54 protein-coding genes and 1 pseudogene (2 of these 55 cut by a window edge) are annotated in these 57,120 nt (G+C 57.0%); 23 read left to right on the top strand and 32 right to left on the bottom strand.

The annotated features are described in order from the left end of the window. The 4 genes in view from RHM59_RS16555 to RHM59_RS16540 are tightly spaced (at most 35 nt apart) and all read left to right on the top strand, a layout consistent with a single transcriptional unit that may run on beyond the window. Nucleotides 1-203, top strand: the 3' end of a protein-coding gene (locus RHM59_RS16555) for a hypothetical protein (protein ID WP_322166884.1). 391 nt of this gene lie to the left of the window's left edge; only the last 203 of its 594 coding nucleotides appear in the window; the start codon falls outside the window, past its left edge; its stop codon occupies nt 201-203. A 9-nt stretch (nt 204-212) separates the two neighbouring features. Continuing rightward, complete coding sequence (locus RHM59_RS16550; RefSeq protein ID WP_322224768.1) at nt 213-1,274, top strand: COX15/CtaA family protein; 1,062 nt, start codon at nt 213-215, stop codon at nt 1,272-1,274. 35 nt (nt 1,275-1,309) lie between these two features. After that, the gene (gene cyoE / locus RHM59_RS16545; protein WP_322166885.1) at nt 1,310-2,209 is read left to right on the top strand and encodes a heme o synthase; all 900 of its coding nucleotides are present in this window, start codon (nt 1,310-1,312) and stop codon (nt 2,207-2,209) included. Further along, nucleotides 2,206-2,838, top strand: a complete 633-nt coding sequence (locus RHM59_RS16540; RefSeq protein WP_322166886.1) for an SCO family protein — start codon at nt 2,206-2,208, stop codon at nt 2,836-2,838. The genes cyoE and RHM59_RS16540 overlap by 4 nt, the downstream gene beginning before the upstream one ends. Before the next feature lie 257 nt (nt 2,839-3,095). On the opposite strand, the gene RHM59_RS16535 is transcribed toward RHM59_RS16540, so the two are convergent. Genes RHM59_RS16535 through RHM59_RS16520 form a run of 4 tightly spaced genes read right to left on the bottom strand, consistent with a single transcriptional unit; the run spans nt 3,096 to nt 6,090 of the window. Continuing rightward, the gene (locus RHM59_RS16535; protein ID WP_322166887.1) at nt 3,096-3,521 is read right to left on the bottom strand and encodes a VOC family protein; all 426 of its coding nucleotides are present in this window, start codon (nt 3,519-3,521) and stop codon (nt 3,096-3,098) included. Nucleotides 3,522-3,580: 59 nt separating this feature from the next. Then, complete coding sequence (locus RHM59_RS16530; RefSeq protein ID WP_322166888.1) at nt 3,581-4,354, bottom strand: MetQ/NlpA family ABC transporter substrate-binding protein; 774 nt, start codon at nt 4,352-4,354, stop codon at nt 3,581-3,583. 54 nt (nt 4,355-4,408) lie between these two features. After that, nucleotides 4,409-5,086: a methionine ABC transporter permease gene (locus RHM59_RS16525; protein ID WP_322166889.1), complete on the bottom strand. Its 678-nt coding sequence runs from the start codon at nt 5,084-5,086 to the stop codon at nt 4,409-4,411. Next, the gene (locus RHM59_RS16520) at nt 5,083-6,090 is read right to left on the bottom strand and encodes a methionine ABC transporter ATP-binding protein (RefSeq protein WP_322166890.1); all 1,008 of its coding nucleotides are present in this window, start codon (nt 6,088-6,090) and stop codon (nt 5,083-5,085) included. The genes RHM59_RS16525 and RHM59_RS16520 overlap by 4 nt, the downstream gene beginning before the upstream one ends. 354 nt (nt 6,091-6,444) lie before the next feature. On the opposite strand from RHM59_RS16520, the gene katE reads away from it, so the two are divergent. Then, on the top strand, nt 6,445-8,613 hold the full coding sequence (gene katE / locus RHM59_RS16515; RefSeq protein WP_323562481.1) for a catalase HPII: 2,169 nt from the start codon (nt 6,445-6,447) through the stop codon (nt 8,611-8,613). Nucleotides 8,614-8,695: 82 nt separating this feature from the next. Here the strand turns inward: katE and RHM59_RS16510 are convergent, their stop codons facing one another. From RHM59_RS16510 to RHM59_RS16495, 4 genes are all read right to left on the bottom strand, one after another. Continuing rightward, nucleotides 8,696-9,412, bottom strand: coding sequence for a PA5502 family lipoprotein (locus RHM59_RS16510; RefSeq protein ID WP_322224766.1), 717 nt, complete (start codon nt 9,410-9,412; stop codon nt 8,696-8,698). A gap of 100 nt (nt 9,413-9,512) precedes the next feature. Continuing rightward, nucleotides 9,513-10,295, bottom strand: coding sequence for a zinc ABC transporter permease subunit ZnuB (gene znuB / locus RHM59_RS16505; RefSeq protein ID WP_322166893.1), 783 nt, complete (start codon nt 10,293-10,295; stop codon nt 9,513-9,515). Continuing rightward, complete coding sequence (znuC, locus tag RHM59_RS16500) at nt 10,288-11,085, bottom strand: zinc ABC transporter ATP-binding protein ZnuC (RefSeq protein WP_322166894.1); 798 nt, start codon at nt 11,083-11,085, stop codon at nt 10,288-10,290. The genes znuB and znuC overlap by 8 nt, the downstream gene beginning before the upstream one ends. Then, nucleotides 11,085-11,567 carry a Fur family transcriptional regulator gene (locus RHM59_RS16495; RefSeq protein WP_322166895.1) on the bottom strand — a complete coding sequence of 161 codons (483 nt, stop codon included), beginning with the start codon at nt 11,565-11,567 and terminating at the stop codon, nt 11,085-11,087. The genes znuC and RHM59_RS16495 overlap by 1 nt, the downstream gene beginning before the upstream one ends. Before the next feature lie 66 nt (nt 11,568-11,633). On the opposite strand from RHM59_RS16495, the gene RHM59_RS16490 reads away from it, so the two are divergent. After that, nucleotides 11,634-12,557 carry a zinc ABC transporter substrate-binding protein gene (locus tag RHM59_RS16490; RefSeq protein WP_322166896.1) on the top strand — a complete coding sequence of 308 codons (924 nt, stop codon included), beginning with the start codon at nt 11,634-11,636 and terminating at the stop codon, nt 12,555-12,557. 162 nt (nt 12,558-12,719) lie between these two features. Here the strand turns inward: RHM59_RS16490 and RHM59_RS16485 are convergent, their stop codons facing one another. Then, nucleotides 12,720-13,670 carry a homoserine kinase gene (locus tag RHM59_RS16485; RefSeq protein WP_322224764.1) on the bottom strand — a complete coding sequence of 317 codons (951 nt, stop codon included), beginning with the start codon at nt 13,668-13,670 and terminating at the stop codon, nt 12,720-12,722. A 37-nt stretch (nt 13,671-13,707) separates the two neighbouring features. Beyond that, complete coding sequence (locus RHM59_RS16480) at nt 13,708-13,995, bottom strand: DUF2782 domain-containing protein (protein ID WP_322184463.1); 288 nt, start codon at nt 13,993-13,995, stop codon at nt 13,708-13,710. A gap of 74 nt (nt 13,996-14,069) precedes the next feature. On the opposite strand from RHM59_RS16480, the gene polA reads away from it, so the two are divergent. After that, complete coding sequence (gene polA, locus RHM59_RS16475) at nt 14,070-16,832, top strand: DNA polymerase I (protein ID WP_322224762.1); 2,763 nt, start codon at nt 14,070-14,072, stop codon at nt 16,830-16,832. Between the two features lie 282 nt (nt 16,833-17,114). On the opposite strand, the gene yihA is transcribed toward polA, so the two are convergent. Then, nucleotides 17,115-17,756 carry a ribosome biogenesis GTP-binding protein YihA/YsxC gene (gene yihA, locus RHM59_RS16470; RefSeq protein WP_322166900.1) on the bottom strand — a complete coding sequence of 214 codons (642 nt, stop codon included), beginning with the start codon at nt 17,754-17,756 and terminating at the stop codon, nt 17,115-17,117. A 189-nt stretch (nt 17,757-17,945) separates the two neighbouring features. On the opposite strand from yihA, the pseudogene RHM59_RS16465 reads away from it, so the two are divergent. From RHM59_RS16465 to RHM59_RS16435, 7 genes and pseudogenes are all read left to right on the top strand, one after another. After that, nucleotides 17,946-18,233, top strand: a pseudogene (locus tag RHM59_RS16465) (c-type cytochrome); the annotation flags it as partial. A 49-nt stretch (nt 18,234-18,282) separates the two neighbouring features. Beyond that, nucleotides 18,283-18,897, top strand: a complete 615-nt coding sequence (locus RHM59_RS16460; protein ID WP_322166901.1) for a c-type cytochrome — start codon at nt 18,283-18,285, stop codon at nt 18,895-18,897. A gap of 197 nt (nt 18,898-19,094) precedes the next feature. Then, the gene (locus tag RHM59_RS16455) at nt 19,095-19,736 is read left to right on the top strand and encodes a thiol:disulfide interchange protein DsbA/DsbL (protein WP_322166902.1); all 642 of its coding nucleotides are present in this window, start codon (nt 19,095-19,097) and stop codon (nt 19,734-19,736) included. A gap of 11 nt (nt 19,737-19,747) precedes the next feature. Then, entirely contained in the window at nt 19,748-20,626 is an 879-nt protein-coding gene (locus RHM59_RS16450; RefSeq protein ID WP_322184461.1) for an endonuclease/exonuclease/phosphatase family protein, read from the top strand. Continuing rightward, complete coding sequence (locus RHM59_RS16445; RefSeq protein ID WP_322184460.1) at nt 20,623-22,668, top strand: diguanylate cyclase; 2,046 nt, start codon at nt 20,623-20,625, stop codon at nt 22,666-22,668. Before RHM59_RS16450 ends, RHM59_RS16445 begins: the two co-directional genes overlap by 4 nt. 108 nt (nt 22,669-22,776) lie before the next feature. After that, on the top strand, nt 22,777-23,559 hold the full coding sequence (locus tag RHM59_RS16440; RefSeq protein ID WP_322184459.1) for an N-acetylmuramoyl-L-alanine amidase: 783 nt from the start codon (nt 22,777-22,779) through the stop codon (nt 23,557-23,559). Nucleotides 23,560-23,640: 81 nt separating this feature from the next. After that, nucleotides 23,641-25,254, top strand: a complete 1,614-nt coding sequence (locus RHM59_RS16435) for an EAL domain-containing protein (protein WP_322184458.1) — start codon at nt 23,641-23,643, stop codon at nt 25,252-25,254. 42 nt (nt 25,255-25,296) lie between these two features. On the opposite strand, the gene RHM59_RS16430 is transcribed toward RHM59_RS16435, so the two are convergent. Then, nucleotides 25,297-27,084 carry a KinB sensor domain-containing domain gene (locus RHM59_RS16430; RefSeq protein ID WP_322184457.1) on the bottom strand — a complete coding sequence of 596 codons (1,788 nt, stop codon included), beginning with the start codon at nt 27,082-27,084 and terminating at the stop codon, nt 25,297-25,299. Nucleotides 27,085-27,094: 10 nt separating this feature from the next. Beyond that, nucleotides 27,095-28,441, bottom strand: a complete 1,347-nt coding sequence (gene algB / locus RHM59_RS16425; RefSeq protein ID WP_322166908.1) for a sigma-54-dependent response regulator transcription factor AlgB — start codon at nt 28,439-28,441, stop codon at nt 27,095-27,097. 230 nt (nt 28,442-28,671) lie between these two features. On the opposite strand from algB, the gene RHM59_RS16420 reads away from it, so the two are divergent. The 7 genes from RHM59_RS16420 (at nt 28,672) to RHM59_RS16390 (ending at nt 34,529) form a co-directional block, all read left to right on the top strand. Then, on the top strand, nt 28,672-29,520 hold the full coding sequence (locus RHM59_RS16420; protein WP_322224760.1) for a BON domain-containing protein: 849 nt from the start codon (nt 28,672-28,674) through the stop codon (nt 29,518-29,520). Nucleotides 29,521-29,599: 79 nt separating this feature from the next. Further along, on the top strand, nt 29,600-30,034 hold the full coding sequence (locus RHM59_RS16415; protein WP_322224758.1) for a PA2169 family four-helix-bundle protein: 435 nt from the start codon (nt 29,600-29,602) through the stop codon (nt 30,032-30,034). 223 nt (nt 30,035-30,257) lie between these two features. Further along, a complete protein-coding gene (locus RHM59_RS16410; protein WP_322224756.1) occupies nt 30,258-30,539 on the top strand; it encodes a hypothetical protein in 282 nt (93 codons plus the stop codon). Between the two features lie 60 nt (nt 30,540-30,599). Next, the gene (locus RHM59_RS16405) at nt 30,600-30,764 is read left to right on the top strand and encodes a DUF1328 domain-containing protein (protein ID WP_322166912.1); all 165 of its coding nucleotides are present in this window, start codon (nt 30,600-30,602) and stop codon (nt 30,762-30,764) included. A gap of 4 nt (nt 30,765-30,768) precedes the next feature. Continuing rightward, nucleotides 30,769-31,251: an inhibitor of vertebrate lysozyme family protein gene (locus RHM59_RS16400; RefSeq protein WP_416194740.1), complete on the top strand. Its 483-nt coding sequence runs from the start codon at nt 30,769-30,771 to the stop codon at nt 31,249-31,251. 584 nt (nt 31,252-31,835) lie between these two features. Beyond that, on the top strand, nt 31,836-33,167 hold the full coding sequence (gltP, locus tag RHM59_RS16395; RefSeq protein ID WP_322224754.1) for a glutamate/aspartate:proton symporter GltP: 1,332 nt from the start codon (nt 31,836-31,838) through the stop codon (nt 33,165-33,167). Between the two features lie 123 nt (nt 33,168-33,290). Next, nucleotides 33,291-34,529: a nucleoside recognition domain-containing protein gene (locus tag RHM59_RS16390; protein ID WP_322166914.1), complete on the top strand. Its 1,239-nt coding sequence runs from the start codon at nt 33,291-33,293 to the stop codon at nt 34,527-34,529. On the opposite strand, the gene RHM59_RS16385 is transcribed toward RHM59_RS16390, so the two are convergent. From RHM59_RS16385 to RHM59_RS16295, 19 genes are all read right to left on the bottom strand, one after another. Next, complete coding sequence (locus RHM59_RS16385) at nt 34,502-35,146, bottom strand: ABC-type transport auxiliary lipoprotein family protein (protein ID WP_322224752.1); 645 nt, start codon at nt 35,144-35,146, stop codon at nt 34,502-34,504. The genes RHM59_RS16390 and RHM59_RS16385 overlap by 28 nt on opposite strands. Continuing rightward, nucleotides 35,143-36,081: an MlaD family protein gene (locus RHM59_RS16380; RefSeq protein ID WP_322166916.1), complete on the bottom strand. Its 939-nt coding sequence runs from the start codon at nt 36,079-36,081 to the stop codon at nt 35,143-35,145. Before RHM59_RS16380 ends, RHM59_RS16385 begins: the two co-directional genes overlap by 4 nt. Nucleotides 36,082-36,083: 2 nt before the next feature. After that, the gene (locus RHM59_RS16375; RefSeq protein ID WP_322171307.1) at nt 36,084-36,878 is read right to left on the bottom strand and encodes an ABC transporter ATP-binding protein; all 795 of its coding nucleotides are present in this window, start codon (nt 36,876-36,878) and stop codon (nt 36,084-36,086) included. A gap of 17 nt (nt 36,879-36,895) precedes the next feature. Beyond that, nucleotides 36,896-38,041 carry an ABC transporter permease gene (locus RHM59_RS16370; RefSeq protein WP_322184456.1) on the bottom strand — a complete coding sequence of 382 codons (1,146 nt, stop codon included), beginning with the start codon at nt 38,039-38,041 and terminating at the stop codon, nt 36,896-36,898. A gap of 11 nt (nt 38,042-38,052) precedes the next feature. Then, entirely contained in the window at nt 38,053-39,189 is a 1,137-nt protein-coding gene (locus RHM59_RS16365; protein WP_322166918.1) for a DUF5924 family protein, read from the bottom strand. 234 nt (nt 39,190-39,423) lie between these two features. Continuing rightward, nucleotides 39,424-40,809: a pitrilysin family protein gene (locus RHM59_RS16360; protein WP_322224750.1), complete on the bottom strand. Its 1,386-nt coding sequence runs from the start codon at nt 40,807-40,809 to the stop codon at nt 39,424-39,426. Between the two features lie 57 nt (nt 40,810-40,866). After that, the gene (locus RHM59_RS16355) at nt 40,867-42,519 is read right to left on the bottom strand and encodes a Na/Pi cotransporter family protein (protein ID WP_322184455.1); all 1,653 of its coding nucleotides are present in this window, start codon (nt 42,517-42,519) and stop codon (nt 40,867-40,869) included. A 240-nt stretch (nt 42,520-42,759) separates the two neighbouring features. Next, complete coding sequence (locus tag RHM59_RS16350; protein WP_322166921.1) at nt 42,760-43,524, bottom strand: TerC family protein; 765 nt, start codon at nt 43,522-43,524, stop codon at nt 42,760-42,762. A gap of 52 nt (nt 43,525-43,576) precedes the next feature. Then, a complete protein-coding gene (locus tag RHM59_RS16345) occupies nt 43,577-44,884 on the bottom strand; it encodes a CitMHS family transporter (protein WP_322166922.1) in 1,308 nt (435 codons plus the stop codon). Between the two features lie 316 nt (nt 44,885-45,200). Beyond that, entirely contained in the window at nt 45,201-47,162 is a 1,962-nt protein-coding gene (locus RHM59_RS16340; RefSeq protein WP_322224748.1) for a DUF4105 domain-containing protein, read from the bottom strand. Continuing rightward, entirely contained in the window at nt 47,159-47,479 is a 321-nt protein-coding gene (locus tag RHM59_RS16335; RefSeq protein ID WP_322166924.1) for a DUF2388 domain-containing protein, read from the bottom strand. The genes RHM59_RS16340 and RHM59_RS16335 overlap by 4 nt, the downstream gene beginning before the upstream one ends. A gap of 34 nt (nt 47,480-47,513) precedes the next feature. Then, nucleotides 47,514-47,819 carry a DUF2388 domain-containing protein gene (locus RHM59_RS16330; protein WP_322166925.1) on the bottom strand — a complete coding sequence of 102 codons (306 nt, stop codon included), beginning with the start codon at nt 47,817-47,819 and terminating at the stop codon, nt 47,514-47,516. 90 nt (nt 47,820-47,909) lie between these two features. Further along, nucleotides 47,910-48,230, bottom strand: a complete 321-nt coding sequence (locus RHM59_RS16325; RefSeq protein ID WP_322166926.1) for a DUF2388 domain-containing protein — start codon at nt 48,228-48,230, stop codon at nt 47,910-47,912. A 342-nt stretch (nt 48,231-48,572) separates the two neighbouring features. Then, nucleotides 48,573-48,788 carry a DUF1127 domain-containing protein gene (locus RHM59_RS16320; RefSeq protein WP_322166927.1) on the bottom strand — a complete coding sequence of 72 codons (216 nt, stop codon included), beginning with the start codon at nt 48,786-48,788 and terminating at the stop codon, nt 48,573-48,575. A 317-nt stretch (nt 48,789-49,105) separates the two neighbouring features. Continuing rightward, complete coding sequence (locus RHM59_RS16315; RefSeq protein ID WP_322166928.1) at nt 49,106-50,599, bottom strand: acetyl-CoA hydrolase/transferase family protein; 1,494 nt, start codon at nt 50,597-50,599, stop codon at nt 49,106-49,108. 193 nt (nt 50,600-50,792) lie between these two features. Beyond that, nucleotides 50,793-52,244, bottom strand: coding sequence for an NAD(P)(+) transhydrogenase (Re/Si-specific) subunit beta (locus RHM59_RS16310; protein ID WP_322166929.1), 1,452 nt, complete (start codon nt 52,242-52,244; stop codon nt 50,793-50,795). Further along, on the bottom strand, nt 52,244-52,579 hold the full coding sequence (locus RHM59_RS16305) for an NAD(P) transhydrogenase subunit alpha (protein ID WP_322166930.1): 336 nt from the start codon (nt 52,577-52,579) through the stop codon (nt 52,244-52,246). The genes RHM59_RS16310 and RHM59_RS16305 overlap by 1 nt, the downstream gene beginning before the upstream one ends. Before the next feature lie 11 nt (nt 52,580-52,590). After that, nucleotides 52,591-53,712, bottom strand: coding sequence for a Re/Si-specific NAD(P)(+) transhydrogenase subunit alpha (locus RHM59_RS16300; RefSeq protein WP_322224747.1), 1,122 nt, complete (start codon nt 53,710-53,712; stop codon nt 52,591-52,593). A 420-nt stretch (nt 53,713-54,132) separates the two neighbouring features. Further along, nucleotides 54,133-55,053 carry a LysR family transcriptional regulator gene (locus RHM59_RS16295; RefSeq protein WP_322166932.1) on the bottom strand — a complete coding sequence of 307 codons (921 nt, stop codon included), beginning with the start codon at nt 55,051-55,053 and terminating at the stop codon, nt 54,133-54,135. Between the two features lie 157 nt (nt 55,054-55,210). On the opposite strand from RHM59_RS16295, the gene RHM59_RS16290 reads away from it, so the two are divergent. Both RHM59_RS16290 and RHM59_RS16285 read left to right on the top strand, forming a co-directional pair. Next, nucleotides 55,211-56,392, top strand: a complete 1,182-nt coding sequence (locus RHM59_RS16290) for an acyl-CoA dehydrogenase (RefSeq protein WP_322166933.1) — start codon at nt 55,211-55,213, stop codon at nt 56,390-56,392. Between the two features lie 46 nt (nt 56,393-56,438). Continuing rightward, nucleotides 56,439-57,120, top strand: partial view of a CaiB/BaiF CoA transferase family protein gene (locus RHM59_RS16285; RefSeq protein ID WP_416195026.1) — the 5' portion only. Its footprint extends 539 nt past the window's final position; the window shows 682 of its 1,221 coding nt (coding positions 1-682); it begins with the start codon at nt 56,439-56,441; its stop codon lies beyond the right edge, outside the window.

The raw sequence follows: 57,120 nt of genomic DNA, 5'->3' as shown, positions 1-57,120 counted from the left end.
AGCTGAGCCGCGAATATCCGAAGCTGGAGCGTTACCCGCTGGACCTGTCGCTGTACAACAAAGCTGCACCCGGCGTTGAAGCGCCACACCTTTGGATCGTCGATCCCCACGGCAACCTGGTGCTGCGTTACGACGCTAAGGTCAACGGTAAGGACCTTCTCAACGATCTACGCCAACTGTTGAAACTGTCGAACATCGGATAGGGCATCGCCATGGCCAGACCTGGATTTCGCCTCGCTTTACTTGCCACGCTGCTTGCGCTGGTCGTGGTCTTACTCGGTGCCTACACCCGGCTGACCCATGCTGGGCTGGGTTGTCCTGATTGGCCGGGCTGTTACGGATTTATCAGCGTGCCTAACAGCGAGGCGCAACTGGCGCATGCCGAGCTGCACTTCCCCGACACACCGGTTGAGCCGCACAAAGGCCGCAATGAGATGGTCCATCGTTATTTTGCGGGCAGCCTGGCGTTAATGATCATTGTGTTAGCGGCACAAGCGGTGCGGCGCCGCCATCAGGAGGGGCAGCCGTTCAAATTGCCGATGTTGATGCTGGGGGTCGTGGTCGCCCAAGCGGCGTTCGGCATGTGGACCGTGACCCTCAAGCTTTGGCCGCAGGTGGTCACGGCGCATTTACTGGGTGGTGTCGCCACGTTAAGTCTTTTGTTTTTGCTGACGCTGCGCCTGTCTGGCGCTTTCGCTCCGCTGCCTGAGTTGCCTGCGCGCTTACGCCGTCTGGCCGCGCTGGGGTTGGTGTTGGTGGTGGCGCAAATCGCCCTCGGCGGCTGGGTCAGCTCCAACTACGCGGCGCTGGCGTGCATCGATTTGCCGACCTGCCATGGCGAGTGGTGGCCGAAGGCGGACTTCGCCAACGGGTTTCGTCTGACCCAGCACATCGGCCCCAATTACCTGGGCGGGCAACTGGACAGCGATGCGCGCACGGCGATTCACATCACCCACCGATTAGGCGCGCTTTTAGTCAGCGTGGTGTTGCTGGGGTTGGCTTGGCAGCTGAAACGGGCCGGGCTCAAAGGCATGGCCTCATTAGTGGTGCTGGTATTGGGGGTGCAAGTGGTGTTGGGGATCAGCAACGTGGTTTTTCACCTGCCGCTGCCGATTGCAGTGGCGCATAACGCAGGCGGCGCGGCCTTGATGTTGGCGGTCACGCTGGTGAATTATCGGGTACGGTCTGTGCTTGGCTGGGCGATCAAGACCACTCCTGTGGTGGGCGTTGACGCACCGAATCATCGGCACGGGTACCTGCATCCGGGCAAATAGCCGGGCACAGAATAATAACGATAAGGAGAGAGGCAGTGACTACTCTAGTCCGCGAGCAACACCCTCAGGCCATTTGGCGGGACTATCTTGAGCTGACCAAGCCCAAGGTGGTGGTGCTGATGCTCATCACGTCCTTGGTCGGCATGTTTCTCGCCACCCGGGCGGGGGTGCCGTGGACGGTGTTGGTGTTCGGCAATATGGGGATCGCGTTTTGCGCGGGCGGCGCGGCAGTGGTCAACCATGTCGTAGACCGACGCATCGATGCCATGATGGCGCGCACAAAAAAACGGCCACTGGCTGAAGGCCGCGTCACCCCTGCTGCGGCCCTGACCTTCGCCTTGCTACTGGCGGTGGCGGGGCAAGCCTTGTTGCTGGCGTTTACCAATCCGCTGACGGCGTGGTTGACCCTGGCTTCGTTATTGGGTTACGCCGTGATCTACACCGGATTCCTGAAACGCGCCACGCCACAGAACATCGTGATCGGTGGCCTTGCCGGCGCCGCACCGCCGTTGCTCGGTTGGGTCGCTACCACCGGGCATGTCAGCGCCGAGTCGCTGCTGCTGGTGCTGATTATCTTCGCCTGGACCCCGCCACATTTTTGGGCACTGGCAATTCATCGCAAGGAGGAATACGCCAAAGCCGACATTCCGATGCTGCCGGTGACCCACGGCGAGCACTACACCAAGGTGCACATTCTGCTGTACACGCTAGTGCTGCTGGCGGTCAGTTTGCTGCCGTATGTGATCCACATGAGCGGGATGCTGTACCTGTTATGCGCATTAGGTTTAGGTGCGCGCTTTCTGTGGATGTCATGGGTGCTGTACCGTGGCATCAAACCGCACGCGGCCATCGACACCTTCAAGTACTCTATTTATTACTTGTTCCTGTTGTTCATCGCGCTGCTCGCCGACCACTACTTATTGTTGAATCTATGACTCGAGTTCAAAAAACGGTTTTTATTTTGGTCGCACTGGTGGCGCTGATTCTGGGCCTTACGGTCAATAAGGTAATCTCCGGCAGAGGCCAGGGCGATCCGACCGCGATGATCGATGCGGGCATCATTTTGTTGCCGACCAGCCGCAGTCTGCCTGACTTGAAGATGACGAATCAGGACGGCAAAGCGGTGTCCATCGCTGAATTGAAAGGCAAATGGACGATGCTGTTTTTCGGCTACACCTTCTGCCCGGACATCTGCCCGACCACACTTGCCCAGTTGCGTCAGATTAAAAAAGGACTGCCCAAAGACGTGGTTGGCAAACTGCAAATCGTGTTGGTGAGCGTTGACCCGAATCGGGATACGCCGCAACAGCTCAAGCAATACCTCGGCTACTTCGACCCCGAGTTCCAGGGCCTTACGGCACCGGTTGAAGATATTCAGAAACTCGCCAACGCGGTGAGTATTCCGTTTATTCCGGCCGACACCAGCAAGCCTAATTACACCGTCGACCACAGTGGCAACCTCGCCCTCCTCGGCCCGGACGGCACCCAACGCGGCTTCATCCGCTCGCCGCTGAATGACAAGAAAATGGTTGAGCAATTGCCGCGTTTGTTGGTTCGGGAGTGAGCGCTTCGCCCGATACACCGCACTGTTTCCTTCCTACAGAGAATCTATGCACGACACAGATAGATGTTCAGTGCCTACTATTCCCGTGTCCGCCAAAAGCCTCTGTGGTTGGCTTGCCAACGAAAGCGCCATTTCAAGCGACCCAGGTTGCAGGTCGACATCAGCGGGTGTGATTACCGGCCTCTTCGCAGGCAAGCCTACTCCCACAGATGTCGTTGTTCGCCAACAAGGTGGCTCCTACAGGATGTGCGTGTTTCTTACTTGGCGAACATCTGCCCAATGTCCTTGAACGCTTTGAACTCCAGCGCGTTGCCGCAGGGGTCGAAGAGGAACATGGTAGCTTGTTCGCCCACTTGGCCCTGGAAGCGAATATAGGGTTCGATCACGAACGCGGTTTCCCGTGTTTTCAGCCGGTCGGCCAAGGCTTCCCACTCTTCCCAATCCAGCACCACGCCGAAATGCGGCACGGGCACGTCGTGGCCGTCCACCGGATTGCTCAGGGCTTTTTCCTGGGCCGGGCTTTTGGCTTGTTGGTGGATAACGAGTTGATGGCCGAAGAAATTGAAGTCGACCCACTGCTCGCTGCTGCGGCCTTCGGCGCAGCCAAACACCTCGCCGTAAAAATGCCGAGCGGCGGCGAGGTCGTGAACGGGGATTGCCAAATGGAAAGGGGACAGCGCCATGACAAACATCCTCAATCAGGGATTCGGAGTGCCCTGAGTTTAGGCCAATGGCGCCTAGATCAAAACGCCGGAACCACCGCGCCTTGATATTTTTCAAGAATGAATTGCTTCACTTCCGGGCTGTGCAACGCGGCGACTAGCTTCTGCATCGGAATCGAATCCCGATTGTCCGGGCGGGCGACCAAGATGTTCACGTAGGGCGAGTCGCCGCCCTCAATGAGTAACGCATCTTTGGTAGGGTCCAGCTGCACTGCCAGCGCGTAGTTGGTGTTGATCAGTGCCAGATCAATGCTTGTCAGTACGCGCGGCAAGGTGGCGGCTTCCAGTTCGCGGAATTTCAGCGCCTTTGGGTTATCCGCAATGTCTTTTGGCGTCGACAGAATATTGGTCGGGTCTTTCAGCGTGATCAAGCCACCTTTCGCCAACAGCAACAGCGCGCGGCCTTCATTGGTCGGATCGTTGGGAAGGGCAACGGTGGCACCGTCCGGCAACTCATCGAGTTTTTTGTAGGTGCTTGAGTACGCACCCAACGGCTCGACGTGGACCTTGGCGATGGCCACCAGATCGGTGCCTTTGCCCTTGTTGAATTCATCCAGATACGGTTGATGCTGGAAGAAGTTCGCGTCGAGGCGTTTCTCCGCCAGTTGCACGTTGGGTTGAATATAGTCGTTGAAGACTTTGATCTGCAGATCGATGCCGTCTTTGGCCAGCATCGGTTTAACCACTTCGAGAATTTCCGCGTGAGGCACCGCCGAGGCACCTACGGTCAGGATTTCATCAGCGTGGGCGCTCAGGGCAACCAGTGCGGCAAACACTGCGAGAAGCTTTTTCATGCATCAACTCCGTGAAAAGGCCCCCTCGGTCGAGAGGGCCTTGCGTGTCCAGGTTTAGCGGTGGGTGAAATGCGCCACCAGCTTGTCGCCGACGGTTTGCAGGATCTGCACCAAGACCAATAGCAATACGACCGTGACGAACATCACATCGTTCTGGAAGCGTTGGTAACCATAACGAATCGCCAAGTCACCAAGGCCGCCTGCACCCACGGCGCCGGCCATGGCGGTGAACGACACCAAGGCGATGGCGGTCACGGTAACCGCGGCCAAAATGCCAGGCCGCGCTTCGGGCAACAGCGCTTTGATGATGATCTGCCGAGTCGTCGCGCCCATGGCTTGGGTCGCTTCGATGATGCCCTTATCGACTTCGCGCAACGCGGTCTCGACCAGCCGCGCAAAGAATGGCGTCGCTCCGGCCACCAGCGGCGGTAAGGTGCCGAGAACACCCAGCGAGGTGCCGGTGATCAGCTCTGTCAGCGGCATCATCACGATCAGCAGGATGATAAAGGGCAGCGCGCGCAGCATATTGACCAACAAGGCCACCGTGGCATACAGGCGTTGGTTTTCCAGCAACTGACGGGGCGAGGTCAGGAACATCAACACGCCCAGCGGTAGGCCCAACAGCACGGTGAACGCCAGAGAGATACCGAGCATCACCAAGGTGTCGCCAGTAGCGATCCAGATTTCGTACCAATCGACGTTGGAGAATAGATTGACCAGGGTGTCGATCATCGCAGCACCTCCATGTGGACATCAGCCGCCGTGAAGCTAGCAAACGCGGCCTCCATGTCGCCACCGGTAATGGCCAGGGTCAGTTGTCCGTATGGCGTGTCTTTGATGCGGTCGATGCGGCCTGCAAGGATGCTGTAATCAACACCGGTCTCTCGGGCCACGGTGCCCAACAGTGGCGCGTAGGTGGATTCTCCCTGGAAGGTCAGGCGCACGATGCGGCCTTGCACATGAGCGAAGTCATCACGCAGCTCGCCATCGTCGATTTGCTCGTCTTCTTGCACAAAGCGTTTGGTCGTCGGGTGCTTCGGATGCAGAAACACATCAGCTACCGGACCTTGCTCGACGATCTTGCCAGCGTCCATCACGGCCACGTAATCACAAACGCGACGGATAACGTCCATCTCGTGGGTGATCAAGACGATCGTGAGTTTCAGCTCTCGGTTGATTTCAGCCAACAGTTGCAGCACCGATGCGGTGGTTTGCGGATCGAGGGCGCTGGTGGCTTCGTCGCACAGCAGGATTTTCGGTTTGGTCGCCAGTGCACGGGCAATACCGACGCGCTGTTTTTGCCCGCCCGACAACTGCGTTGGGTACTTCTTCGCCTGATCGGACAGGCCGACGCGTTCGAGCAGCTCAGCCACACGCGCATCGATCTGGCTGCGCGTCATGTCGCCGGCGAGGGTCAACGGCATCCCTACGTTATCGGCGACGGTGCGGGACGCGAGCAGATTGAAGTGCTGAAAGATCATACCGACTTGGCGGCGAAAGCCGCGCAAGGCCGTGGCGTCGAACGCGGTGACGTCTTCGCCATCAACGACAATTTGCCCGCCGCTTGGCGTTTCCAGGCGGTTGATCAGGCGCAGCAGCGTGCTTTTACCCGCACCGGAATGACCGATCAGGCCGAATACTTGGCCGTCTTCGACCCGCAGGCTAGTGGGGTGCAAAGCGGGGATTTCCCGGCCAGCAACCCGGTAGGTTTTGTGGACGTTATGAAACTCGATCACGTAGCGAACCTTGTGGGGGCGCGGTAAGAAAGGGTGGTGAAAGTGCCGAGTGCCCAGGCGTTCTTACGACCAGCGAACACCGACTGGATAAGTCGGGCGCGCATTTTAGCCTGTCCAGCGGGAGGTTCTTAGCATTAATTTCATACCGGACCGACGAAACGGCAATAACGCGGGGCAGGCTCGATGCGCATTCGCAGGCAGACCAAAGGTCGCAAAAAACAGGGAACGGCTAATTTTCCGTCCAGTCACTAATAGGCACCTGCATTTCCTGAGTTCCGTGCCAGGAAAGTCAATTCGATTAGACCCGTAACGACCCCGTCGTCGGGTTACCTGCGTCCGAGGAGTTTTAGTCTGATGGCCACCAAGAAGACCATAACGAACACGACAACCAGCGCTAATTCCAATATGACCAACAGCCAAATGGCGGGCACTGACACATTGGATCGCGGTAACACCAATGAGAAGCTCGACAGCCTTGATCAGTTTCGATCTGACGCCACCGAGCAAGCGTTACGCACTAATCAGGGCGTGAAGGTTTCCGATAACCAAAACACGCTCAAAGTAGGTGATCGCGGTCCGTCGCTGCTTGAAGATTTCATCATGCGTGAAAAAATCACGCACTTTGACCATGAGCGGATCCCAGAGCGCATCGTCCATGCTCGTGGGACTGCGGCGCATGGTTATTTCCAGACTTACGAAAACCACGCATTGCTGACCAAGGCCGGTTTCCTGCAAGACCCTGGGAAAAAGACCCCAGTGTTTGCGCGCTTTTCTACCGTTCAGGGTCCGCGCGGCTCGGGTGATACGGTGCGTGACGTTCGGGGTTTTGCCGTCAAGTTCTATACCGAGGAAGGCAACTTCGATTTGGTTGGCAACAACATGCCGGTGTTCTTTATTCAGGACGCGATCAAGTTTCCTGACTTCGTTCACGCGGTAAAACCTGAGCCACACAATGAAATACCAACCGGTGGTTCCGCCCACGACACGTTTTGGGATTTCGTTTCGTTGGTACCGGAATCGGCGCACATGGTGCTGTGGACCATGTCCGACCGCGCCATTCCGAAGAGCCTGCGGACCATGCAGGGATTTGGCATCCACACCTTTCGCCTGATCAACGCCGAAGGGACGTCGAGCTTCGTCAAATTCCACTGGAAGCCGAAATTCGGCGTCTGCTCGCTGCTGTGGGATGAGGCACAGAAGTTGGCAGGTAAAGACACGGACTTCCATCGCCGCGACCTGTGGGAATCGATTGAGACCGGGGACTACCCAGAGTGGGAATTTGGCGTGCAGATCATTGCCGAAGAGGACGAACATAAGTTCGATTTCGACATCCTTGATCCGACCAAAATCATTCCCGAAGAGTTGGTGCCGGTAACGCCGCTGGGCAAGATGGTGCTGAACCGCAACCCCGATAACTTTTTTGCCGAAACCGAGCAGGTCGCGTTTTGTCCTGGACACATGGTGCCGGGCATCGACTTCTCCAACGACCCGCTGCTGCAAGGTCGGTTGTTTTCCTATACCGATACTCAGATCAGCCGACTCGGTGGGCCGAACTTCCACGAGATCCCGATCAACCGTCCGCTGGCGCCTAATCACAGCGACCAACGCGATGCACTGCATCGGATGACCATCGACAAAGGGCGTGCGTCTTACGAGCCGAACTCCATCGATGGCGGTTGGCCGAAAGAAACGCCGTCAGCCCCGCAGGATGGTGGTTTTGAGACTTATCCCGAGCGCCTAGAAGCGCACAAGGTGCGTCGTCGCAGCGAATCGTTCTCTGACCATTTTTCCCAGGCGACGCTGTTTTTCAACAGCATGAGCCACCATGAAAAAGAGCACATCATCGCTGCCTACAGTTTCGAGTTGGGCAAGGTTGAGCGTGAATCGATCCGCGCGCGCGAGGTGAACGAGATCCTCGCCAACATCGATTTGGAGTTGGCTTCGCGGGTCGCCGCCAACCTTGGGCTAGCTGCGCCCACCGCTGGCACGGTCGCTGCGAAGAAGGTCTCGGTCACGGAGTCGCCTGCGCTGAGCCAAGTGAATTTGCTGTCGGGCGATATTGTTTCGCGCAAAGTGGCGATTCTGGCGGCGAACGGTGTTGATGGTGCTGCGATCGACGCGTTGAAGAAGGCATTGGAAGCGGAAGGCGCCCACGCCAAATTACTTGGCCCAACCTCCGCACCGATTACCACTGCCGACGGTAAAACCCTGCCGGTGGATGCGTCCATGGAAGGTATGCCTTCCGTTGCGTTCGATGCGGTGTTTGTGCCGGGTGGCGCGGACTCAATAAACGCGTTAAGCGCCAATGGCGTGGCGCTGCACTTCTTGTTGGAGGCTTACAAGCATTTGAAGGCCATCGCACTGAGCGGTGAAGCCAGTCAATTGTTGGACGTGCTTCACTTGGAGGCGGATGAGGGGCTGCTAGTGGGCAAAAACGGCAAGCTGTTCAAAGCATTCGCCGCCGCGATTGCTCAGCACCGAGTATGGGCGCGGGAGCCAAAGGCCAAAGCGATCCCGGCCTGATCGTTCTCTGAACGCGACTCTCGCCAACAGAAAAATTCAACTCTGTAGGCGCCAACGTGTTGGCGAGAGTTTCTCGCGGTAGCTACAGCTTCGCGGGCTTGAGAATCATGTGCGCAGGTTGGCTACGGTCGATCTGCCGCTCCAGCTGCAACTCAAAATCCGGATTGATCTTGGTCACACGTTTGGTCAGCAATGTTGCGAGCCATGGGTAGTCATCGGTGCGTGGCACCTGCAACGTCACGGTGCAATCGAAAGCAGCCACGTCGGCGGCAATCGCATCAAATTGTCGACGTAATTCGTGCATATCGCCGATCTTAAGCGCTATGGTTGTGCTTTCGGCCGTTGGATCAATCACTTTTGCAATGCGTTTCGCTTCCGCAGCTTTTAGCTCCGCTTCGGCTTTTTCCAATTCGGCTTTACGTGCTTGGGCAATGGCGCCATTGACGCCGCTGGTCAGCGCTGGAGCTTTAGGCATTAGCGCCCGGGCACGGATTAGCGCAGTGGCTGCCGCATTGACGTCGCCCTTCTGCAAGACAATCTGACTGCGCTTCAAATACGACTCAGCCAACTGCCGCTGATACTGCTCGATACGAGGATCGTCGGGCGTCTGTTGTTGCAGGGCTGCCAGTTGATCTTCGGCCGTGGCCAACTCGTTGCTGGCGATGTTCTGCTCAAGCTGCACGAAACTGTCTGGCTGGGGAGCAGGCGCAGGTGCCTCGACCATCGGCGCTGTTTGGCAAGCGCCCAACAGGATGGAAAATGCGACAAGGACCAGATAACGGGAGGTGAACGGCTTCATCCTGCGATTCTCTAATTGCGCAAAAAACGAGCAAGTCTACACATAAGTGCCTTGCCTCGAAAATAACTGTTCGATTGTGAGCGCATTTGTGGGTCTGGCACTACCGCTTGGGCAAAACGAAACTGAGTAAAAACAGCCCCGCAGCACAGATCACAATCGATGGCCCGGCCGGTGTGTCCTTGAACCAAGACAGCGCCAGCCCGCAGCACACCGCTATCACTCCTAATAGACTCGCGCCCAAGGCCATTTGTTCGGGCGATCGCGCGTGACGTTGTGCCGCAGCCGCAGGAATGATCAATAACGAGGTAATTAACAGTACGCCAACGATTTTCATCGCAACGGCGATCACGATCGCGATCAACAGCATCAAGGTCATGCGCAGCGCTGCGACGGGTAATCCTTCGACGGTCGCTAACTCTTCATGCACCGTGATGGCCAACAACGGGCGCCACAGCGCGACGATCAACCCCAAGACCAACGCACTGCCGCCCAGAATCCAGGCGAGGTCGGTAGGGCTAATCGCAAGCAGATCACCGAACAAGTAGCCCATCAGATCAATGCGCACGTTGTGCATGAAGCTCAACACCACCAGCCCAAGGGACAGCGTGCTCGGTGCGAGAATGCCCAGTAGTGTGTCGGACGCCAGTGGTTGGCGTTGTTGCAAGGTCACCAGCAGGATCGCCAATAGCAGGCAGCCGACGGTGACCGCCAACGCCGGGCTGATGTTTAGCAAAAAACCCAATGCCACGCCGAGCAAGGCCGCGTGGGACAGGGTGTCGCCAAAATACGCCATGCGGCGCCAGACCACGAACGAGCCTAAAGGGCCCGCGACCAGCGCCAGTGCCAAACCCGCGAGCAGGGCATAGAGAAGAAAATCAGCCATGCTTGCAGTTGTCTCCGTGGACGTGGACGTGAGTCGGATTTGGCGCCGTTGCGCTGTCATCGACCACCGCACCGTGCAGGTCATGAGCGTGATCGTGATGGTGGTGATAAATCGCCAGACTTTGCGCGTTGGTGCCGAACAGCTCAACGAAGGCCGGGTCATTGCTGACCTGTTCTGGGTGGCCGGAGCAGCACACGTGCCGGTTCAGGCAAACCACCTGGTCGGTTGTGCTCATCACTAGGTGCAGGTCATGCGACACCATTAGCACGCCGCAACCGTGACGATCACGCAAGCGGGTAATCAAACTGTACAACTCGGCTTGGCCTGCAACATCGACGCCTTGTACCGGTTCATCAAGGACCAGCAACTCGGGTTCGCGCAGTAAGGCACGGGCCAGCAGGACGCGCTGCATTTCGCCGCCGGAGATACCTTGCAGTGGGCTGTCGATCACTCGTTCGGCGCCAACCTCATTGAGTGCCGCCAGCGCCCGAGGGCGGTCTACGCCAGGTACCAAGCGCAGAAAGCGCAGCACCGATAAGGGCAGCGTTGGGTCAACATGGAGTTTTTGCGGCATGTAGCCGACGCGCAATTTCGGTTTGCGCCAAACCGTGCCGGAATCCGGCTTCAACAACCCTAAAACCGCCCGCACGAGGGTGGTTTTTCCCGCGCCGTTGGGGCCGATCAGGGTGACGATTTGTCCGGGCTCGACACTGAGGTGGATGTTTTCCAACACGCTTTGTCCGGCGAAGGCGACGGCCACCTGGTCGAGACGGATCAATGCAGTGCTCATCAGGCGGCCTTGCAGCCAGCACAGATACCCAGAATTTCGATGGTTTGCCCTTCCACGGTGAAGCCCACTTCTGTCGCGGCACTGATTACGGCTTGAGTGATAAGTGGGTGTTGCAGCTCGATTGCCGCATGGCATTCGCGGCAAATCAGGAACTGGCCCTGATGCGCATGTGTAGGGTGGTTACAGCCAGTGAACGAATTGAGCGAGGCGATACGGTGCACAAGGCCGTTTTCCAGCAGGAAATCCAGAGCGCGGTACACGGTGGGCGGCGCGGCGCGGCGGCCATCTTCTTCGCTCAGCACCGCGAGGATGTCATAGGCGCCCAGCGGTTTATGGCTCTGCCAGACCAGCTCCAACACGCGACGACGCAGGGCGGTCAGGCGTAAACCTTTGCGCGCGCACAGCGTGTCAGCCTCGGAAAGCGCGGTGTGCACGCAATGGGAGTGATCGTGGGGGCGACTGGCGAGCGGTGTTTTGGGCATGGGCGGCGACGACTTTTGTGAGAGACGTTATTATGTTACCTGTTCCTGTCCCTTTGGGTGGTCTTCGTGTCCCGTCTTTTTGCCATCGTTGTTGCTCTATCTGCCTGCGTATTGACGATTTCTTCTGCTCACTCGGACGTTCGGGTACTGACCAGTATCAAGCCGTTGCAGCTGATCGCTGCGGCTGTTCAGGACGGCATGGGCACCCCTGAAGTGCTGCTGCCGCCTGGCGCATCACCCCACAACTACGCACTGCGCCCGTCCGACGTACGGCGGGTGAGCGATGTCGACCTGCTGTATTGGATCGGTCCGGACATGGAAAGCTTCCTGCCCCGCGTGCTGAAAAATCGCAAGCTCCCCACCGTTAGCGTTCAGACGTTGCCTGGCCTGCACCTGCGCCATTTCGCGGCGGACAGCCAATCCCATGAAGCCGCTGACCCGGCGGAACACGATCATGATCATCAACCGGGCAGTCTTGATGCTCATTTGTGGTTGTCTTCGGTGAATGCGCGAGTCATTGCGGCGCGGATGGCGAGTGATTTGTCCGTGGCAGACCCGGGTCATTCGGAGCGTTATCAAAGCAATTTGAAGGCGTTTGATGCGCGTCTTGATGCCATGGACACGCAATTGAAAGCGCGAATGGCCGGTGTTGCGAATAAACCGTTCTTTGTTTTCCATGAGGGGTTCGATTACTTCGAAGACGCTTACGCAATCAAGCACACGGGTGTTCTCAGCGTGGCCGAAGAAGTACAACCAGGGGCTCAGCACGTCGCGGCCATGCGCGCGCGGCTGACGCAAGTGGGCAAAGCCTGTGTGTTCAGCGAACCCCCTTTGCGCCCGCGTCTGGCAGAAACCCTGTCGGCAGGGTTACCCGTCAAACTGGCTGAGCTAGACGGCCTCGGCGGCTACACCCCCGCCACCGCGCAGGGCTATGAGCAGATGATGGAAAAGCTCGGCAACGATTTGGCGGGGTGTCTGGAATCATTGTGATTCACCGGGAAGACGGCAAATGCGGATATCCAGACATACCGCGTCGCCTGCTTCCCGAATGAATTCGGTCCCACCGTGATCTGTGCCGTGCCTAGATTTCCTAAAGGTTCACTGGGAAGACTTTCGCCGTGCATAGATTCTTTGTAGGGAGAAGGTCAGCTGTTATAGCGCAAACGGCAGCGCGGTCTGTACGTGCTGACGTTGGGCCAGCCGTCGCTGGAACTCCATCGGGTCGTGGATCAATACATCTTGCCCGGCAAACGATTCGGCGGCGATCAAGCGGGACAGCCAGAAACGGACACAAGCCACGCGCAGCATCGTCGGCCACAATTGGGCTTCGCCGGCGGTAAATGGACGTAACCCGGCGTAGGCGCCGAGCATGGCGCGGGCGCGGAGGCCGTCGATTTGGCCGTTGTCGAGTGAGCACCAATCGTTCAGCGCAATTGCCAAGTCATAAAGCATCGGACCTGAGCAGGCGTTGTAGAAATCAATCAGCCCGGTCAGGTGTGTGCCTTCGAACAGCACGTTGTCGCGAAACAGGTCGGCGTGCAGGTTGGCGCGTGGCAATGCCAAGATCCGTGGCTTGAAACGCTCGATCTCTTCCAGCGCCGATTGCAAAAGCCCACGTTGGGTTTCGTCCAGGTGCGACAAAAAGTTCGCGCCCTCGGCCAGCATCCAATCCAGCCCACGGTCCGTTTTGCGTTCCAGCACACGTTCACGGGTGGCTACGTGCAGATGCCCGAGCAATTCGCCAATCTGCACGCAATGCTGGGTGTTCGGCTCTTTGATGTGCTTGCCCGGCAGCCGAGGTTGCAGCAGCGCCGGTTTGCCCGCCAACTCGCGCAAGGCGCTGCCGTCGGCAGTGCGCAGGGCGTAAGGCACTGGCAGGTTGGCGTCGTGCAGCACATCGAGCAGCTCGATGAAAAACGGCAAATCCTGAATCGGGCCACGTTCGACCAAGGTCAAAACGAATTCGCCCTGTTCCAGGCTGATGAAGAAATTGCTGTTTTCGCTGCCAGCGGCAATGCCCTGAAAATCACGCAAACGGCCGAGCCCGTAAGGGGCAAGAAAGGTTTCCAGCTCGGGCCGAGCCAGGGGGGTAAACACGGACATGGTCAAGACTGCCAGCAAATAAGGTGGATGTAGGGCGTTACCAGCTGAAAATTACCCATGAGGGAATCAGCATGTCCGGTTGATCCGAACGAATGAAATTGGCGTCTGTGCCATCGGCGCGGACTAAGAAATACGGTTTACCGTGTGCCGGTGTGATCTTGATTGCATAAAGGAAGCCATTTTGTCGGTACTCCTGAATGACTTTGTCGCCTTCAGTGTGAATGGTGATGTCCGGCTCCGCCGACGGCGCTTCGTCTTGCGCCATAGCCGCGAGCGGACAGAGTAGCAACAGGCTGGCCAGCAACAGGCGATTTGTTGTTCGCATGATAACCTTGTCCCTTTGTCGTCAACGGTCCTCGCATTCTAGCGCCGACCCCGTCGAAAAGGTTGATCCTGCTCATGAGCCAAGCCCCCCTCGTCCTGGTGGACGGTTCTTCTTATCTTTATCGCGCTTTTCACGCGCTGCCTCCGCTCGCCACCTCCAAGGGGTTGCCTACCGGGGCCGTGAAAGGCGTGCTTAATATGCTCAAAAGCCTGCGTCGGCAATACCCGGACAGCCCGTTTGCTGTGGTTTTCGATGCCAAAGGCGGCACGTTTCGCGACGCTCTCTACGCTGAATACAAAGCCAATCGTCCGAGCATGCCGGACGATCTTCGTGTGCAGGTTGATCTGCTCCACGCCTGCGTGAAGGGTCTGGGTTATCCACTGCTGTGTGTTGAAAACGTCGAGGCTGATGACGTCATCGGTACATTGGCCCGCAGCAGCGCGGCCGCTGACCGCCCGGTGATCATTTCTACCGGCGACAAGGACATGGCGCAGCTGGTCGATGGGCACATTACCTTGGTCAACACGATGACCGGAAGCGTGCTGGATATCGCTGGCGTGAAGGAGAAGTTCGGCGTCGGTCCTGAACACATCATCGATTACCTCGCGTTGATGGGCGATAAAGTCGACAACATTCCCGGCGTGCCCGGCGTGGGCGAAAAAACTGCAGTGGGCCTGCTGGTGGGTATTGGCGGCGGGCTGGTCGAAGTTTATGCGAACCTGGAAAAGGTGGCGGCGCTGCCCATTCGCGGGGCGAAAACCCTGGCGATCAAGCTCGAAGAGCACAAGAACATGGCGTTCCTGTCCTACGAGCTGGCGACGATCAAGATCGATGTGCCGTTGGATATCGAGTTGGACGCGTTGCATTGCAGTGAGCCGGACCGCGACAAGTTGGTCGAGTTGTACACCGAGCTGGAATTCAAAAGCTGGATCGAAGACTTGCAGCGCGACGCCAAGCGCGCCGGTGAAGAGATTGTGATTGCCGACGAGCCGGTACTCGCCGAAACGCATTACGAGACCATCCTCGAAGAGGATCAGTTAGACGCCTGGCTGAAAAAGCTGAACGACGCCAAGCTGTTTGCGTTCGTGACTCAAAGCAACGGGCTCGATGCCCAGCGGGCGCAACTGGTCGGCATTTCCTTTGCGGTCAAGGTCAACGAGGCCGCCTATGTGCCGCTGACTCACTCCTATATGGGCGTGCCGCAGCAGTTGGACCGGGACATGGTGCTGCGTAAGCTTCAGCCGTTGCTTGAGGACGCGAGCAAAATAAAAGTCGGTCAGCACGCCAAATTTGATATCAACATTCTTGCCAACTGCGCGATTGATGGCGATCAGAGCCAAGGCATCACCGTTCGTGGCCTGGCGTTCGATACCATGCTCGAATCCTACGTGCTGGATTCAATCGCGACTCGCCACGACAAAGACAACCTCGCCCTCAAGTACCTGAATCACACCAACACCAGCCTGCAGGACATCGCCGGCAAGGGTGTAAAGCAACTGAGCTTTGACCAGATCGCGTTGGAGCAGGCCGCGCAGTTTGCGGCCGAAGACGCCGACGTGACCCTGCGTCTGCACCATGCGTTGATGGCGCGACTGGCTGTGACGCCAAGTCTGGCGCCCGTCTTGACTGATATCGAGATGCCGCTGGTGCCGGTGCTGGCGCGAATCGAACGCCAGGGCGCTTTGGTCGATGCCAAGTTACTGGGCATTCAGAGCGTAGAGTTGGGCGACAAGATGACGGCGTTGGAGCGCGAGGCGTTTGCGATCGCGGGTGAGGAATTCAACCTGGGTTCGCCCAAGCAGCTCGGGGTGATTCTATACGAAAAGCTCGGTCTGCCGGTGCTGAGTAAAACCGCCAAGGGCCAAGCGTCTACTGCCGAGGCGGTGTTGGCCGAATTGGCTGAGTTGGATTTCCCGCTGCCTAAAGTGCTGATGCAATACCGCTCGATGAGCAAGCTGAAAAGCACCTACACCGACCGCTTGCCCGAGCAGATCAACCCGCGCACCGGGCGGATTCACACCTCGTATCACCAGGCCGTGGCAGCGACCGGTCGGTTGTCTTCCAGTGATCCTAACCTGCAGAACATTCCGATTCGTAGTGCCGAAGGGCGTCGGATTCGTCAGGCGTTCATCGCGCCCAAAGGCTACAAGCTGTTGGCGGCGGATTACTCCCAGATCGAACTGCGGATCATGGCCCATCTAGCCAAGGATGAAGGCTTGCTGCACGCCTTCCGCAACGACCTGGATGTGCATCGCGCGACGGCGTCCGAGGTATTTGGCGTCGAATTGGAAAGCGTCAGCATCGACATGCGTCGCAAGGCCAAGGCCATCAACTTCGGTTTGATCTACGGCATGAGCGCTTTTGGTCTGGCTAAGCAGATCGGCGTGGACCGTAAAGAGTCCCAGGCTTATATCGATCGTTATTTCGCCCGCTATCCCGGCGTGCTCGACTACATGGAGCGCACCCGGGCGCAGGCTGCTGAGCAGGGCTTTGTCGAAACCATCTTCGGTCGTCGCCTGTATTTGCCGGACATCAATGCCAAGAATCAATCGCTACGCAAGGGTGCTGAACGGACCGCGATCAATGCGCCCATGCAAGGCACCGCCGCCGATATCATCAAAAAAGCCATGATTGCGGTGGACGGCTGGCTGACAGAGTCCGGGATTGATGCGCGAGTTATCTTGCAGGTACACGATGAATTGGTGCTGGAGGTGCGCGAAGATCTGGTCGAACACGTGAACGAACAGATTCGGCCTTACATGAGCGGCGCAGCGACATTGGATGTACCGCTGCTTGTTGAGGTCGGCGTGGGCAACAATTGGGACGAAGCGCACTAAAAGAGTCAAAAAAGGCTGCGGCTTAACGTCGCAGCCTTAAACCCTCATCAGGGGCTTATGCTTTAAAGGAATCGCCTTTATCGCGAACAGCTTTATCGCCTCAGGAACTAAACCAGTGAATTGCCACTCAGAGATTGGGAATGGCTGGTGAAGCCCTTCGATGCTCCTAATGTTGTGTTAAGTGTTGGCAGATATCTAGACCCCGCCCTAAAGGTCTGGAACTTGAACCCCGGAACTTCCTCCTCCCCATAGAAGTCCGGGGTTTTTTTTGCCTGCTATTTCTTATGCTTCTGGCTCGGAGCCCTTGTCCGCCAGCTCCATCCAGCCTGCCAAGACAGTGTAGGCCTCTTCCAGGCCCAAGCGTTTTGGTGCTGAAAACAGCGAAATACTCACCGCCTCGCCCCAGCCTTTGCGAATTTCTGCCTGAATCTTCAGCAGGGTGTTTTTCGCCGCGCCATAGGTCAATTTGTCGGCTTTGGTCAGCAAAATATGCATGGGCATGTGGCTGGCGATAGACCAATCAAGCATCAGCAGGTCGAAATCCGTCATGGGGTGACGGATATCCATCATCAAAATAAGGCCTTTCAGGCTTTCCCTGCTGCCCAGGTACGCTTCCAAGTGGCGCTGCCAGTGCAGTTTCAGCGGGATGGGCACCTTCGCGTAGCCATAACCTGGCAGATCGACTAGCCGACGCTCTTCATCCAGATTGAAGAAGTTCAACAGTTGAGTACGCCCCGGCGTCTTGGAAGTACGGGCCAGGCTGGCGTGGGTAAGGGTATTCAATGCGCTCGACTTGCCGGCGTTGGAACGCCCGGCGAAGGCCACTTCAAAGCCTTCGTCGTCGGGGCATTGATCAACTTTAGCGGCGCTGAGCATGAAGGTAGCCTGTTGGCACAGACCGAGGATGGGGTTCTTGAGTTGCATGAGATTTCCGATTAGGGCGGGTGCCGGCAGAGGCGCGGCAAGCAGTGTCGTTTCCGTTTCAGTAGCGCCAGTATATAATGCCGCAGATTTTGTGTGCGCTTTGTCCCACCGTAGGATGAAGTTCACGGGGACGATTAAGTGAATTGCGCATAGAACGCAGCACGTTCCCAGCCCTGAAAAAGTCGTTTTCTGAAGAAATGGCCGTTGGCTACCGGTTCCTTTTTGCCGTTCTTCAGTGCTCAGGCTACACAGGATCCAGAAGCCGTGTACAACCGTGCTTGTGTGGCCTGTCCGTCGGCCAGTTGCCAATGGCGCCGAAACCCGGTGGTCAGACAGCTTGGGCGCCTAGACTGTCGCAAGGTGTGGAGGCGCTGGTGCAGTACGTGACCCAGGGTTTCAAGGCAATGCCGCCGCGTGGATTGTGCATGGACTGCAGTAGCGAGGATTACCGCGTAAATCATCCCATGGATGAGCGAGTATCCCCGGTACATAACTTTCTCACCCTTAGCCGTAGTTGGATTAGCTGATGAACAAATTACTCGCGAGTCTGGTGTTGACCCTGGGCATCTCCGGTATTGCCCACGCTGCTGCTGTAGTAGGCGATGCCGCTGCAGGTCAGGCAAAAGCTGCTGTGTGTGGCGCTTGTCATGGTCCAGATGGCAATAGCATGGCGCCTAATTTTCCAAAATTGGCGGGTCAGGGGAATCGTTACCTGATCAAACAGTTGCATGACATCAAGGATGGTAAGCGAACGGTCCTGGAGATGACCGGTCTGTTGACCAACCTGCAGGACCAGGACCTGGCAGATATCGCGGCTTACTTTTCCAGTCAGAAAGGCAGCGTCGGCGCTGCTGATCCGAAGCTGGTCGCCGCAGGTGAAGCCTTGTTTCGTGGTGGCAAACTGGACCAGGGCATGCCTGCCTGCACCGGTTGTCACTCGCCAAATGGCGTGGGCAACCCTGCCGCCGGCTTCCCGCATCTGGGTGGCCAGCATGCTGCTTACGTGACAAAACAACTGACAAACTTCCGTGAAGGCGATCGTACCAACGATGGCGACACAATGGTGATGCGTAGCGTGGCCTCGAAGCTCAGTAACAAGGACATTGCAGCATTGTCGGCTTACATCGAAGGTCTGCATTGATAGAGATCTGATCGTTTTGCGATAGATTTTCATTTTTCGCAGCGATTTCCAGGCTTTTATGCAGGGACGCGCATTCAAAAGGGCAGCTTCGGCTGCCCTTTTTCACACCCGCCAGCGTTACACTAGCGAACTCAAGCCCGCCGACCCAGTCCAAGACAGGTCGCGTTAAGGCGACCTAAAATGCCCAGGAGTAAAGCATGCGTAATCTGATTCTCGGCGCCGCTCTCGTTGCCGCCAGCCTGTTTGGGATGTCTGCGCAAGCTGCCGATCCAATTGAAGCCGGTAAACAATATGTAGAGCTGACCAGCGCCGTCCCTGTGTCTGTACCCGGCAAGATCGAAGTCGTCGAGATGTTCTGGTATGGCTGCCCACACTGCTATGCCTTTGAGCCGGTCATCAATCCTTGGGTTGCAAAACTGCCTGCCGATGTTCACTTCATCCGCATCCCTGCGATGTTCGGTGGCCCGTGGGATGCTCACGGTCAATTGTTCGTTACCCTTGACACCATGGGCGTAGAAAGCAAAGTCCACGCCGCTGTGTTCGAAGCTATCCAGAAAGAACACAAACGCCTCGACAAGCCAGATGACATGGCTGATTTCGTGGCTACCCAAGGCATCGACAGAACTAAATTCCTTGAGACGTACAACTCCTTCGCCGTGAAGGGCAAAATTGCCCAGTACAAAGAATTGGCGAAGAAGTACGAGATTTCTGGCGTACCGACCATGATCGTGAATGGTAAATACCGCTTTGACCTGGGCACTGCTGGCGGTCCTGAGCAGGCGCTTCAAGTCGCCGATCAGCTGATCGCTAAAGAGCGCGCCTCAGTCGCTGCCAAGTAAGCGCGCCTGCCATGCGACGCTGGGGCACGGAACGCGTCGTTGGTCGGCCTGATGCGAACATCAACGAGCACCACCTGCAAGCAAGCGGTTTACCGGCCGATGGTCGGTTGCGCTTGCTTAGCTTCAACATTCAGGTCGGTATCAGTACCGAGCGATATCGGCATTATCTAACCCGTGGGTGGCAGCATTTGCTGCCGCACACCGGGCGAGCCGGTAATCTGCAAAAGATTGGTGATCTGCTGGGCGACTTTGATCTGGTCGCGTTGCAGGAAGTCGACGGCGGCAGCCTGCGCTCCGGTTACGTCAATCAAGTCGAACACCTTGCCCAACTGGGCGCCTTCCCTTACTGGTATCAACAACTCAATCGCAACCTCGGCCGGTTTGGTCAGCACAGCAACGGCGTACTCAGTCGCTTGCGTCCGTGGGCAATTGAAGACCATCCGTTACCGGGCCCGACTGGACGCGGTGCGATTCTGGTTCGGTTCGGTGAAGGTCCTGACGCGTTGGTGGTGGTGATGATGCACCTGGCATTGGGCGCGCGTGCGCGTACTCTCCAATTGTCATATATTCGCAACTTGATTGGCGATTATCGCCACCAAGTGTTGATGGGTGACATGAACACCCATGCTATCGATTTGTTGGAAAACTCTCCGCTGCGTGATCTCGGGTTATTAGCGCCGCAGATCGAGGCGACCTTCCCCAGTTGGCGTCCGCAGCGTTGTCTGGATCATATTTTGCTCAGCCCCACCCTGACCCTTGAACGGGTGCAAGTTTTAGCTCAACCCATCTCCGACCATTTGCCCGTCGCGGTTGAGATTCGGTTGCCCCTCTCTTTGAACACCGATGCGCTGCCTGTTCTCAGCACGCCTCCTCGCGGAACTCTTGCATGAGCGATGAAGCTACGCGCTGGAAAGAAAAATACCTCAAGAGCATCGAGCAACAAGACACGCTTCAGGTTCGTTGGAACGCTCGGCTCGACTTGTTGCGCCGAGGTCTGGTGCGCAGCAGTCTGGCGGCCGAGGGCACTGATCGAGCAGTCGATGAGTGCATGAAGGAAATGCGTGAAATCGTCCGTCGCGACGATATGGATGCCGGCCTTGCCGCGCTGATCCCGCGTTTAGAAAAAGCGGTACTTGATTCGGAGCAGCGTCGTGAGACCCGGGTCGGTCAGATGGGCACTGCCCTGAACGCGTTAGTCACTCAGCTGCAACGCTTGCCGTTACCGCGAGAAGTTAGCCGCCCGCTCAAGGCATTCGCCAAGCAATTGGACGACCGGGTTTCTCAAGCGCGGGAGCTGCCGCTGCTGCTCGATGAGTTGAGCGGCTTACAAGGTCAGGCACTGACGCTTCTGGAAAAGACTGACGCTGACGAGTCCGCTCGACCAGGGCTCTTGCAGCGGCTGTTCGGGTCGCGCGAAGCCGCCAACGCTGGCACGGAAGCGCACCCAGAAACATCCGTTGAACCCGCTCAAGAGCCTGTCGCGAAGTCAGAGGCAGTCGTCGACGCGCCTCACGCTATTCAGACCCCGGTTGAAACCAAAGCGGTCGTTACGCCGCTCTCAACCCCAGCGCCAACGCCAACGCCCGAAGTGACGCTTGCGGTTGCGCCTCCCGTTGTCGTCGAAGATCCGGTGGTTTTAACTGAGCCAACTAAGCCAATTGAAACACCCGCTGCCGTGGACGCTATGGCTACTGAAGCGCCGCTTGCAGTACCGGAGCCGGTCGAGCCGGTAACCGTAACCTCGGTTGCTGAGCCAGAAGCAACAACCCCGAGTGTGCCGCCCGAAGAACGGCCTCAAGAGGTGCAACTTGAGGCCTCGTCCGACCCTGATCACACGGTTATAGCGCAGGATGCCACTTACGATTTGCCCTCGTCTCCCGAGCCCAGTTACAGCTCGGTGGCGGCCCATATCGAAGAAACGCTGTTGGGCCTGTTGGATGATTTGACGCTGCCGGAGCACCACCGCCCCCAAGCCATGGCGATGCGGACACGTCTTGAAAAGGGGCTGAACTGGTACGAACTACTACCGATTCTCGACGATCTCGCCGTATTGATGTTGGCGATCAACGACAGCGGCCAGCACGATTTCGAGGTGTACCTCAAGCAGCTTAATGAGCGGCTGGAGTCTTTCCAGAGCAACCTGCAAGCCGCCAGCGATGACCATGCCGATGGCCGCTCTGTTACCCGGGGTATGCAGAGCGAATTGCGCGAGCAAGTCGGCGGCTTGCAAAGCAGCATGCAAGAAGCCACCGATTTGCCCGGCCTCAAACAGGTGCTGGAAAATCGTTTAGAAGGCTTGCTCGGTACCATGGATCAGCATCAACAGCACCACGATCAGCGCGAACAGGAGATCGCGTCACGCTTGCAGGGCTTGGCAACTCGGGTGGCGAGCATGGAGCAAGAGGCTCAAGGGTTTCGGGTACACCTCGAAGAGCAGCGCCAAAAAGCCTTGATTGACCCGCTCACGACGCTACCCAATCGCGCCGCCTGGAGTGAGCGCCTTGAACATGAAATCGGTCTGTGGCAGAAAAACGGAAATAAGCTGCTGTTGAGCATGCTCGACCTCGATCACTTCAAGCGGATCAACGACAACTACGGCCACCTCGCGGGCGACAAGGTACTCAAAATAATTGCCAACGAATTGCGCAAGCGCCTACGCCCCGGTGACTTCATCGCGAGATTTGGCGGCGAAGAATTTGTCTTGCTGATCCCTGACACGTCCATGCGCGAGGGCATGGTGCTGCTGGATAAGCTGCGCATGGCGGTCGAGGCGTGTCCGTTCCACTTCAAAGGCGAGCCGGTGACCATCACGCTGTCGATGGGGATCACGGCGTTCCGGGTGGGTGAGCGCAGTGAGTCGGTTATCCAGCGGGCGGACCAGGCGCTGTATCGGGCCAAGAACGAAGGCCGCAATCGGATTGAACAAGGCTGACGGCCCAATCGATTTGATGAGCGGATATTTCAATTCTGGCTTTAGCACAGCGCTTTTCCCGCATTCCGTTATGCTATTGCGTTACTTTCCTAAGTGTTCTGACCTGCCATGAAATTGCTCACCTCGTTGGTAATGCTCCTTCTCCTGACCGCCTGCAGCACGAGCGGTCTAAGGCTGGACACTAATCATCCATCAGCCAATTTCGACAGTCGGGCCCAGTTTGTCATCGTGCATTACACAACCGCGCCGCTGGAGCGCTCGTTGGCGTTGTTGACCCATGGCGAGGTCAGCAGCCACTACTTGATCGGTGACGAGCAGTACCCTGTGGTCTACAAGCTGGTGGATGAAAACCTTCGAGCCTGGCATGCCGGCGATAGCGAATGGGAAGGCCGTACGTGGCTCAATTCCAGCTCGATTGGTATCGAAATCGTCAACCCCGGTTATCGCGACTTGCCTACGGGGCGAGTCTGGTACCCCTACAGCGAAGCGCAAATTCAGGCGTTGTCGCTGCTGCTCAAAGACATCCTAAAACGCAATCACATCGACCCTCGACACGTCATTGGCCACAGTGACATCGCGCCGCAGCGCAAACTCGATCCGGGTCCTTTGTTTCCATGGAAGCGTCTGGCAGATGAAGGATTAGGCATCTGGCCGAACGCTCAGGCCGTTGCTCAACGCCAGGCATTCATGATGAATAATCTGCCGAGCGTCAGTTGGTTCCAGCAGCAATTGGCCCAGCTGGGATACGCGACGCCACAAACGGGAGAGCTCGATACCGCTACACGTCGCGTCGTTGCTGCCTTTCAGATGCACTACCGACCCGAGCGCTTTGATGGACAGCCGGATGTGCAAAGCGCAGCTATTCTCCAAGTGTTAAACCATCAGAATTAAATACGCTCGGCCCGTCTGATAGGGCGGGCTATTTCCTGACTTGTTGCTATACCTCACTGGTATTCCTCCGGATAACCATTGATGGCCACGGCTGCAGCACGCATCGCGAGCTCTCGTCCCTGGCTGCTGGCCTTGCTAGCAGCCACCTTGAGTGCTGCCCTTTTGTTGGGTGGCAGCTTGGGGTTGACGCTTAACCAGGCCCGGCAGGATGAGCGCGAGCAAATGAATGCTCAAGGCGACCGCTTTCTGGTGCGCCTGGAACAGTTATTCGGTCAGCTACGCGAAGGACTTGATCAGTTGGAAGCACAGCCGTTACGCAGCTGCGGACCATCGATGCTTGAAACCTTGCGCCAGGTCAGCGTCAGCTATCGATTCATTTATGAGGCGGCTTTCGTGGGTGGCGGCCAAGCCTGTTCCAGTTGGCCGCAGCGCACGGAACTCAATCGCCCACGTCCTCCCGACATCCGTGGTCCGACCTATGATTATTGGCTCAACACCTCCGCTCAGCCAAACGACAACTTGGCGGCGCTAATGTTGGGGCGCGGCGATTTCCGGGTGTCGACGTCTCGTGGACACCTGACCGATGTGGTTGATTTGCCCGAGGGCGGCAGCCTTTTGGTAGTGCTCGATAAGGGCGCCAAGGCCATTCCCGTTTTAGGCCCCGCCCAACTGTGGCCGCCAACACCGGACTGGTCATCGGCTACCGTGGGAACCCTGGTCACGACCGCCACACAGCTGATCTATCGCATGCCAACGCAAAGCCCCGAGTATCAGTTGGTGCTTATCACGCCGCGTACCGCGCTTGGACAGCAGTTGAGTGGCGCTTGGTGGTTCTTAGCCCCGGCCAGCTTGTTGGTTTCGTTTTGCGTCGGCATATTGGTGCTGCAATTGATGCGTCAGCGCCAATCGCTGGGCGGTGAGCTTCAAGGTGCGTTGCGCCGTGGCGAGCTACAGGTGCTGTACCAGCCGATCTTTGACCTGAAAAGTCGCCGATGTGTTGGCGCTGAAGCACTGGTGCGATGGCGACGCCCTGATGGCAGCCTGACCAGCCCGGATCTGTTCATCCCGTTGGCAGAAAACACCGGACAAATACGGCAAATCACCGATTTCGTGCTTCAACAGTTACTGGAACAATTAGGCCATCTGCTCCGCGCCAACCCACACCTTTATATCTCCGTGAACTTGGCGGCTTGTGACGTCATGGCGCCTCGTATTGGTCGGGTGACGGCAAGACTGCTGGCTCAGCACCGCGTATCTCCACGGCAGATAGCCTTCGAGGTGACAGAGCGGGGCCTGATCGACGTGGTGGTCGCGCGAAATCATCTGCAAGCACTGCGCGATGTGGGCCACCAAGTGTTGATCGACGATTTCGGTACCGGCTATTGCAGCCTCGCGTATCTGCAGACCTTGCCGGTCGACTGTTTGAAAATCGACAAGGCGTTTATCGATGCGTTGGGTCACGACGCGGCCAGCAGCGGTGTCGCGCCACACATCATCCGCATGGCCCACGCGCTGGAATTGCGAGTCATTGCCGAAGGAATCGAATATGAAGCGCAAGCCGTATTGCTCAGCAGTGAAGGCGTGAGCTACGGCCAAGGCTGGCTGTTCGCACGACCATTGACTGCGGCGAAGCTGACGGAGTTGGTCACCGGCGGCAGACGCACCGTTAACCGCCGTATTGATGACGAAGCCTGACTCGATCACGCATCGAACCTGTTGGCATCTACAGAAAATCAGCTACAACGGCAGCGCCATATAGAACTGGGTGCCCTGCCCCGGTCTTGAATAGACGCCCATCCGCCCGCCGTGCAGTTGCACGATCTCCTTGCACAATGCCAAGCCCAATCCTGCCCCACCTTTTTTGCGCCCGACTTGAACGAAGGGTTCAAATATCCGGCCTTGCTGCCCGTAAGCGATGCCTTCCCCGTTGTCTTCGACGCTGACAATAACCCGTTCGCCATGGCGTCTGGCCTGCAGCCGGATCAGTCCGTTCTCGGGGGTGTGACGCAATGCATTATCCAGCAGGTTATCCAGCACCCGCTCCAGCTGCGCTTGGTCAGCGTGCAAGCGTGGCAAGGGCTCCTGGATTTCTACAAGCAGCACAATGTTTTGATCATCGGCTTGCTGATTGAAACGTTCGCGGGCGTGGGCAAGCAAATCCTCAATGGCACAGGGCGCCAAGCTTAGTTTTTGCAAACCATTCTGGTAGCGGGAGAAGTTCAGCAAGTCGTTGATCAACTGCATCAAGCGCTGCATCTCTTCATTGACCGTATTGAGCAGGTCCGCTTCGCGGGATTCTGGCGCAAAATGCACGCGTTCCTGAAACAGGCCGAACGCCATGTGCATGCCGGTCACCGGGGTTCGGAGTTCGTGGGAGGCGCGCAGTACAAACTCGGCCCTGACCCGCTCGAACGCACGCTGTTCTGTCACGTCGTGCAACACCATCACTGCACCCAGGATATTTCCCTTGGTATGGCTCACGGGTGTCAGGCTGTAGGTCAACAGCCTGGATTCACCATCCACCTCAATAGCCAAGTCTTCAGGCGCCCGTTCAAGGTTGGCACCACGAAGGGTCAGATACAGCTGTTCGTCCAGTTCCGGGCGCTGCAAGGCTTCGCCCAGTCCCTGACCGAGGCGGTTTTCGTCCCAACCCAATTGGCGCTGGGCTACCGGGTTAAGGTGCTCCAGGCGACCTTGCCGGTCGATCATCAGCAAGCCGTCATCGATGCTGTCCAGCACGGCCTGCAATCGCTGCTGACCTGCAAGCAGCTCGTCGATGTTGGTTGCCTGATGTTGGCGCAATGCTTGCGCCATGATTCCGAATCGCCGGGTCAGCAGGTTCATTTCCGCAGCCGACGAGATCGGTAGCGTGACCTCGAAGTTGCCTTGGCCAATATTATCGGCGGCTTTGGCCAACGCTTCGATGGGCGCGCCGAAACGTCGGGCGATACCGTGGGCAGTAATAAAACCAATACACAGCACCGCTATACCCACCAACCCCAACAGGCCCGCCACCCAGAGTGCTCGTTCCCGAGCGGTGTTTTGTGTCCGGCTAATATTGTCCAGCGCCTGCTTATGCGCGCTGATCAATGTGCCGCGCAACGCCTTGAAGCTGTTTGTGAGCATGAGGTTATCGTGCAGCGTGGCGGGTTGTGCTTGAAGCTGGTCGAAGTCCCCCAGGAACTGTTGATAATCGGCACGGGCTTGGACGAAGCCGTTTTGCACATTATCTTGCGCATCGTGTTCAACGCCTTGGGCCAGCAGTTCCCTGAACTCTTGCTGCGTTTGGCCAATGGCCTGCCGGTCAGGCGGCGTCTCGAGCATCAGAATCAATTGATCGCCCAAGTTCTGACGTAGCTTCAGGCTCAGGTCCAAGGAAATGAAGTTGTGTTGAATCAGCGATTCTTGGGATTTGGCCATCTGCATGACGCTGACAAGCCCAAGTAGCAGCCCCAACAGCGCAACGGTCATCAGCGCCGAAATGCTCAGGAACAGGCGAGTACGCAACTTCATGGCGAACTTCATGAGTCGCGATTCATAAGTTGTATTGCTTGCGTTTGCGATAAAGCGTCGAAGCGTCGATGCCCAAGGTTTTCGCCGCTTGGTCAAGGGTGTCACTGGTGGCGAGAACGGCGCCAATGTGGGCCTTTTCCAACTCGTCCAGGCTCATCGCCGCGCCGACGCGGGGTGCGTTGTTGGTGGGTTGCTCGGCCATCCCCAAATGACTTATTTCGACTCGCTCTTGCGGGCAAATGATGCTGGCGCGCTCGATAACGTTTCGCAGTTCCCGAATGTTGCCTGGCCATCGATAGTTAAGCAGAGCGGACCGAGCTTCTTCGCTGAACCCGCGAGCGGGACGCGCGTATTCCTTGACGAAGCGAGCCAGAAAACGATCCGCCAGGGTCAGGATGTCTTCGCTGCGCTCGCGCAATGGCGGCAGATGTAGGGTGATGACGTTCAAGCGATACAGCAGATCTTCGCGAAAACGGCCATCGCGCACCATGTCTTCGAGATTCAGATTGGTGGCGGCGAGAATACGAACGTCGGCGCGGCGGGTCACAGGGTCGCCAACGCGTTCATATTCCTTGTCCTGAATGAAGCGCAGCAGTTTTGGCTGCAAGGTCAACGGGAAATCGCCGATTTCATCCAGAAACAAAGTGCCTGCGTCGGCTTGATTGACGCGGCCAAGAGTGCTTTCGCTAGCCCCGGTAAACGCCCCCCTGCTGTGGCCAAACAACTCACTTTCCATCAGCTCAGCTGTCAGCGACGGGCAGTTGATCGTGACGCAGGATTTCTTGGCGCGTTTACTCCAGCCATGAATGGCTCGAGCCAACTCGCCTTTACCAGTGCCGGATTCGCCGAGAATCAGGATGTTGGCGTCGGTATTGGCCACCTGACGAGCAGTTTCCAGAACGGCCATCATCGACGGACTGTGCGAGTCCAGGCCATCTTTAGGTTTGCGAACTTCACCTTCCAGCGCCTCAAGGCGAGCTGATAGCTGACGAACTTCCAACTGCTTGGCAGTGGCCAGGCGCAATTGATCAGGGCTACACGGTTTGACCAGATAATCGGCGGCGCCCGCCTGAATAGCGTCCACCGCCGTATCAACCGCCGAGTGGGCCGTCACAATCACGACCCGCATCCACGGTGCTTGAATCCGCATTTGTGCCAGCACATCCAGGCCGTTGTCTTCACCCAGGCGTAAATCAAGAAAGCAGAGGTCGAATACCTGACGCTGAAGCAGCGTTTCTGCCTGGGCCGCGCTGCTAGCGGTGGCGACGGTATAACCCTCATCTTCCAGGCAATAGCGGAAGGTGCGAAGGATCGCGGATTCGTCATCCACTAAAAGAATACGGCCCTGATGATCAGTGGCTGTGTCCATATTCCTACGCTCCGTTATGAATGATCTTGGTTAGTCCCGGAAATATCGGGCAAGTTGCATGGTCAATTCTGATTGATTCCGCGCCTTGCATGGTAGTCCTGTAATGGCCTTTGAGTTACTCAATTGATATGTATGGATTTTTTGTCTTAAAAGAGACTGGCACGGCACTTGCGAATCTTGCGTCACTGTCGTCAAAAACGACCCGCGCCTGCTTGATGGAGATTCGTTTTATGCACCTGCTCAAGAAGATTGCCCTGGCCACTGCGACAAGTGCAGTGCTGGGACTGGCACCTATGGCTGCACACGCGGCCCAAGAAGACTTAGCCAGTCAACTTACTGAGGCTCGGCAAGAGGGATCGATCTGGACTGCATTTGCGCTTAACCGGCACCTGAGCCCGTTCAAAATCGACGTGAGTGTTGAGCAAGGTACCGCGATGCTCAAAGGCAAAGTCGAAAATAAAGTCGACCGTGAATTGGCTGAGCAAATAGCCCTGGACGTTAAAGGCATCGATAAGGTCGACAACCAACTGGAAATCGATCCATCGGTCGCCGCCGAGCCGGGCACTAAAGCGACTATTGCTCAGCATTTCGAAGACGCCACGTTGGCCGCCACGGTGAAGTCCAAGCTGCTCTGGAACAGCGTGACCGAAGGCCTGAATATTCAAGTAGACAGTAAGGCCGGCATGGTCACGCTTAAGGGGCAAGCGCAGAGCGCTGACGCCAAGCTTCTTGCTGGCAGTCTGGCCAGCAATACCGATGGGGTTACCCAAGTTAATAACCTGATTAGCCTCAGCGCCACCGCCCCTTCTGCGCCCAAGGTGCAGCCGGGCTCCACGAGTGCCGGAGAGGCGATTAGCGATCTGTGGATCACGAGCAAGGTGAAATCCAGTTTGATCTATAGCCGCAACCTGGATGGCATCAATATCAAGGTCGACACCAAAAGCGGCATGGTCAGCCTTGATGGTGTCGTCGCCAATTACGCTGAAAAACAGCTAGCTGTGGAAATCACCCGCAATATTCGTGGCGTCCGGGGTGTAGACGCAGATGCATTAAAAGTTGTCACCGCTTCGGCGAGTTAAACCGGTGCTCGAGACCCCGGAAAAATGCACGGTGGTTTGTACTTTCAAGGTTCTTTGTACCCACTAATGGAGATACATCATGAGCGATACCTATGCACAACTTAACGAACTGATCGAAATTACCCGAGACGGCCAACGCTTCTACGAGCATGCCGCAGACGAAGTCAAAGACCCACGTTTCAAAGCACTGTTTTTAGATATGGCCCAGGCAAAAAATGAGGTAATCAGAGCGCTTTCGGTGGAAGTTGCAACCGAAAATGAAAAGCCTGCAGACGGTGGAACCTTGCTCGGCAAGATGCGCCAGATGTATGCCGACACTAAAGCCACGCTATCAAGCGATGAGAGCTATACATACGTTGAGCAATTGGAAGAAGCCGAGGACCGCATCCTTCATGCGTTCGAAGATGCACTGCAAAGTCAGGACCCCAAGGTCCAGGCGGTAGCTGCCGAAAAACTACCGCAAGTGAGAGCCGCGCATGACCGGATGCGGAACCTCAAACGCGACTCGCATTGAACCTAATGGCGGCGACCCTGGGCGGTCGTGCATAACGCACGATGAGGGTTTGGGCATCGTGCAGGATGCTCGCCGTCGTATTTTGTTTTATTGCCTAACTCGTTGATCTGTATAAATAAAATTTCATGTAAAGACCTGGCACACAGACTGCAGTAGCTTAGATATCAGGTTGAGCACCGCGCTCACCGAACAAGAAAAGCCACTCAGGTGGAGGAGACTCAGGATGACCAGCCAGCGTATCGCTCAATTGCGTATTTCGCCTCTGCATATCCAGCAGGGCTTGTTTGCCAGCCTCGCCCTCCTCGTTACGTTAGTTGTCGGCCAGCATGTTCAGCGTTGGGACAATCATCAATACGCAGTGCAGGTCCGCCACCAATTTCCTACTGCGCAGTCTTATTCAACCGTCAGTGCGCCGGCGTCGAGAGAAGCAGTTCTGAGTCTGCGGGCTACTCAAGCGACTGCGCCACAGATTGACAGGACTCAAACACAGTCTTGGGTGTTTTAAAGCCGAGTCCGATTGCATATCCAGTAAAACGAAAAACAACGAAAGATAAGGAGAGTCATCATGTTGAGTTGGGCTGTTACATTCCTGATTATTGCTATTGTTGCCGCAGTTTTGGGCTTTGGTGGTATTGCTGGCACCGCGACAGGCATCGCGAAGATCTTGTTCGTCGTGTTCTTGGTGCTGTTTGTAGCCTCGTTCATCTTTGGCCGCCGCGGTCGGGGTTGAAGACATGCTGAGCAGGCCTTTGCGGACACGGTCCTGGCAGACTCTTGCGGCTGCCATTTGCTTAAGCGGCAGTGCGTTGGCGGTGGCGTCTAATGACGGACAAACGCGGGTCAGCGACCTTTTGAGTTCCTCACCTGACTATCGTCAGGCATGGATGGGCGTGGTGAAAAAAGAGGAGCGACTCCCTGACTGGGTGATTAACCTCTCTGGCGCGTCCGATCCCATGTCTGCAGTTACCGAGCATGGCGATAAGTATTTGGTCGGACCGTTGTGTGAGACCGCTGACAATTGTTTGAACAACCGTCTTATCGTTGCAGTTAGTTTCGATAAGAAATCCGCGTATGCACTGTGGGTGCAAGTTCCAGCAGGCTTGCCCGCTGACAAGTCGCCCACCCGACACGCTGACTATCGCTTTCTCGGCAAACCTGACAAAGATATGCAGGCGGTATTGATGGAGCAGTTGAAGAAAGATCCGAAGTGGTATTGAGTGTTGGCATGCTCGTACTGATTTGAAGAAGTTGGCGCTCGAGCGCGCGACTTCTTGGTGACTGCGCGGCCCGATGAAGGCGAGCGCATGACCATGGGGCCGGGTTGTTTTGATTGAAGTTGGATCGGAGCGACCTAGGAATACAGAGAGTATTTCCATTGATTTGGGCCGGGTCAGGGTGGAGACGTAGCGCAAGCCCGTGATATTGATTCAGAAATGGATTCGCCGGGCTTGCGAACCATCTTCGCGCGACCATTTATCGAGAATTCTGCGTTTTCATTCGTTGTCGCCATAGACCGAATGACCCTCTGACTTTCAACACATATTTCTTTTATAGCCTCTCCCCTTGCGCTGGATACGACGTAATAGGCCGCTCGCGAGCCATATCACGTCTTTTTTTTGCGCGATTTTGCAGGCGGCCTCCGTCAGAGTATTCCCATTGATCATGCCGATTCGGCATGAGGTAGGCGTTTACGGCATTAGACGCCATGTCTCAGCGTGGGAATAGTTGCGCCTTTTTTCGCGTGCAACAGAGCCGGGATGCTCGCTCGCGGCGACCTTCTACTGGATATAAGGGTAAGAATATGAAGAAGGCAAAGCTAAGCCTCGCCTGGCAAATTCTCATTGGTTTGGTCTTGGGGATTGCTATCGGCGCCGTGCTTAACCACTTCAGTGCGGAAAAGGCCTGGTGGATCGGCAACGTGCTGCAACCCGCGGGTGACATCTTCATCCGTCTGATCAAGATGATTGTCATACCCATCGTGGTGTCTTCGTTGATCGTCGGGATTGCCGGCGTTGGCGATGCGAAGAAGCTGGGCCGTATCGGTCTTAAGACCATCTTGTATTTTGAAGTGGTCACGACCATCGCGATCCTGGTCGGTCTGGTGTTGGCGAACGTGTTTCATCCAGGTACGGGAATCGACTTGAGTACCTTGGGCACCGTCGATATCTCCAAGTATCAGGAGACCGCCGCTGAGGTTCAGCATGAACATGCGTTCATCCAAACGATCCTCAACCTGATCCCGTCAAACATCTTTGCCGCCATTGCTCGCGGCGACATGCTGCCGATCATCTTCTTCTCGGTATTGTTCGGGCTTGGTCTTTCCAGCTTGAAACCGGAGCTGCGTGAGCCGCTGGTGACGATGTTCCAGGGCGTGTCGGAAAGCATGTTCAAAGTCACGCACATGATCATGGGTTACGCCCCCATCGGGGTTTTCGCTTTGATTGCGGTGACCGTCGCTAACTTCGGGTTTGCCTCATTGTTGCCGTTGGCCAAACTGGTCATTCTGGTTTACTTCGCCATCGCGTTTTTCGCCTTCGTCGTGCTGGGTACCATTGCCCGCCTGTTCGGCTTCTCGGTGATCAGGCTGATGCGCATCTTCAAAGACGAACTGGTGCTGGCCTACTCCACTGCCAGTTCCGAAACCGTGTTGCCACGGGTCATCGAAAAGATGGAAGCCTACGGCGCACCGAAAGCCATTTGCAGCTTCGTGGTGCCCACCGGTTACTCGTTCAACCTCGACGGCTCGACGTTGTACCAAAGCATTGCCGCGATCTTTATTGCTCAGCTGTATGGAATTGACCTGTCCGTCGGCCAGCAGATCATGTTGGTGCTGACATTGATGGTCACCTCCAAAGGTATCGCGGGCGTGCCGGGTGTGTCCTTCGTGGTGCTCTTGGCAACCTTGGGCAGCGCCGGAATTCCGCTGGAAGGCCTAGCGTTCATCGCCGGTGTCGACCGCATCATGGACATGGCCCGTACGGCGCTGAACGTGATTGGCAATGCCTTGGCCGTGCTGGTGATTTCACGCTGGGAAGGTATGTACGACGACGTCAAGGGCGAAGCCTACTGGAACTCCCTCCCACACTGGCGCAGCAGAACGCCGCTGCCAGTGGGTGAGTCAGTCGCTGACTGAAGGCCGAGTTGCTGCAAAAACAAACCCCGGATTGCCGGGGTTTTTCAAATCAAAAATCCCCTGTTTGTTTGTCGTCGAACCTGCTCACCGCTATCATCGCCGCATCTTCTGAGGGACTTTCTGATGCTTAACGGCCTATGGCTTGGCTTTTTTGTGGTGGCGGCGGTGTCGGCGCTGGCGCAATGGCTGATCGGCGGGAACGCCGGAATTTTTGCCGCGATGGTTGAAAGTATTTTCGCCATGGCCAAGCTGTCGGTGGATGTGATGCTGCTGCTGTTCGGCACCCTCACGTTGTGGCTGGGCTTTTTGCGGATTGCCGAAAAAGCCGGGATCGTCGATTGGTTGGCGAAGGCCCTTGGCCCGTTGTTCTTGCGGCTTATGCCTGGGGTGCCAAAGGGTCATCCTGCGTTGGGCCTGATCACTCTTAACTTTGCTGCCAATGCCCTTGGCCTGGATAACGCGGCAACACCGATTGGCCTCAAGGCCATGCGTTCGCTGCAAGAGTTGAACCCGAGTCCTACCACCGCCAGCAATGCGCAGATTCTATTTCTGGTACTCAATGCATCGTCGCTGACGCTCATGCCGGTGACGATCTTTATGTACCGCGCGCAACAAGGCGCTGTCGACCCGACGTTGGTATTTCTGCCGATCCTGCTGGCAACCAGCGCGTCAAGCTTGGTCGGGTTGCTCTCGGTGGCGTTCATGCAGCGCTTGCGCCTGTGGGACCCGGTGGTGCTCGCGTACCTGATTCCGGGGGCATTCGCACTGGGCGCCTTCATGACCCTGCTGGCCGGCCTTTCGGCCACGGCGTTGGCCAGCTTGTCGTCGATCCTCGGCAACCTGACGCTGTTCGGCTTGATCATGACTTTTTTGCTGATCGCCGCGTTCAGGAAGGTGAAGGTTTACGAAGCGTTTGTCGAAGGCGCAAAAGAAGGCTTTGATGTCGCCAAGAACCTGCTGCCCTATCTGGTCGCGATGCTCTGTGCGGTGGGCGTGTTACGGGCGTCCGGAGCACTGGATTTTGGCTTGGATGGCATCCGGCATCTGGTGCAATGGGCGGGAATGGACACCCGCTTTGTTGATGCCCTGCCGACGGCCATGGTCAAACCGTTCTCCGGCAGCGCCGCCCGCGCCCTGTTGATAGAAACCATGAAGAACCAAGGCGTCGACAGCTTTCCGGCGTTGGTGGCGGCCGTCATTCAAGGCAGCACCGAAACCACGTTTTACGTGCTGGCGGTGTACTTCGGCTCTGTGGGCATTCAGCGCGCCCGACACGCCGTCGGCTGCGCATTGCTGGCAGAGCTGTCGGGTGTCGTCGCGGCCATCCTCGTCTGCTATTGGTTTTTCGGTAACGTGGCGTAATGCTTTTGGCCTTGCTCAACGGTCCATTGCAGCAGCTGCGCCGCCAGGGTGTCGCTGGCCTTGCCGAATCCCGCCACGATTGAAGGCACTTGTTTGTCGCTGACCGCCTGGTGAACTTCAAACCGGTGGCTGGCGACGATGCGCTGATTGTCTGCGGCCAAGCGTGCGTCGAGACGAATCACCACTTCGATGGCGTCGCCGTGGTACTCACTTTGAAACGCCTGTAGCTCTGCACTCAGTTCAAAGTCCGCTTGGAGATTGCTGTCATCGGTGCTCAACGACTGCACGCGACCGTCGCGGTAGAAGGCGTCGAGTAGCCGATTGCGCAACGCCACCGGCGCGGGATCGCTCCACCGTGCGCCTTTGTAGTTGCTAATCAAATTACCCTGCGGCACGACGGCGATCCGTGGGCTGTCGAGCATTTCGCTGGCTCTGGGCCGAACTATCCGCAGCGACCATGGAACCGGCGAACCTTGAGCCGTCTGTGCAGCGGGTTGCGCCGTGCTCAGGCGATAGACATCAGTGGGTTCAGCTTTCGGCAGGATCGAGCAGCCCGCCGACAGCAACAACGCCCCGGCAACGGCCATCAGGCGCAGCGAATGACGGGCAAGCCTCATGGCTCAAACTCCTTGTTTTTTTCGGTGCCCAGCAGGTATCCGCTGGGGTTGGCCTCGAGGCGACGGGAAATCGAGCGGAATGAGGTCAAGGTGTCGCGCAGCTCTCTTACCGCCGGGCCCAGTTCGCCAAGCCCCTGCATGCCGCCGTTCAGTGCGTCATGGTTATTTTTAAGCAGGTTGTTGATGGTGGCGCTGCTTTGCTCGATGGACTTCATGGCCAACTGGGCGCTGGCAAACAGCTGCTTGCCGTCGCTGTTGAGCATCTCGTTGGCGCCGCGCATCAGTGACGAGGTTTGCTCCAGGGTGGCGCTTGCCTGTTTGCTGATCAGCGTCAGCTGTTTGAGCGACTGGCGGATATCTTCGCGCTCGTCGGCGACCACGCGGGTGGCCTGTTCCATGTGTTCCAGAGTCAATGTCAGGCTTTGGACGTTATCGTTGGAGAACATTTGATTGGCGTTGTGCAGCAGTTGATTGATCCCGGTCATCAAGTCGCCCGTGTCGTTCAGCAAGCGAGAGATAGGCGAAGGCGACGCGATGATCACCGGCAGTTTGCCGAAGACGCCGATCAGCGATGGACTTTGCGGGGTGCCGCCGCTGAGTTGAATGATCGAGGTGCCGGTGATCCCGGTCAGGGCCAGCTTGGCCATGGTGTCTTCTTTGATGGGGGTTTCACCCGCAATCCGAATTTGCGCCAGCACCCGCCGTGGGTCCTCGGGGTCCAGGCGCAATTGCACGACGTCGCCCACCTTGATCCCGCTGTATTGCACGGCACTGCCGCGAGACAAACCGCTGACGGCCTCGTTAAAAATGACCTCGTAGTCCTTGAACGCGGTGTCGACACTGGATTTGGCCAGCCACAGCCCAAACAGCAGTGCCGCAGCGACCACGATTACGGTGAACAGGCCGATCAATACGTGATGGGCTCGGGTTTCCATCCTCAGACCTCCTTGGGGTATGTGGCGGCTGAGAACGCCGCCCGACCGCGTGGGCCGTGGAAATATTCGTGAATCCAGGCGTCTGGCGTCGCCGCGACCTTATTAATTTGATCGGCCACCAATACGCGCTTTTGCGCCAATACCGCGACGCGGTCGGTAATCGTGTACAGCGTGTCCAGATCGTGGGTGACCAGAAATACACTCAGGCCCAACGCGTCGCGCAGGGTAAGGATCAGTTGATCAAATGCAGCCGCGCCAATGGGATCGAGGCCGGCGGTGGGCTCGTCAAGGAACAGAATGTCTGGGTCCAACGCCAATGCCCGGGCCAGCGCAGCGCGTTTGATCATGCCGCCGGACAAAGACGCCGGGTATTTATGAGCGGCCGACAGCGGCAAACCGGCCAGGGCAAGTTTCATCCCGGCTAGGTGCTCGGCTTCTTCTCGGGTCAGTTTGGCGTGCTCGATTAACGGCAGCGCGACGTTCTCGGTCACGGTCAGCGAGGAAAACAGCGCGCCTTTCTGGAACAGCACGCCGAATCGCCGTTCAAGCAGTGATCGGTTTTTCTCGGACAGATGCTGCAGGTCTTGGCCCAAGACGCGGATCGTTCCAGCATCCGGCCGACGAAGCCCAATGATGCTTCGCATTAACACAGACTTCCCGCTGCCAGAACCGCCCACCACCGCCAGGATTTCCCCCCGGAACAACTCCAGATCAAGGTTTTCATGCACGCTTTGGCTGCCGAACTGGTTGCACAGGCCATGTACTTCGATCACGGCTTGCCGCTGCTTGGTCGGTATGGACGTCGTAATAGCGGTCACCAACCCATCTCCATGTAAAACAGTGCGGCCAGTGCATCCAGCACAATGACCACAAAGATCGATTGCACCACGCTGGACGTGGTGTGAGCGCCAACAGATTCGGCACTGCCGCTGACTTTGAAACCTTCGAGGCAGCCAATGGCGGCGATCAAAAAGGCGAAAATCGGCGCTTTAATCATGCCCACCAAAAAGTGCTGCACGCCGATGTCGCTTTGCAGCAGCGAGAGGAACAAGGCCGGTGAAATATCCAGGGCTACGGCGCACACCACGCCGCCGCCGATGATTCCGGAAATCATCGCCACGAAGGTCAAAATCGGCAGCGAGATCAGCAGTGCAAGGATTCGCGGTACGACCAACAACTCCACCGGGCTCAGGCCAAGGGTGCGAATCGCGTCGATTTCTTCGTTGGCTTTCATCGAGCCGATCTGTGCGGTGAAGGCGCTAGCGGTGCGCCCGGCCATCAGGATGGCTGTCAGCAACACACCGAATTCGCGCAAGAACGAGAACGCGACCAAGTCCACGGTGAAGATGCTGGCGCCGAAGCTTTTCAATACGGTGGCGCCGAGAAACGCAACCACGGCGCCCACCAGAAACGTAAGCAAGGCGACGATGGGCGCCGCATCGAGCCCGGTTTGTTCGATGTGGGAGATAACCGACGTGAACCGCCAGCGCCTCGGGCGGGGGAAGTTGAACAACAGGGTTTGCAGAATCAGGCCGATGAAGCCGAGTAATTGCAGGGTGTCGATCCAGATCGTATCCACCGCCCTGCCGATCCGCAGCAGCAACTGCATACCGACGGCTTCTTCCGGTTCTTTGATCGGTTCGCAGTAGTCGTGCAATGCCGTTTGAATGGTTTGCAGCAAGGCCCGGCTGGCGGTGGACAGCCCCGGCGCGCTAACCGCCAATAGCCCCAGCCGGTCGCAGCCGATCATCTCCACCAACAAAGAAGCGCCAGCGGTATCCAACGCGCCGAGGTCGGACAGGTCCACCGGCGTATTGACGCCATACTGACCCGTTACGTTGCCCATCTGCCGCTTGAGGTCGCGATAATGCGCAAGCGTCCAATCACCGGCTATCCGCAGGCTCACGGGGCTGCTGGCGATGTTCATGGAGGCGCTGCCGGCCACAGAAGGTAAGGTCATAAGCTCCGAGCTTAGGGGGTTTGCCCTGGGGTGGAAGACGTTGAGTCCGACGAGTCTGGGTCTGTATCGTCATCGTCCGCTTCGGGTTTGACGCCGATGGGATCGTCGATGGGCTCGGTCACCGTAGGTTGGTCTGCGGCGGTAACTACAAACCGTAAGACGCCGATCAATTGGCCGTCTTCAGTCTCCACCCTTACCTGCCAGCTACCAACTGAATCATCTGGGAAATGCTGCTTGTGGGTCCAGGCGCGATAGCCTTCTTTACGCCCGCCGTGGATGTCCAGCGGGATGCGATCCACTTCCTGGCCTTCGTGTTGCCAGACATGATAAATCCGTTCGTCCAATCCGCGTGGCGCATTGATCGCGGTGTAGGCGTAGAGGCCGCCTTTGCGCACCTGGCTGGCGCTGACTTCTTCCACGCTATCGCCGGGAGTGCGGTTCTGATTATCGAAATCAGTGCTGACGGCTACTTCAGTCATCCATAGCGTCGCTGGCGGTACCCACGAGCGCAGCAACCAACCGGCGCCGCCGATGGCCAGTGTGACTGCCAGCAGCAGCGGGATGCGCCGCCAGTTATTGATGGGAAAGCTCGAGGCCAAGCTGGGAAACGACAGCAGCATGGCAATACCCAGCGACAGCTTGTAACTCTCGGACGTCGTCAGGTGCAAGATTACCGGCAGCGCTGTAAGCAGCGCCGCGAATAACGTTAGGGTGTGAAAGGCCAAGTACAACCAACGCCTGGAAGCCAGCCATTTGTAGTACAGCGGATCGGTGATCGAGATCAGCGCTGCGGCGCCCAACAGGCTGGTAAACACCAGCTGGCCGCTGTTCCAGGTGGTGGTGATGAAAAAAAACGGTAGGACGAAAAACAGACTTTCCTGATGGATCATCTGCGTGCCATAGCGCAGCAACGGCTCTGGAATCTGGCGTTTGAAAATGCGCGTGAACAGCTTCGTCACGCTGTTTTCCAGCATCAGCCACACCCAACTGACCAGCATGATCGTGGCGATCCACGTCGCCAGACCTTCTTGGCGATCAACAAGAATGAAACTGCTGATGCCCGATACAAAACCGAAAAACGCAATCACACCTGGATAGCGCTTCATCAGGTCTAGCACGAGGACTACGTAGCGATTCCAATCGGGCATTCGGCATTTCGCTGTATGTGTAGGAAAAATCCCCGACAGAATACAACGCTGCTCGGTTAATGGTCAGATAGATGCGCAATGATGGCTCTTCGCGAACGAATCTGAGAGCCAACTTGTTGGCGAAAAGGCTTGATACGGTGTGTCTGGCACAACGCCTCGCCAACAAGTTGGTATCTACAGAGAATTTATGCACAGCACAGATCACGGTGGGACGCGAATTCATTCACGATAGCTTCAATCGTTTCGGCGCTTACGTTTGCGGTAAACCCACGCCACTGCCAGCAGCAACAGCGCAACGACCCCGGCGATCACGCCATACAACTCGTCGTAATTGAGCAGCGGCTTTTCGATCCGCAGATAACCCGGCTGTGCCAGTAATCCGCGCAGGGCCTGATTGGCGGTGTCGAGGCTGACCGCTTTGATCTGAGGGGCCGGGTCGGCAAAGTGACCGTTTTCGTAATCACTCAGCGACCCCCAATAATAATCGGCCAATGCACTGTTGCCTTGGGCCGCCCACGCCAGCTTATCGATGGCCACTTGTCGTAGGCGGGCGAAGATTGCCGGGTCGAGGCCATCTTTTTGCAGGCGCACCGTCAAATCATGCATGGCCATCTCGGCCTGCTGTACATCATCGCGGTCAAGGTCTGCGTTCAAACTCATGAACCCGGTGTCGCCAAAGACCTCGCGCTCGCTCCAGGGGCCGTAGGAAAGCCCGTCCTTCAACCGCAACATGCTGTAGAGCGACCAGTCGAGGTAGTCCTGAAGTAACTCGTAGGTTTCATCATGCTGCTGCGCAAGTATTGGCTCAGGGAAATACCAATGCACACGGGCGCCCTCACCTAGCCAGCCCTTGGTCAACGTGCGTTCGGCTTGCGCCGAGTGGCTGATTGCAGCGAGGGGTGGATGGTCGCCTGGCTCAATTGCGCTGAGCTGGCTATACGTGCGTTCCAGGTAAGCCGGCAAAAGACGATCAAGATCGCCGACGACAATCAGGGTCATATTGTTGGCGGCGTACCAACTGCTGCGGACTTTTTCGACCTGCTCTAGGGTGAGCGATTCGATGTCGGGCCGCTCGGCGCATTTAAGTCCGAGTTCAACCGCTAACTGCTTGCTCGCGCTATGACCCAAGTCTTTGTGATCGAGCCAGCGTTGCAGGTGTGAATAGTGGCCGCCGTCTTCGTGTTCGACGATGCCCTTGGCGGCGTTCAGCGAGTCTTGATTGATGCGGCTGTGGGTCAAGATGTCCAGCAGCAGATCGAGCACTTGCCGCTGATTCCGGGCAGGCGCTTCGATAACGAAGGTGGTATCAGAGTTGCTGGTGAAGGCGTTCCATTCACCGCCCAACGCTTGCATGCGCTCCTCAAGCCCGCCTTCGCCGCGATCATCCGTGCCGCTGAACAGAAGGTGCTCAAGCAAATGCGGAAGCTCTTTATCGTTGCAGGCAAAGTCATCGAAACCAACGCCGACCACCAGGCGAATGGCGACATGGCCTTTTTCATTACCTGGTTTGAGCAGTACTTGCAGGCCGTTGGCCAATTGGTAGCCCTCGACCTGAAAGCGGTCCAGGGCCATCGAAGCGGCCGAACTCAACAAAAGACAGACAAACAACAGGCTGCGCATAAAACGAACTTCCTTGCGGGCCGACATGTTTAACAGACTTCCCCGCCCTTGAGTCGTTCACAGCGGCTGTTCTATCTCAGCGTCGCTGGACAAGGCCCCCGTGTCTGACGTTTCAAGCACGGCGTAGGCGCTGCTGCAGAACAATGAGTTGAGCCGTTTCATGTCCGCGATCAATTCCAAATGCAGTGAGCTGGTTTCCAGGCTCTGTACCACTTTGCGTTGCAGACGACTGACATGGGCGTGCGCCAAACGCCGCTCCTGCGCGCGGAAACGCCGTTTTTCACGCAGCAATTGCCGAGCGCTTTCAGGGTCGGCGCTGACGAATACCGACAAACCCAGGCGCAAATTCAAAAGTAACTGGCTGTGTAGCCCGGTTAATTCTTCCAAGCCGACTTCGGAGAATGAGCGCCGCTGGGAAGTCTTCTGCTGCTGCACTTTACGCAGCATGCGCTCGATCAGGTCGCTGGCCAGTTTTAGGTTGATCGCCAGCTCGATGATCTCCGCCCAACGTCGGCTGTCGTGCTCGCTCAAGTCTTCGCGTGGCATCTGCGCCAGATAGAGTTTGATCGCGTTGTAGAGCGCTTCGGTATCATCGTTGAGGCTGCGCATTTGTGCGGTAACGGCGGTTTGTGTACCGCGCAGCACTTCCTGCATGGCCGTGAGCATGCTTTCGACCAAATCGCCCAAACGCAGGGTTTCGCGCACGGCATTGGCCAGAGCCAAGCTTGGGGTTGCCAGCGCTGTGGCATCCAAGTGACGGGGTTTTGCTACCCCGCTGGTTTCCGGGCGTTCAGGTAATAACCATGCGCACAGGCGAGCCATCGGACCCACACTGGGCAGCATCACTAGGCAACGCAAGGTGTTGTAGGACACGTGGAAGCTGATCACCAGACTTTGCGGACTGAAATCCAGCGTATCCATCCATGCCACCAACGGGCTCAAGATCGGAATAATCAGCAGCAGGCCAATCAGTTTGTACAACAGGCTACCCAGTGCGACTTGCCGTCCGGCAACGTTCTGCATGCTGGTGCTCAAGAACGCCAATAGACCGCTGCCGATATTCGCGCCGATGACCAGACCAATCGCCACGGGCAGACTGATGATCTCAGAACCCGCGAGAGTGGCTGTCAACAGCACGGCGGCGAGGCTGGAATAGGAAATCAATGCGAACATCGCGCCGATAAGGGCGTCGAGCATGATGTCGCCAGTCAGCGAGGCGAACAGCACTTTGACCCCGGCTGCGTGGGTAATCGGCGCTGCCGAAGTAACGATCAATTGCAGCGCCAGAATAATCAGCCCAAGGCCGATGCCGACTCTGCCGAGCTGCCCGGCGCGTGTTTGCTTGCGCGACAGAAACAGGATGACGCCGAGGAAAATCAGCAGCGGCGACAGCCAAGACAAGTCGAAAGTCAGCACTCGCGCCATCAACGCCGTACCGACATCGGCGCCCAGCATGATCGCCAGGGCCGGGGTCAAGGCCATCAACCGCTGGCCAACGAACGAAGTCACCAGCATGGCGGTGGCGTTACTGCTCTGGACCAGTGCCGTAACCACAATACCGGCGATGAACGCCAGCGGTCGCTTGGACATGTTCTGGCTGAGGACACGGCGTAACTGTGAGCCATACACGCGCAGGATGCCGGTACGGACGATGTGCGTGCCCCAAATCAGCAAGGCAACAGCGGACAACAAATCGAGCAGGGTCAGCATATACAGGCCCCCTGAGGTCACCCGAACGGGGTGAGAATGAGAAGTGCAGCGAGAGGCAAGCGCGATGGTATCTTTGAGACGTCTAACGCTCCCCTAAGCTTTAGTCGGCTAATGGCCTTAACGCCAAGCATCGCATACGCAATGGCGTCGTGAAACAAAACTGTCATAAATCAGAGAATTGAAATGCCAGAGAACCGGGGCACGCGATCTGCGCGTTTCTGTGGCGTGAGCTGCTATTGACTAGCCCAGGGTGTCTTTGCGCATTCTTAACGGCTCGCTTGGGGCCTTCTTTTTTGCAATCGTGGTGCGCATTTTTATATTGATAGCTTCAACCGCTAACGAGAAGGCCATGGCGAAATACACGTAACCCTTGGGCACATGCACGTCGAATGCTTCGCAGATCAAGACTACGCCCACCACCATCAGGAATGACAGCGCCAACATTTTCAATGACGGGTGCTTGTCGATGAAGTCACTGATGACGCCTGCACAGGCCATCATCACCAGCACCGCCGCGACGATGGCCGCGATCATGACCGGCACATAGGACACCATCCCGACCGCTGTAATCACCGAGTCGAGGGAGAACACGATGTCGATAATCGCGATCTGGATGATGGTGTACAGGAATTTACCGCCTTTACCTTTGGGCTCATTAGCAGCTTCTTCCTCCCCTTCCATGCCGTGATAAATTTCTTGAGAGCTTTTCCACAGCAGGAATAAACCACCGAAAAACAGAATCAAATCCCGCCCGGAAATACCTTGGCCGAACACCACGAACAAGTCTGAGGTCAGGCGCATAACCCAGGTGATCGACAGCAGCAGCAAGATTCGGGTAACCATGGCCAGTGCCAGTCCGAAGATTCGCGTCCGTGGCTGCATGGGTTTGGGCATACGGCTGACGAGAATCGCGATCATGATGATGTTGTCGATGCCGAGGACGATCTCCAAGGCGGTCAGGGTGAAAAAGGCAACCCAAAGTTCGGGGTTGATCAGCCATTCCATAGGTATTCCTTAAGCGGTTAATCCCCGGGTTACCGGGAGTGAATCGTCAGCTTCATAGACTGCGGTAGAACGGAAATATTCCCATCAACAGCGCGGCGACCATTATGCACAGACAAACCAGCACCGCCCATTTCAGGGTAAACCGTTGGTGATCGCCGAATTCGATACCCGCCAATGCCACCAATAGATAGGTCGACGGTACCAGTGGGCTCAGCAAATGCACGGGTTGACCGACGATTGAGGCGCGGGCCATTTCCAGGGGGGTGATGCCGTAATGGCTGGCGGCTTCGGCCAGAATAGGCAGCACCCCGTAGTAAAAAGCATCGTTGGACATGAAGAAGGTGAACGGCATGCTGACCAGCGCGGTGATGACCGCGAGGTATGGGCCGAGGGCATCCGGGATGACCGCCAACAGGCTTTCGGACATGGCCTTGACCATCCCGGTGCCCGACAGAATGCCAGTGAAGATCCCAGCGGCGAAGATCAGCCCAACGACCGCCAGAACGCTACCGGCGTGGGCCGCGATGCGGTCCTTTTGCGCTTGCAGGCATGGATAGTTCACGATCATCGCGATACTGAATGCCACCATGAACAGAACCGGCAACGGCAGCAGGCCGGCGATCAAGGCAGCCATTAGCGCGAGAGTGAGTCCGCCGTTGAACCAGATCAGTTTCGGCCGACGCGCTTCGGGGAACTGTGACACGCTGATTTCACTGTGATCGCCTTCCTCGCCCGGCAGGTGCAGCTCACCCAAGCGAGCGCGTTCACGTTTGCCATAGGCATAAGCGATCAGCAGGATCGCGATAACGCCCACCAGCATGGCCGGAATCATCGGTACGAAGATTGCGGAGGGGTCGACATGCAAGGCGCTGGCGGCGCGTGCGGTTGGGCCACCCCAAGGCGTCATGTTCATCACGCCGCCGGCCAGAATGATCAATCCCGCCATGATTCTCGGGCTCATGCCCAAGCGACTGTACAGCGGGAGCATGGCCGCGACGCAGATCATGTACGTGGTTGCACCGTCACCGTCGAGGGACACCACCAGTGCCAAAACGGCGGTGCCGACGGAAACCTTGACCGGGTCGCCTTTGACCAGTTTGAGGATCAGGCGCACGGCTGGATCGAACAGACCGGAGTCGATCATCAGCGCGAAATACAAAATAGCGAACATCAACATCACGCCGGTGGGCGCAAGTTTGGTGATGCCTTCGAGCATCATGGGGCCGATGCCAGCGGCGAAACCGCCTAACAGGGCAAACGCGATTGGAACCAGAATCAGGGCGATCAGGGCGGACAGGCGTTTGCTCATGATCAGGTACATGAACGTGACGACCATGGCAAAGCCGAGGAAGGTCAGCATAGAAATACTCCAGGTGCAGCGCGGCGTGAGGAATGCGGATTGAGCGGATCAGATCAACGCAGAGCGGGCTGCACGTGGATGAAGAGCGGGAATGGGCTGGAGCGGAAATGCGTGGACATCAGGATCACCATTGTCGTTGAGTTCTTGTTGTTATGCCGCGACCGACCTAATGCCGGCAGCGGAGGCGATCCTAAAGGGACAAGCTTTCAGCAAGCTTTCGATGGGTGAAGATTATGAGCAAGCATGAGCTGGAGAGGCCGCGCCGTCGCCCAGCAGACACCGACTACTGGGAATTGCATATTTTTGTGGGAGGGCGTTACGGCAGCTCCAGGCCGCCGGCTGCTTTGTGCAGCGCACGGAGGTGTTGGCCGATTTGTTTCAGGTTGGCTTCGTTGGCGGCTATTTCTGCGGCGCGGCCGGGTTCGAGCAGAGCGCGGACTTCTTTGTCGAGGTCACCGGTTAAACGCAGCAGTTGTTTTTGGCGCTGGCTGCTTTCGTCTTCAAGCCGGTGCCATTCATTCTCTTGGGGCAAGCCATATCCGCCGCTGTCGAGCAACTCTGCCGGGCGACTGAGGAAGCCACTGCTGGCGAGAATCTCGCGCAAGGTGCCGGTGGCCTGGGAAACGCTGCCGTCTTTCTGTTCCTGGGCGCTGAGGTAGCGTTCTTTAACCTCTTCCTGAGCCAACAACAGTTGTCTGCGCAAGCTGGCCTGTTCCAATAACAACATGGCTGCGCTGGTGCGTAGATCTGCATTGGCGAACCAAGCGTTGCGGTCCTTGGCGGGCAGTGTCAGCCAGTCTTCCACGGTCTTCTGTTTGATCGGCAACTGTTTTTTCAAGATGTCGAACATCGCCTGATAGCGATCCCGATAAGAGTCGAACCGATAACCCAGACGCAAGGCTTCGCGGGGGTCTTTCAGCACGCTGGTGTCGGCCAGACCACGGGCGTCAAGAACTTCCAGCAGGCCGTTAGGAATGATGCTGTCCAAGCCTTTGATACGCGGGTCATCGGTACCGCTGCGCAACAGCTTCAAGGTCTCTACCGCGCAGTTGTTCGAGATGAAGTAGTAATTGCCGTCGTAGCTCCAGTGCATCTCGGCCGCGTGCTGCACCAAAGCGTTGATCTTTGGGCGCGACAGGTTCATGGGCACTGAGGCGAGGCTGCGCAGTTCGGTCTTGGTGTACTCATCGATCACTTGCGACAGTGGCAAAACGAACAGGCGCGATGGATAGACGCCCGTCAGGCCGTCCCAGCTCGACAGCTGCACATCGCCAACGAAGGCGCGATACGACAACACCAGGTGCTGATCTAGGTCCAGACGGCAATCCGGGCCGCGTGGCCGTCCAGGTTTGCAAATCACCAGCCGAAGCATGCTATGGCCCCAGCGACTCACCCAGTTCTGGTTGGCTTCAGCTAACAGGTAGTCGACCGCATACACCCGCTCTGGATCAATCTTGCCCAGCGGCTGCACAGCAAAATCGCTGCCAGCGTTGATGAAAGGATAGGACGCCGGGCATTCGTTCTTGGCCGCGGGAGCCCAGCCGAACCGATCTTTGTAATACGCGTAAAGCCCCGGTCTGCGGCATGCGTAATCAGGATCCAGGAGGAAATACTCCATGTTCACTGCGACGAATTCGCGCGGGTTACTGATTTCGTAGATGTCCGGGCTGCGGGCTACCTGGCGGTTGTTCTCTTCGCGCTCACCGCGACGGCCAACGTATTCCGGCCAGCCGGCAAGGTCGAGCAACCGTGGATCGTCGCTAAGGGTAAAGCGGCGTTCCGTTTCGCCCCGGCATTGATCCGGCAACCCGATATCGCCCGTGCTGCTGGCCTGACGTCGGCAATTGAGGATCAGCTTACGCACGGCTTCTGGCCACAGCGCCGCGCGATCATAAATATGGGTGAGTTCGTGCAGGACCGTCGCGAGCATTTCGCGGCGGACGGTGCCGTGAGGACGATTGGTTTTTTGCGTGGCTGCCGAGCCGTCAGTCAGGCTTGCCAGCAAATTGCGGTTCAGGTCGAGATGATGCGGGCCGGTCGCTTCGCCATAGGCGTTGCTTGGTAGTCCCGTGGACCAACTGACATCGACGCGTCGGTCCAACTGCTCGACGAATCCAGGCGGCAGGGACCGCATCGCCTCATCAAGCAATAGTTGGCTGGCGTGTTGCTGCGCCTGGTTGAGGTCGTCGGTGTCGAGCTTAAGGCTCAACCCGGCGACTGCGCTGTTGCCGACCAACAACAGCGCGCAGGTCAGCACCCAGACGGCGAGAGGTCTCACAGCGCGAGAATGGCTTCGGCCAGCGTTTCGTCACTAGCGTTACGGGCTTCGGGCAAATGCGCGCGCAGGGTATCGAAGGCGGCTTCAAGCTGAACCCCGCGAATATCGCCTTTGCTGGCCACATAGCTGGCCGCGTCGTCTTTGGCTTGAATCACGACTTTGGAGTCACGTGTAGAGGTGGTGCTGTCAGAGGTAAAGTCGATGCTGCGGCCGAAGGCGCGGACGACGATATTACTGGTGGCCTTGACGGTTTGTGCTTGGGCCACGCCGGTTAGCAACAACAGACCAAGGGTGGCGGCAATCAGCGGGGTACGCATGGAACGTCTCCAAAATGCAGAAGATAAAACGTGATTATTGGACGAGGATTGCTTGCGCCAGTTCAGCGTCGCTGGCACAAAGTTTTGGCTGGGTCAGGCGTAGCTGCTCGCGTAGCGCAAGCAGGGCTTCTTCCAGTTGTGCTCCTCGCAGTCGGCCATCACTGGCTATAAACGCTGCAGCATCATCCTGGGCGGCAAGTACGATTTTTCGATCAAACGGTGCAGACGTAACCTTGCTGGTAACGAATCCGCTGGCGACCAGAGATTGTGTGGTCGTATCAAACGCTTGGCACTGGGCAGTCCAAGCCAGAGCAATGAGGAGAACAGGCAGAAAACGCATAGTTCGATCTAGCCGATGATTCGAGCGGGCAAGGCTAGCGCAATGCCCGTAGTAGAGCTAGCCGACATTTAAGCGGGCCTGCGCGGTAGGTCAAATCGCCAGGATCGCCTGAGCCAGCTGGGCGTCCGTCGCTTTCAACTCGGGCGCTTGATGACGGATATGGTCCAGCGCGCCTTCAAGTTGTACGCCACGGATCTCGCCTTGGCTGGCCACAAAGCTGGCTGCGTCGTCGCGGGCTGCGAGTACGATTTTGTCGTCCTTGAGCGAAGAGGACAGTTTCGAGGTCGCGTCGCTTGAGGCATCGAATGCACGAACCAGTTCATCGGTGGTGACAACAAAACTCGATGCACTTGCGCCGGTGGCAACAACAGCCAAGAGGGCTACAGCGCTAAGCAGGCGTAGGCGGGCCATGATGAACTCCAGAGACTTAGAAATAGAGGATTTGAGCAGCGGCAAGCCTATAACAGCAATGCGGTGCATACCATCCTGTGACGTCGCGAGCGTGTTTTTAGCGACAGGAGGAAGGGTTTTCGACGCCATGTGATTAAAAAATATACGGAAACTAACTGTACTGGTCGATATGGCCAATGTAAAAACTGTACGTGATTGGGCAGATAGCGTAGGTGGCTTCACGGGCGTTCGCAAACCCCGAAATGACAAAACCCGTCGGCAGTTACCTGCGACGGGTCTTGTATGGAGCAATTCGGGTTGCTGGCAGGAGACCTGTTGGGTCTGGGACCAGCGAGCGCTAAATTAGCGCCAGAACGGCTTGCTCAACTCTTCGTAGCGTTGCGATTCGCTAATCCCGGCGTCAGCCAGCAAACGTGCATCCAGACGGGCCAATTGGTGGCGGCTGGAAATGCGACGCTGCCAAAGCATCAGGTTGGCGAAAGCGCGAAGAGGCCATACAGCTTTTTCGGATGAAGCGGTTGTTTCGAAGAACAGGTCGGAACTGATTGTACGTTCCATGATGAACATCCTTCCGCTTGTGGCGGGATTAGGTAGTGGTTTAACTGGTACTGATTTTCCTCTCTCTTGATCAGTCTCACTAGACACAGTTCACTTCAATTGTGCTGGTTCAGTTAACTGTTTATACGCACTGTTTTGTTCGAAAACGGGGCAACTGTACCGGTTCGCCCTTTTGTGGTGCGCTTATTCAAAAGTACGGTTGATATTAAGGGTTTAGAGCGGTCGAACGACCCGTACAGCAGTACAGTTTTTGAAACGGAAGGGTTTTTCAGTAGGCTGACTGCAAGAAAATGTCTTGCAGTCAGCAACTGAGTGAATCAGTTGGCGAGCATTTGCCCGGTTTCTTCCAGGTTCATGTGCCAGCTGAGCGCTTCGCGCAGTACGTGAGGGGTGTGACCGCCGATTTTGCAGGCCGCAGCGAAGTAGTCATTGAGCGCACCGCGGTACGCCGGGTGAACACAGTTGTCGATAATCACTCGAGCGCGTTCGCGAGGTGCCAAACCACGCAGGTCGGCCAGACCTATTTCGGTCACCAGGATGTCAACGTCATGTTCGGTGTGGTCAACGTGGCTGACCATAGGCACAACGCTAGAGATAGCGCCGCCCTTGGCGATGGACTTGGTCACGAAGATCGCCAAATGTGCGTTGCGAGCGAAGTCTCCCGAGCCGCCAATCCCGTTCATCATCCGGGTGCCGCAGACGTGAGTGGAGTTGACATTACCGTACAGATCGAACTCCAGCGCCGTGTTGATCCCGATAATACCCAGGCGACGAATCACTTCCGGGTGATTGGAGATTTCCTGTGGACGCAGGACCAATTGCGGTTTGTAACGGTTCAAGTCGCTGAAGACTTCAGTGTGTTTCGCGGCTGACAAGGTCACAGAGCTGCCAGAAGCAAAGCTCAGAACGCCGGCATCGAACAGGTCGAAGGTCGAGTCCTGAAGCACTTCGGAGTACATGGTCATGTCGTGGAAAGGTGAGTCCAGCAAACCGTGCATCACCGCGTTAGCGATGGTGCCGATGCCCGCCTGCAGCGGCATCAAGCTGTTGGTCAGACGGTTTTCTTTCACTTCGTGTTTGAAGAACTCAACCAAGTGGCTGGCGATCGCCTGAGTATCGGCGTCGGGAGGCAGAATCGTCGAGTGTGAGTCCGGTTGATTGCTGATGACGATGCCGACAATTTTCGCCGGGTCGATCTGCACCGCTGTGCTGCCGATGCGGGTGTCAGCTCTCAGTATCGGGATTGGCAGCCGGGTTGGACGGTAGCTAGGGATATAGATGTCATGCAGGCCTTCCAGCTCCAGCGGCTGGGCGAGGTTGATTTCGATAATCACCTCTTTGGCCAGAATCGCGAAGCTGGCCGAGTTACCGACGGAGGTGCTGAGTATCAGATGGCCTTCTTCGGTAATGGCCACGCATTCGATCACAGCCAAGTCGACGGCTTTAATCTGACGATTGCGCAGCTGCTCAACGGTGTCCGAGAGATGCTGGTCGATGAACATCACCGTGCCGTCGTTGATCGCCTTGCGCAACGTGCTGTCGACCTGGAACGGCATGCGACGGGACAACACGCCTGCTTCGGTGAGCTGCTTGTCGAGGTCGTTGCCCAGGCTTGCGCCGGTCATCAAGCTGATCTTCAGGGGCGAAGTCTTGGCACGCAGGGCCAGGGCTTGTGGAACGGCCTTGGCTTCGCCTGCGCGGGTGAAGCCGCTCATGCCGACGGTCATGCCGTCCTGGATCAAGGCTGCGGCGTCTGACGCGCTCATGACCTTGCTGAATAGAGAAGGCATACGAATACGATCACGGTACATGGGTTGTCATCTCGGGTATCGGAAGCAAGGCCTCAGTCTAAGTGAGTTGGATTTTTTCCGTCCCGCTACCAAAGTCGCATCCAGGGCTATTAAATAGCCGTTTCGGTGTAAAACAGCGTTACAAAGCCGAAAAAAACCCCAGCCGATATTCGCGCTGGGGTCAGATTGAAGCGAGTGGACGTTTTTAGCGGAATCAGTCGACGGCTTTAACCATGTCCTCAATGACCTTTTTAGCGTCACCAAACACCATCATGGTTTTATCCAGGTAGAACAATTCATTGTCCAAACCGGCGTAGCCGCTGGCCATCGAGCGCTTGTTTACGATGATGGTCTTGGCCTTGAACGCTTCGAGAATCGGCATGCCAGCAATCGGCGATTTAGGATCGTTCTTCGCCGCAGGGTTGACCACGTCGTTGGCGCCCAAGACCAGTACTACGTCGACTTGGCCAAACTCGGAGTTGATGTCATCCATCTCGAACACTTGGTCGTAAGGCACTTCTGCCTCGGCCAGCAGTACGTTCATGTGCCCCGGCATCCGCCCGGCGACCGGGTGAATCGCGTACTTCACGGTGACGCCCCGGTGAGTCAGCTTCTCGGTCAGCTCTTTCAGCGCATGTTGTGCGCGAGCCACTGCCAGGCCGTAGCCGGGAACGATGATCACGGTGTCGGCGTTCATCAGAAGGAAGGTGGCGTCGTCAGCCGAGCCTGATTTAACCGGGCGGGCTTCTTTATCACCTACAGGGCCTGTGACGTTCGTCGCACCGCCGAAACCGCCGCCGATTACATTGAAGAACGAACGGTTCATCGCCTTGCACATGATGTACGAGAGAATGGCGCCGCTTGAACCTACCAGTGAGCCGGCAATGATCAGCATCGAGTTGTTCAGCGAGAAACCAATCCCCGCCGCTGCCCAGCCGGAGTAGCTGTTGAGCATCGACACCACGACCGGCATATCTGCACCGCCGATGGGGATGATCAGCAGTACGCCGATGACGAACGCTAAAGCGAGCATCAGGGCAAACGCGCCAAGGTTGCCGGTGGCGATGAAGATCACGCCGAAGGCTATCGTCGCCAAGCCCAGTAACAGGTTCAGCTTGTGCTGACCGGCAAACTGTACCGGTGCGCCTTGGAACAGGCGGAATTTGTACTTGCCTGAGAGCTTGCCGAAGGCAATGACAGAACCAGAAAAGGTGATCGCACCAATCGCTGCACCAAGGAACAGCTCCAGGCGATTACCGGCTGGAATGCTGTCGCCCAAGTGATGAACAATACCCAGCGACTGCGGCTCGACGACGGCGGCGATGGCGATGAACACAGCGGCGAGGCCGATCATGCTGTGCATGAACGCAACCAGCTCAGGCATCTTGGTCATTTCAACGCGTTTGGCCATGATCGAACCGGCGGTACCGCCGACTAATAAACCAATTACGATATAACCGATACCTGCTGAAGCGCCGCCCTGTGCCAGCGACATCTCGCCAAGCTTGTACACGAGGCCGATGGTGGTGATCACAGCCAGCGTCATGCCCAGCATGCCGTACAGATTGCCGCGTCGCGAGGTGGTCGGGTGCGACAGGCCTTTGAGCGCCTGGATGAAGCAGATCGAGGCGATCAGGTACAGAAGTGTTACTAGATTCATGCTCATTACTTCTGCGCCCCTGTTTCTACGGGCAGAACTTTAGCTTTCGGTGCTTTTTTCTTGAACATCTCCAGCATTCGCCGAGTGACGAGGAAGCCGCCGAACACGTTGACCGCCGCTAATGCGACCGCCAGCGTGCCCATGGTTTTGCCCAGCGGGGTAACGGTCAGTGCAGCTGCGAGCATGGCGCCGACGATCACAATTGCCGAAATCGCGTTAGTCACTGCCATCAGCGGGGTGTGCAACGCGGGTGTAACGTTCCAGACCACATGGAAGCCGACATAGATCGCCAGCACGAAGATGATCAGGTTGTAGATACCGGGGGAGATAAACTCTTCCATCGTCTTGTCCTTTAGGCGTTCTTGCGGATGACTTGGCCGTCGCGGCACATAAGGCACGCGGTAACGATGTCGTCTTCGAGGTTGATCTGCAGCTGCCCTTCTTCGGTGAATAGCAGCTTCATAAAGTCCAGCAGATTGCGTGCATACAGGGCCGAAGCATCAGCAGCCACCATTGCGGGCAAGTTGGTGTAACCAATGATGGTCACGCCATGCTCGATCACCACTTGGTCAGCCACGGTCAGCGGGCAATTGCCGCCTTGCGCCGCCGCCAGGTCGATGACCACCGAGCCGGGCTTCATTTGCGAAACGGTGTCGGCGCTGAGCAGCACCGGCGCTTTACGGCCGGGAATCAACGCCGTGGTAATCACGATGTCCGCCTGCTTGGCGCGCTCGTGCACCGCAACCGCCTGGCGTTGCATCCAGCTCGCGGGCATCGGGCGGGCATAGCCCCCAACACCGACGGCGGCTTCACGTTCTTCGTCGCTTTCGTACGGCACGTCAACGAACTTGGCGCCGAGGGACTCGATCTGTTCTTTAACCGCAGGACGTACGTCCGACGCTTCAATCACAGCGCCCATACGTCTTGCCGTCGCGATGGCCTGCAAGCCGGCAACGCCAGCACCCAGGATCAGCACCCGTGCGGCTTTCACAGTTCCTGCGGCCGTCATCAGCATCGGCATGAAGCGCGGATAGTGATGGGCTGCTAGTAGAACGGCTTTATAGCCTGCGATGTTGGCTTGGGAAGACAGGACGTCAAGGCTTTGGGCGCGGGAGGTGCGCGGCGCGGCTTCGAGGGCAAATGCGGTAATACCGCATTCGGCCATCTTTGAAATCGTCTCGCTGTTAAACGGATTGAGCATTCCGATCACGATCGTGCCGGGTTTGATCAGCGTCAGCTCATGATCGTTGGGAGCGGCGACCTTGAGGACCAGCTCAGCACCGAACGCATCCGTCGCAGTACCAAGGGCGGCACCGCAGGACTGATAAGCACTGTCAATAACGCAGGCGTTAATGCCGGCGCCACTTTGCACCGTGACCTGATGGCCTTGGGCAATCAGCTTCCTGATGGTTTCGGGGGTTGCGGCAACCCGAGTTTCGCCCGTATGGGTTTCGAGAGGAACACCAATGTGCACGTTCAAATCTCCTGCATGATCTTGTTCTTATGTTCGAATAGGCCAGTGCACTACGGATGGCGCAGCTGGTTCGGCTGATCAGTACGATCCCGCCAAAACAGGGCGGGGCGCGGCATTTTGCAGGCGAAGTTAGATCCCTTCAACCACTTATGAAAGGTGACGAAAAATTAACTACAAGTCACCCTGTGACCAGAAGTCGCATCAAATGCAGGTAGGCCTTTGTTTACAAGGCCTGTAGCGATCTATTTGTAAATACGACCTTTTGCGTAATTAGGTTGATGAATACGTGTCACCTGCTCATGTAAAGGCTGATAGCCCCGGTTTTATGCGGTCTGGGTGCAATTATTGGCTATCGGTACAGTTGGTCTTAAAGCGACAAATTGTTATATCTGTAGGCGCGGAATGTTTTTGACTACACGGTCAGCTACCGGCTGCAAGCGGTGTTGCAAGTAGGGTGTAGCCATGAGCCTGATCCACCAGCCAATCGCGAAAAGAGCGCAACGAAGCAGACTCTACTTTTCGCTCTGGAATCATCAGGTAATAAGCCTTAGGACTCGATAACGCCGATTGATTCGCAATGACAAGACGCTTTTCCGCCAATTCGCGCTGAATAAGAAATGGCGGAATCAAGGCAACCCCCATCTCATGCATGGCCGCCTGTGCAAGCATGGAGAATAGCTCGTAACGGGGGCCTGTCATGTCCCAGGGGATATTCACGCTCAAAGCGCTGAACCATTGCCGCCAGGCATAGGGGCGCGTGGTTTGTTGCAGGAGCGCAAGTTCGGCTATCTCATTGGCGCTTAAGCTCTGACGATTGCCCAATAGCGTTGGGCTACATACGGGCATCGGATTCTCACCCATCAACCGGTGTGACTCAGTGCCGGACCAGTCCGCGTCGCCGAAGTAGATTGCCGCATCGAACTCGGTGTCTGCGAACAGAAACGGGCGGGTACGGTTGGTCAGGTTGACCGTCACGTCGGGGTGCTTCTGCTGGAAATGTTTCAGGCGTGGCAGAAGCCATTGAGTGCCGAATGTAGGGACCACTGCCAGCTCGATGGTGTTGGCGCCCTGTTGGCCCATCGCTGAAAGCGTGTCACGTTCCACGGCATCCAATTGAGTCGCGACGCGCCGACTATAAGAAAGGCCGACCTCTGTCAGCTTGACCCCGCGGCGGGAGCGTCGGAATAGCTCGACGTTGAGAAACTCTTCGAGGCTGGCGATTTGTCGGCAGATGGCGCCTTGGGTAATCGAAAGCTCCCGCGCTGCTTTGGTGAAGCTCTCGTGCCTGGCGGCGGCTTCGAAACTGATGAGGGCTGTCGTGCTGGGTATCTTTCTGCGCATGTACCTTTACCTCACCTGTTGATCGCATTAACGAGGCTTATACTCATTACGGAGTGATAAATTAGCACAACAGTATGCGAAAACCTCGTTTGCCCTATTCGCTAACGGGGCCTAGCATCAGCCCACGACGTTATTACCTGATCGCGAGGACTCGCTCATGGCTGGCAAAGCAAGCTTCAACTGGATCGACCCACTGTTGTTGGATCAGCAACTTACTGAAGAAGAACGCATGGTGCGCGACAGCGCTGAGCAGTTTTCCCGTGACAAGTTGGCCCCTCGCGTCCTTGAAGCTTTTCGCCATGAGCGCACCGACACCGCTATCTTCCGTGAGATGGGTGACGTGGGCTTGTTGGGCGCCACAATCCCGGAGCAATACGGGGGTAGCGGTCTGAGCTACGTGTGTTACGGATTGATCGCACGTGAAGTCGAGCGCGTTGATTCCGGTTATCGCTCGATGATGAGTGTGCAGTCCTCTCTGGTGATGGTCCCGATCAACGAGTTCGGCACTCAAGCGCAGAAACAGAAATACCTGCCCAAGTTGGCTTCCGGCGAGTGGATTGGTTGTTTCGGTCTTACCGAACCCAATCACGGCTCCGATCCGGGCGCGATGATCACTCGGGCAAAAAAGGTCGAGGGCGGTTATCGCTTGTCTGGAAGCAAAATGTGGATCACCAACAGCCCGATCGCCGATGTATTCGTGGTGTGGGGCAAGGACGATGCGGGCGATATTCGTGGTTTCGTCCTGGAGAAAGGTTGGGCCGGCCTGAGCGCGCCGGCTATTCACGGCAAGATCGGCCTGCGCGCATCCGTTACCGGCGAGATCGTGATGGACAACGTGTTTGTGCCTGAGGAAAACATCTTCCCGGACGTTCGTGGTCTGAAAGGGCCGTTCACCTGCCTGAACTCCGCTCGTTACGGGATTTCCTGGGGGGCGCTGGGTGCTGCTGAATTTTGCTGGCACACCGCGCGTCAATACACGCTGGACCGTCAGCAATTCGGTCGTCCGCTCGCTGCCACCCAGTTGATCCAAAAGAAGCTGGCTGACATGCAGACCGAGATCACCATGGCCTTACAAGGCTGCCTGCGGTTAGGGCGAATGAAGGATGAAGGCACTGCAGCAGTTGAAATCACCTCGATGATGAAGCGCAACTCGTGCGGCAAATCCTTGGACATCGCCCGTATGGCCCGGGACATGCTGGGCGGTAATGGCATATCCGACGAGTTCGGTGTCGCGAGGCATCTGGTCAACCTTGAAGTTGTGAATACCTATGAAGGTACACACGACGTACATGCGCTGATTTTGGGTCGTGCGCAGACAGGCATTCAAGCCTTCTATTAAGTAGCTGCCGTTTAGCTGTCTATTCATAAGGAAAAGGAGTTTGCCGATGGGTGCGCTTTCACATCTGCGGGTGCTTGATTTGTCGCGGGTGCTTGCCGGGCCTTGGGCTGGTCAGATTCTCGCGGACCTTGGGGCTGAGGTAATCAAGGTCGAGCGTCCGGGCAATGGGGATGACACGCGCGCTTGGGGGCCTCCTTTTCTTAAAGATGCCGATGGCAACAACACCAGTGAAGCGGCTTATTACCTGTCGGCCAATCGGAACAAGGAGTCGGTGACCATCGACTTCACCCGACCTGAAGGGCAGAAGTTGGTGCGGGAACTGGCTGCCAAATCCGACATTCTCATTGAGAACTTCAAAGTCGGCGGGTTGGCAGCCTATGGGTTGGACTATGAGTCGTTGAAAGCCCTCAACCCTCGGCTCATCTATTGCTCGATCACGGGTTTCGGGCAAAGCGGTCCCTACGCCAAGAGGGCGGGCTATGACTTCATGATCCAAGGGCTGGGGGGGTTGATGAGTCTTACAGGTCGGCCAGAAGGGGATGACGGCGCCGGTCCGGTGAAAGTGGGCGTCGCCTTGACTGACATCCTTACCGGGCTGTACTCGACCGTGGCGATCCTCGCTGCATTGGCGCATCGAGATCAAGGTGGCGAAGGTCAGCACATCGATATGGCATTGCTTGATGTGCAGGTCGCCTGTCTGGCCAATCAGGCGATGAACTACCTGACAA

The sequence above is a fragment of the Pseudomonas sp. MH10 genome, from assembly GCF_034353045.1.
Lineage (GTDB): Bacteria > Pseudomonadota > Gammaproteobacteria > Pseudomonadales > Pseudomonadaceae > Aquipseudomonas.
The sequence above is the reverse complement of the archived record's forward strand: the minus strand, read 5'-3'. Positions and strand labels throughout refer to the sequence as shown.

Coding starts and splice junctions, on each gene's coding strand:
- RHM59_RS16550 (WP_322224768.1), top strand. CDS start 213: ATGGCCAGACCTGGATTTCGCCTCGCTTTACTTGCCACGCTGCTTGCG.
- RHM59_RS16540 (WP_322166886.1), top strand. CDS start 2,206: ATGACTCGAGTTCAAAAAACGGTTTTTATTTTGGTCGCACTGGTGGCG.
- RHM59_RS16535 (WP_322166887.1), bottom strand. CDS start 3,521: ATGGCGCTGTCCCCTTTCCATTTGGCAATCCCCGTTCACGACCTCGCC.
- RHM59_RS16530 (WP_322166888.1), bottom strand. CDS start 4,354: ATGAAAAAGCTTCTCGCAGTGTTTGCCGCACTGGTTGCCCTGAGCGCC.
- RHM59_RS16525 (WP_322166889.1), bottom strand. CDS start 5,086: ATGATCGACACCCTGGTCAATCTATTCTCCAACGTCGATTGGTACGAA.
- katE (WP_323562481.1), top strand. CDS start 6,445: ATGGCCACCAAGAAGACCATAACGAACACGACAACCAGCGCTAATTCC.
- RHM59_RS16510 (WP_322224766.1), bottom strand. CDS start 9,412: ATGAAGCCGTTCACCTCCCGTTATCTGGTCCTTGTCGCATTTTCCATC.
- znuB (WP_322166893.1), bottom strand. CDS start 10,295: ATGGCTGATTTTCTTCTCTATGCCCTGCTCGCGGGTTTGGCACTGGCG.
- znuC (WP_322166894.1), bottom strand. CDS start 11,085: ATGAGCACTGCATTGATCCGTCTCGACCAGGTGGCCGTCGCCTTCGCC.
- RHM59_RS16495 (WP_322166895.1), bottom strand. CDS start 11,567: ATGCCCAAAACACCGCTCGCCAGTCGCCCCCACGATCACTCCCATTGC.
- RHM59_RS16485 (WP_322224764.1), bottom strand. CDS start 13,670: ATGTCCGTGTTTACCCCCCTGGCTCGGCCCGAGCTGGAAACCTTTCTT.
- RHM59_RS16480 (WP_322184463.1), bottom strand. CDS start 13,995: ATGCGAACAACAAATCGCCTGTTGCTGGCCAGCCTGTTGCTACTCTGT.
- polA (WP_322224762.1), top strand. CDS start 14,070: ATGAGCCAAGCCCCCCTCGTCCTGGTGGACGGTTCTTCTTATCTTTAT.
- yihA (WP_322166900.1), bottom strand. CDS start 17,756: ATGCAACTCAAGAACCCCATCCTCGGTCTGTGCCAACAGGCTACCTTC.
- RHM59_RS16460 (WP_322166901.1), top strand. CDS start 18,283: ATGAACAAATTACTCGCGAGTCTGGTGTTGACCCTGGGCATCTCCGGT.
- RHM59_RS16455 (WP_322166902.1), top strand. CDS start 19,095: ATGCGTAATCTGATTCTCGGCGCCGCTCTCGTTGCCGCCAGCCTGTTT.
- RHM59_RS16450 (WP_322184461.1), top strand. CDS start 19,748: ATGCGACGCTGGGGCACGGAACGCGTCGTTGGTCGGCCTGATGCGAAC.
- RHM59_RS16445 (WP_322184460.1), top strand. CDS start 20,623: ATGAGCGATGAAGCTACGCGCTGGAAAGAAAAATACCTCAAGAGCATC.
- RHM59_RS16440 (WP_322184459.1), top strand. CDS start 22,777: ATGAAATTGCTCACCTCGTTGGTAATGCTCCTTCTCCTGACCGCCTGC.
- RHM59_RS16435 (WP_322184458.1), top strand. CDS start 23,641: ATGGCCACGGCTGCAGCACGCATCGCGAGCTCTCGTCCCTGGCTGCTG.
- RHM59_RS16430 (WP_322184457.1), bottom strand. CDS start 27,084: ATGAAGTTCGCCATGAAGTTGCGTACTCGCCTGTTCCTGAGCATTTCG.
- algB (WP_322166908.1), bottom strand. CDS start 28,441: ATGGACACAGCCACTGATCATCAGGGCCGTATTCTTTTAGTGGATGAC.
- RHM59_RS16420 (WP_322224760.1), top strand. CDS start 28,672: ATGCACCTGCTCAAGAAGATTGCCCTGGCCACTGCGACAAGTGCAGTG.
- RHM59_RS16415 (WP_322224758.1), top strand. CDS start 29,600: ATGAGCGATACCTATGCACAACTTAACGAACTGATCGAAATTACCCGA.
- RHM59_RS16410 (WP_322224756.1), top strand. CDS start 30,258: ATGACCAGCCAGCGTATCGCTCAATTGCGTATTTCGCCTCTGCATATC.
- RHM59_RS16405 (WP_322166912.1), top strand. CDS start 30,600: ATGTTGAGTTGGGCTGTTACATTCCTGATTATTGCTATTGTTGCCGCA.
- RHM59_RS16400 (WP_416194740.1), top strand. CDS start 30,769: ATGCTGAGCAGGCCTTTGCGGACACGGTCCTGGCAGACTCTTGCGGCT.
- gltP (WP_322224754.1), top strand. CDS start 31,836: ATGAAGAAGGCAAAGCTAAGCCTCGCCTGGCAAATTCTCATTGGTTTG.
- RHM59_RS16390 (WP_322166914.1), top strand. CDS start 33,291: ATGCTTAACGGCCTATGGCTTGGCTTTTTTGTGGTGGCGGCGGTGTCG.
- RHM59_RS16385 (WP_322224752.1), bottom strand. CDS start 35,146: ATGAGGCTTGCCCGTCATTCGCTGCGCCTGATGGCCGTTGCCGGGGCG.
- RHM59_RS16380 (WP_322166916.1), bottom strand. CDS start 36,081: ATGGAAACCCGAGCCCATCACGTATTGATCGGCCTGTTCACCGTAATC.
- RHM59_RS16370 (WP_322184456.1), bottom strand. CDS start 38,041: ATGACCTTACCTTCTGTGGCCGGCAGCGCCTCCATGAACATCGCCAGC.
- RHM59_RS16365 (WP_322166918.1), bottom strand. CDS start 39,189: ATGCCCGATTGGAATCGCTACGTAGTCCTCGTGCTAGACCTGATGAAG.
- RHM59_RS16360 (WP_322224750.1), bottom strand. CDS start 40,809: ATGCGCAGCCTGTTGTTTGTCTGTCTTTTGTTGAGTTCGGCCGCTTCG.
- RHM59_RS16355 (WP_322184455.1), bottom strand. CDS start 42,519: ATGCTGACCCTGCTCGATTTGTTGTCCGCTGTTGCCTTGCTGATTTGG.
- RHM59_RS16350 (WP_322166921.1), bottom strand. CDS start 43,524: ATGGAATGGCTGATCAACCCCGAACTTTGGGTTGCCTTTTTCACCCTG.
- RHM59_RS16345 (WP_322166922.1), bottom strand. CDS start 44,884: ATGCTGACCTTCCTCGGCTTTGCCATGGTCGTCACGTTCATGTACCTG.
- RHM59_RS16335 (WP_322166924.1), bottom strand. CDS start 47,479: ATGCGTACCCCGCTGATTGCCGCCACCCTTGGTCTGTTGTTGCTAACC.
- RHM59_RS16330 (WP_322166925.1), bottom strand. CDS start 47,819: ATGCGTTTTCTGCCTGTTCTCCTCATTGCTCTGGCTTGGACTGCCCAG.
- RHM59_RS16325 (WP_322166926.1), bottom strand. CDS start 48,230: ATGGCCCGCCTACGCCTGCTTAGCGCTGTAGCCCTCTTGGCTGTTGTT.
- RHM59_RS16320 (WP_322166927.1), bottom strand. CDS start 48,788: ATGGAACGTACAATCAGTTCCGACCTGTTCTTCGAAACAACCGCTTCA.
- RHM59_RS16315 (WP_322166928.1), bottom strand. CDS start 50,599: ATGTACCGTGATCGTATTCGTATGCCTTCTCTATTCAGCAAGGTCATG.
- RHM59_RS16310 (WP_322166929.1), bottom strand. CDS start 52,244: ATGAGCATGAATCTAGTAACACTTCTGTACCTGATCGCCTCGATCTGC.
- RHM59_RS16305 (WP_322166930.1), bottom strand. CDS start 52,579: ATGGAAGAGTTTATCTCCCCCGGTATCTACAACCTGATCATCTTCGTG.
- RHM59_RS16295 (WP_322166932.1), bottom strand. CDS start 55,053: ATGCGCAGAAAGATACCCAGCACGACAGCCCTCATCAGTTTCGAAGCC.
- RHM59_RS16290 (WP_322166933.1), top strand. CDS start 55,211: ATGGCTGGCAAAGCAAGCTTCAACTGGATCGACCCACTGTTGTTGGAT.